This window comes from Psychromonas sp. MB-3u-54, assembly GCF_002836415.1.
GTDB lineage: Bacteria > Pseudomonadota > Gammaproteobacteria > Enterobacterales > Psychromonadaceae > Psychromonas.
Genome location: NZ_PJBP01000184.1, coordinates 1 through 57,671, shown reverse-complemented (window position 1 = coordinate 57,671; position 57,671 = coordinate 1). Strand labels below are relative to the sequence as shown.

General features: G+C 40.4%; 52 protein-coding genes (1 of these 52 running past the window's edge). 20 read left to right on the top strand and 32 right to left on the bottom strand.

Going from position 1 to position 57,671, the window contains the following annotated elements; translation table 11 throughout:
• Both CXF72_RS18565 and lpxL read left to right on the top strand, forming a co-directional pair.
• Positions 1-281: the 3' end of an AMP-binding protein gene (locus CXF72_RS18565; RefSeq protein ID WP_101041273.1), read on the top strand. The gene continues 1,117 nt to the left of window position 1, outside the view; the window shows 281 of its 1,398 coding nt (coding positions 1,118-1,398); the start codon falls outside the window, past its left edge; it ends in the stop codon at positions 279-281.
• A gap of 88 nt (positions 282-369) precedes the next feature.
• Positions 370-1,290, top strand: a complete 921-nt coding sequence (lpxL, locus tag CXF72_RS18560) for an LpxL/LpxP family Kdo(2)-lipid IV(A) lauroyl/palmitoleoyl acyltransferase (protein WP_101041272.1) — start codon at positions 370-372, stop codon at positions 1,288-1,290.
• 97 nt (positions 1,291-1,387) lie between these two features.
• Here the strand turns inward: lpxL and glnE are convergent, their stop codons facing one another.
• The gene (glnE, locus tag CXF72_RS18555; RefSeq protein ID WP_101041271.1) at positions 1,388-4,228 is read right to left on the bottom strand and encodes a bifunctional [glutamate--ammonia ligase]-adenylyl-L-tyrosine phosphorylase/[glutamate--ammonia-ligase] adenylyltransferase; all 2,841 of its coding nucleotides are present in this window, start codon (positions 4,226-4,228) and stop codon (positions 1,388-1,390) included.
• Positions 4,229-4,581: 353 nt separating this feature from the next.
• On the opposite strand from glnE, the gene CXF72_RS18550 reads away from it, so the two are divergent.
• From CXF72_RS18550 to CXF72_RS18535, 4 genes are all read left to right on the top strand, one after another.
• On the top strand, positions 4,582-4,995 hold the full coding sequence (locus CXF72_RS18550) for a YjfI family protein (RefSeq protein ID WP_101041270.1): 414 nt from the start codon (positions 4,582-4,584) through the stop codon (positions 4,993-4,995).
• Between the two features lie 15 nt (positions 4,996-5,010).
• A complete protein-coding gene (locus tag CXF72_RS18545) occupies positions 5,011-5,694 on the top strand; it encodes a PspA/IM30 family protein (protein ID WP_101041269.1) in 684 nt (227 codons plus the stop codon).
• A gap of 107 nt (positions 5,695-5,801) precedes the next feature.
• Positions 5,802-6,449, top strand: coding sequence for a hypothetical protein (locus tag CXF72_RS18540; protein WP_101041268.1), 648 nt, complete (start codon positions 5,802-5,804; stop codon positions 6,447-6,449).
• 137 nt (positions 6,450-6,586) lie between these two features.
• Positions 6,587-6,928: a hypothetical protein gene (locus tag CXF72_RS18535; RefSeq protein WP_101041267.1), complete on the top strand. Its 342-nt coding sequence runs from the start codon at positions 6,587-6,589 to the stop codon at positions 6,926-6,928.
• 151 nt (positions 6,929-7,079) lie between these two features.
• Here the strand turns inward: CXF72_RS18535 and CXF72_RS18530 are convergent, their stop codons facing one another.
• Positions 7,080-8,489, bottom strand: a complete 1,410-nt coding sequence (locus CXF72_RS18530) for a CYTH and CHAD domain-containing protein (protein ID WP_232785027.1) — start codon at positions 8,487-8,489, stop codon at positions 7,080-7,082.
• A 220-nt stretch (positions 8,490-8,709) separates the two neighbouring features.
• On the opposite strand from CXF72_RS18530, the gene CXF72_RS18525 reads away from it, so the two are divergent.
• The 3 genes from CXF72_RS18525 to CXF72_RS18515 all read left to right on the top strand — a co-directional run bounded on the left by CXF72_RS18525 (position 8,710) and on the right by CXF72_RS18515 (position 11,461).
• Complete coding sequence (locus tag CXF72_RS18525) at positions 8,710-9,390, top strand: TIGR00153 family protein (RefSeq protein WP_101041265.1); 681 nt, start codon at positions 8,710-8,712, stop codon at positions 9,388-9,390.
• Between the two features lie 16 nt (positions 9,391-9,406).
• Complete coding sequence (locus CXF72_RS18520) at positions 9,407-10,672, top strand: inorganic phosphate transporter (protein ID WP_101041264.1); 1,266 nt, start codon at positions 9,407-9,409, stop codon at positions 10,670-10,672.
• Between the two features lie 180 nt (positions 10,673-10,852).
• Positions 10,853-11,461 (top strand): TIGR04211 family SH3 domain-containing protein, encoded by a 609-nt coding sequence (locus CXF72_RS18515; protein WP_232785026.1) that lies wholly within the window; start codon positions 10,853-10,855, stop codon positions 11,459-11,461.
• A gap of 302 nt (positions 11,462-11,763) precedes the next feature.
• On the opposite strand, the gene CXF72_RS18510 is transcribed toward CXF72_RS18515, so the two are convergent.
• Together CXF72_RS18510 and CXF72_RS18505 are read right to left on the bottom strand one after the other, a co-directional pair.
• The gene (locus CXF72_RS18510; protein WP_101041263.1) at positions 11,764-12,546 is read right to left on the bottom strand and encodes a general secretion pathway protein GspB; all 783 of its coding nucleotides are present in this window, start codon (positions 12,544-12,546) and stop codon (positions 11,764-11,766) included.
• Complete coding sequence (locus CXF72_RS18505) at positions 12,546-14,219, bottom strand: ExeA family protein (protein WP_101041262.1); 1,674 nt, start codon at positions 14,217-14,219, stop codon at positions 12,546-12,548. The genes CXF72_RS18510 and CXF72_RS18505 overlap by 1 nt, the downstream gene beginning before the upstream one ends.
• A gap of 76 nt (positions 14,220-14,295) precedes the next feature.
• Here CXF72_RS18505 and CXF72_RS18500 point away from each other — a divergent pair, with 76 nt between their 5' ends.
• Both CXF72_RS18500 and CXF72_RS18495 read left to right on the top strand, forming a co-directional pair.
• Entirely contained in the window at positions 14,296-15,525 is a 1,230-nt protein-coding gene (locus tag CXF72_RS18500) for a multifunctional CCA addition/repair protein (protein WP_101041261.1), read from the top strand.
• A 46-nt stretch (positions 15,526-15,571) separates the two neighbouring features.
• A complete protein-coding gene (locus CXF72_RS18495) occupies positions 15,572-16,297 on the top strand; it encodes an ABC transporter permease (RefSeq protein WP_101041260.1) in 726 nt (241 codons plus the stop codon).
• A 10-nt stretch (positions 16,298-16,307) separates the two neighbouring features.
• On the opposite strand, the gene CXF72_RS18490 is transcribed toward CXF72_RS18495, so the two are convergent.
• From CXF72_RS18490 to folB, 3 genes are read right to left on the bottom strand one after another with little or no spacing between them, the layout of a single operon-like run.
• Complete coding sequence (locus CXF72_RS18490; protein ID WP_101041259.1) at positions 16,308-17,111, bottom strand: undecaprenyl-diphosphate phosphatase; 804 nt, start codon at positions 17,109-17,111, stop codon at positions 16,308-16,310.
• 51 nt (positions 17,112-17,162) lie between these two features.
• Positions 17,163-17,633, bottom strand: a complete 471-nt coding sequence (gene folK, locus CXF72_RS18485; protein ID WP_101041258.1) for a 2-amino-4-hydroxy-6-hydroxymethyldihydropteridine diphosphokinase — start codon at positions 17,631-17,633, stop codon at positions 17,163-17,165.
• Entirely contained in the window at positions 17,633-17,986 is a 354-nt protein-coding gene (folB, locus tag CXF72_RS18480) for a dihydroneopterin aldolase (RefSeq protein WP_101041257.1), read from the bottom strand. The genes folK and folB overlap by 1 nt, the downstream gene beginning before the upstream one ends.
• A 115-nt stretch (positions 17,987-18,101) precedes the next feature.
• Here folB and plsY point away from each other — a divergent pair, with 115 nt between their 5' ends.
• The 3 genes from plsY to gloA all read left to right on the top strand — a co-directional run bounded on the left by plsY (position 18,102) and on the right by gloA (position 19,760).
• Positions 18,102-18,698 carry a glycerol-3-phosphate 1-O-acyltransferase PlsY gene (plsY, locus tag CXF72_RS18475; RefSeq protein WP_101041256.1) on the top strand — a complete coding sequence of 199 codons (597 nt, stop codon included), beginning with the start codon at positions 18,102-18,104 and terminating at the stop codon, positions 18,696-18,698.
• 85 nt (positions 18,699-18,783) lie between these two features.
• On the top strand, positions 18,784-19,215 hold the full coding sequence (locus CXF72_RS18470) for a c-type cytochrome (protein ID WP_101041255.1): 432 nt from the start codon (positions 18,784-18,786) through the stop codon (positions 19,213-19,215).
• A 131-nt stretch (positions 19,216-19,346) separates the two neighbouring features.
• On the top strand, positions 19,347-19,760 hold the full coding sequence (gloA, locus tag CXF72_RS18465) for a lactoylglutathione lyase (RefSeq protein WP_101041254.1): 414 nt from the start codon (positions 19,347-19,349) through the stop codon (positions 19,758-19,760).
• Between the two features lie 73 nt (positions 19,761-19,833).
• Here the strand turns inward: gloA and trpS are convergent, their stop codons facing one another.
• The 11 genes from trpS to CXF72_RS18410 all read right to left on the bottom strand — a co-directional run bounded on the left by trpS (position 19,834) and on the right by CXF72_RS18410 (position 30,687).
• Entirely contained in the window at positions 19,834-20,835 is a 1,002-nt protein-coding gene (trpS, locus tag CXF72_RS18460; RefSeq protein WP_101041253.1) for a tryptophan--tRNA ligase, read from the bottom strand.
• Between the two features lie 458 nt (positions 20,836-21,293).
• On the bottom strand, positions 21,294-21,962 hold the full coding sequence (rpe, locus tag CXF72_RS18455) for a ribulose-phosphate 3-epimerase (protein WP_101041252.1): 669 nt from the start codon (positions 21,960-21,962) through the stop codon (positions 21,294-21,296).
• 221 nt (positions 21,963-22,183) lie between these two features.
• Entirely contained in the window at positions 22,184-23,014 is an 831-nt protein-coding gene (locus CXF72_RS18450; RefSeq protein ID WP_101041251.1) for a Dam family site-specific DNA-(adenine-N6)-methyltransferase, read from the bottom strand.
• Complete coding sequence (locus tag CXF72_RS18445; protein WP_101041250.1) at positions 23,007-23,867, bottom strand: SPOR domain-containing protein; 861 nt, start codon at positions 23,865-23,867, stop codon at positions 23,007-23,009. The genes CXF72_RS18450 and CXF72_RS18445 overlap by 8 nt, the downstream gene beginning before the upstream one ends.
• A 205-nt stretch (positions 23,868-24,072) precedes the next feature.
• Positions 24,073-25,143: a 3-dehydroquinate synthase gene (aroB, locus tag CXF72_RS18440; protein WP_101041249.1), complete on the bottom strand. Its 1,071-nt coding sequence runs from the start codon at positions 25,141-25,143 to the stop codon at positions 24,073-24,075.
• On the bottom strand, positions 25,143-25,658 hold the full coding sequence (gene aroK, locus CXF72_RS18435; protein ID WP_101041248.1) for a shikimate kinase AroK: 516 nt from the start codon (positions 25,656-25,658) through the stop codon (positions 25,143-25,145). The genes aroB and aroK overlap by 1 nt, the downstream gene beginning before the upstream one ends.
• A gap of 170 nt (positions 25,659-25,828) precedes the next feature.
• Complete coding sequence (pilQ, locus tag CXF72_RS18430; RefSeq protein WP_101041247.1) at positions 25,829-27,955, bottom strand: type IV pilus secretin PilQ family protein; 2,127 nt, start codon at positions 27,953-27,955, stop codon at positions 25,829-25,831.
• Positions 27,956-27,982: 27 nt separating this feature from the next.
• Positions 27,983-28,504: a pilus assembly protein PilP gene (locus tag CXF72_RS18425; RefSeq protein ID WP_101041246.1), complete on the bottom strand. Its 522-nt coding sequence runs from the start codon at positions 28,502-28,504 to the stop codon at positions 27,983-27,985.
• A complete protein-coding gene (locus tag CXF72_RS18420; protein WP_101041245.1) occupies positions 28,501-29,073 on the bottom strand; it encodes a type 4a pilus biogenesis protein PilO in 573 nt (190 codons plus the stop codon). Before CXF72_RS18420 ends, CXF72_RS18425 begins: the two co-directional genes overlap by 4 nt.
• Positions 29,073-29,630 (bottom strand): PilN domain-containing protein, encoded by a 558-nt coding sequence (locus tag CXF72_RS18415; protein ID WP_101041244.1) that lies wholly within the window; start codon positions 29,628-29,630, stop codon positions 29,073-29,075. The genes CXF72_RS18420 and CXF72_RS18415 overlap by 1 nt, the downstream gene beginning before the upstream one ends.
• Entirely contained in the window at positions 29,623-30,687 is a 1,065-nt protein-coding gene (locus CXF72_RS18410) for a pilus assembly protein PilM (protein WP_101041243.1), read from the bottom strand. Before CXF72_RS18410 ends, CXF72_RS18415 begins: the two co-directional genes overlap by 8 nt.
• 205 nt (positions 30,688-30,892) lie before the next feature.
• On the opposite strand from CXF72_RS18410, the gene CXF72_RS18405 reads away from it, so the two are divergent.
• Positions 30,893-33,457, top strand: coding sequence for a penicillin-binding protein 1A (locus CXF72_RS18405; protein ID WP_198552671.1), 2,565 nt, complete (start codon positions 30,893-30,895; stop codon positions 33,455-33,457).
• Positions 33,458-33,826: 369 nt separating this feature from the next.
• On the opposite strand, the gene yrfG is transcribed toward CXF72_RS18405, so the two are convergent.
• Positions 33,827-34,483: a GMP/IMP nucleotidase gene (yrfG, locus tag CXF72_RS18400; protein ID WP_101041241.1), complete on the bottom strand. Its 657-nt coding sequence runs from the start codon at positions 34,481-34,483 to the stop codon at positions 33,827-33,829.
• A gap of 78 nt (positions 34,484-34,561) precedes the next feature.
• Here yrfG and nudE point away from each other — a divergent pair, with 78 nt between their 5' ends.
• Positions 34,562-35,119 carry an ADP compounds hydrolase NudE gene (gene nudE / locus CXF72_RS18395; RefSeq protein WP_101041240.1) on the top strand — a complete coding sequence of 186 codons (558 nt, stop codon included), beginning with the start codon at positions 34,562-34,564 and terminating at the stop codon, positions 35,117-35,119.
• 97 nt (positions 35,120-35,216) lie between these two features.
• Here nudE and sthA read toward each other — a convergent pair whose 3' ends face one another.
• Complete coding sequence (sthA, locus tag CXF72_RS18390; protein WP_101041239.1) at positions 35,217-36,647, bottom strand: Si-specific NAD(P)(+) transhydrogenase; 1,431 nt, start codon at positions 36,645-36,647, stop codon at positions 35,217-35,219.
• A gap of 222 nt (positions 36,648-36,869) precedes the next feature.
• On the opposite strand from sthA, the gene CXF72_RS18385 reads away from it, so the two are divergent.
• From CXF72_RS18385 to CXF72_RS18375, 3 genes are all read left to right on the top strand, one after another.
• A complete protein-coding gene (locus tag CXF72_RS18385) occupies positions 36,870-37,229 on the top strand; it encodes a YijD family membrane protein (RefSeq protein ID WP_101041238.1) in 360 nt (119 codons plus the stop codon).
• A 481-nt stretch (positions 37,230-37,710) separates the two neighbouring features.
• Entirely contained in the window at positions 37,711-38,169 is a 459-nt protein-coding gene (locus CXF72_RS18380) for a methylglyoxal synthase (protein WP_101041237.1), read from the top strand.
• Positions 38,170-38,193: 24 nt separating this feature from the next.
• On the top strand, positions 38,194-39,294 hold the full coding sequence (locus CXF72_RS18375; protein WP_101041236.1) for a YcbX family protein: 1,101 nt from the start codon (positions 38,194-38,196) through the stop codon (positions 39,292-39,294).
• A gap of 58 nt (positions 39,295-39,352) precedes the next feature.
• Here the strand turns inward: CXF72_RS18375 and CXF72_RS18370 are convergent, their stop codons facing one another.
• The 3 genes from CXF72_RS18370 to metA form a co-directional block, all read right to left on the bottom strand.
• Complete coding sequence (locus tag CXF72_RS18370) at positions 39,353-42,595, bottom strand: DEAD/DEAH box helicase (protein WP_101041235.1); 3,243 nt, start codon at positions 42,593-42,595, stop codon at positions 39,353-39,355.
• 487 nt (positions 42,596-43,082) lie between these two features.
• On the bottom strand, positions 43,083-46,766 hold the full coding sequence (gene metH, locus CXF72_RS18365; protein WP_101041234.1) for a methionine synthase: 3,684 nt from the start codon (positions 46,764-46,766) through the stop codon (positions 43,083-43,085).
• Positions 46,767-47,951: 1,185 nt separating this feature from the next.
• Complete coding sequence (gene metA, locus CXF72_RS18360) at positions 47,952-48,869, bottom strand: homoserine O-acetyltransferase MetA (RefSeq protein ID WP_101041233.1); 918 nt, start codon at positions 48,867-48,869, stop codon at positions 47,952-47,954.
• A 135-nt stretch (positions 48,870-49,004) separates the two neighbouring features.
• On the opposite strand from metA, the gene CXF72_RS18355 reads away from it, so the two are divergent.
• Positions 49,005-49,487: a GNAT family N-acetyltransferase gene (locus tag CXF72_RS18355; RefSeq protein WP_101041232.1), complete on the top strand. Its 483-nt coding sequence runs from the start codon at positions 49,005-49,007 to the stop codon at positions 49,485-49,487.
• A gap of 353 nt (positions 49,488-49,840) precedes the next feature.
• On the opposite strand, the gene CXF72_RS18350 is transcribed toward CXF72_RS18355, so the two are convergent.
• From CXF72_RS18350 to gspI, 9 genes are all read right to left on the bottom strand, one after another.
• A complete protein-coding gene (locus CXF72_RS18350; RefSeq protein WP_101041288.1) occupies positions 49,841-51,124 on the bottom strand; it encodes an MATE family efflux transporter in 1,284 nt (427 codons plus the stop codon).
• Positions 51,125-51,319: 195 nt separating this feature from the next.
• On the bottom strand, positions 51,320-51,958 hold the full coding sequence (locus tag CXF72_RS18345; RefSeq protein ID WP_101041231.1) for an SCO family protein: 639 nt from the start codon (positions 51,956-51,958) through the stop codon (positions 51,320-51,322).
• Between the two features lie 91 nt (positions 51,959-52,049).
• Positions 52,050-52,679: a transcriptional repressor LexA gene (gene lexA / locus CXF72_RS18340; RefSeq protein WP_101041230.1), complete on the bottom strand. Its 630-nt coding sequence runs from the start codon at positions 52,677-52,679 to the stop codon at positions 52,050-52,052.
• A gap of 129 nt (positions 52,680-52,808) precedes the next feature.
• The gene (locus tag CXF72_RS18335; protein WP_101041229.1) at positions 52,809-53,561 is read right to left on the bottom strand and encodes a type II secretion system protein N; all 753 of its coding nucleotides are present in this window, start codon (positions 53,559-53,561) and stop codon (positions 52,809-52,811) included.
• 108 nt (positions 53,562-53,669) lie between these two features.
• Positions 53,670-54,152 (bottom strand): type II secretion system protein M, encoded by a 483-nt coding sequence (locus CXF72_RS18330; RefSeq protein WP_101041228.1) that lies wholly within the window; start codon positions 54,150-54,152, stop codon positions 53,670-53,672.
• A gap of 257 nt (positions 54,153-54,409) precedes the next feature.
• A complete protein-coding gene (gspL, locus tag CXF72_RS18325; RefSeq protein ID WP_101041227.1) occupies positions 54,410-55,621 on the bottom strand; it encodes a type II secretion system protein GspL in 1,212 nt (403 codons plus the stop codon).
• Positions 55,622-55,666: 45 nt separating this feature from the next.
• Positions 55,667-56,653, bottom strand: a complete 987-nt coding sequence (gene gspK / locus CXF72_RS18320; protein ID WP_232785024.1) for a type II secretion system minor pseudopilin GspK — start codon at positions 56,651-56,653, stop codon at positions 55,667-55,669.
• A complete protein-coding gene (gene gspJ / locus CXF72_RS18315; RefSeq protein ID WP_101041226.1) occupies positions 56,650-57,285 on the bottom strand; it encodes a type II secretion system minor pseudopilin GspJ in 636 nt (211 codons plus the stop codon). Before gspJ ends, gspK begins: the two co-directional genes overlap by 4 nt.
• Positions 57,272-57,671, bottom strand: a 400-nt coding sequence (gene gspI / locus CXF72_RS18310) for a type II secretion system minor pseudopilin GspI (RefSeq protein ID WP_332870238.1), incomplete at its 5' end; no start/stop codon positions are given. The genes gspI and gspJ, both read right to left, overlap by 14 nt.

Below are 57,671 nucleotides of genomic sequence, written 5' to 3'. Positions count from 1 at the left end.
AGGCTGAAGAACTCGAATTGGTGCTGTTAAACTTTGCACATATTAAACAGGCTTATGTTGTTGCTGTAACGGATCCTGTTTTTGGAGAGCGCCCGGCAGCTTTTGTAGATTGGCAAAATGGTGAAATTAAACAACAACAACTGCAGATTTACCTGCAGGATAAACTAAGCAGTTATAAGCAGCCGCTGCATTATTTTCTCCTGCCTGAGCAAACAGGCTTTAAGGTTTCATTAAAAGCGCTGCAGATGATTGCTCAGGTCGCCCACAACAAGACTTTATGAAAAGGCTTTATAGAAAAAAGACGGCAAAATATGCATTTAGCCAAGAATTAGGTAGAATAATTTTATTATTTTTTCCGGTGAATCACCTATGAGCACTTACAAACTACAACTCCATTTCTGCCACCCTAAATACTGGCTAACCTGGTTGGGCATTTTGCTACTTTTTTTAAGCTCTTTTTTACCCTATGACTCTTTACTTGCTATCGGTAAATTCCTTGGCCGGATTGCGGCACGTATTGCCAAATCCAGATATCAAATTGCCTACCGAAATATTGAGTTGTGCTTTCCCGACTTAAGTCCGGCTGAAATAACTCAAAAAGTGCAGACAAATTTTGAAAATACCGGTATGGCTATATTAGAGATAGGGATGGCATGGTTTTGGCCGAGTTGGCGGGTGCGGGGATTATTAAAAGTGAGCGGCCTTGAGCATATTGAACAAGCACAAATGCGCAATCAACCTATTATTCTTTTGGGAGCACATTTTCTCTCTTTGGAGATGGCCGGACGCGCTACGGGCCTGCAACTACCTTCTACCGCAGTTTACCGCAAACACCGTAACCCAGTATTAGATTCCTGGTTTTACTGGGGCAGAATGCGTGAAAATAAAGCGATGTTAGATCGTTCCGACTTTAAAGGTATGTTACGCATATTAAAAGGGGGGACACCCTTATGGTATGCGCCAGATCACGATTATGGACGTCATAAAAGCAGTGTTTTTGCACCTTTTTTTGCAGTACAGAATAGCAATACAATATCAGGTACCAGCACACTCGCACGATTAAGTAATAGCTGTGTGATCCCGGTATTCTTAAAACGCCTTCCCGGTTTGCAGGGTTATGAGTTAGTCTTTTATCCAAAAATAGAAAATTTTCCCAGTAAAGACCTGGTAGCCGATACTCGAAAAACCAACCAGCAGATTGAAAAAATGATTTTAGAATGTGATGATCAATATATGTGGGTTCACCGTCGTTTTAAAACCCGCCCGGAAGGTGAAGACTCTTTCTATTAAGGAGGATTTAACTCGCCCTCAGAGAAAAGTCATTATACTCGAAGCACTTGAAGATCCGATTCGGCATCTTCAAGTAATTTGGGTAGTTTGATCTTTCTCAATCTAAGAATTTCTCCCATATTTTTATTACATTCTGCCTTTCCTGAATAAAATTATCATCTTTAATGATCCGGGGTTTTTTATTCAGGGTTAATCGGTGCGCCGCATCACGCAGGGCACAATAAGCCCCCGTCAGTTTTTTTTCTTCATCAAAAGTTAATAAGCCCAACCTGCGACATGTTTCGAAAATACGTAAATTATCGGACCATTTACACAACGCCTTACCGCAATGGCAGGCATGTGCTAAGACTAAATATTGGGCAAAAAATTCGATATCAACCATTCCTCCGGGAGACTGTTTTAAATCAAACAGTCCCTCTTTTTCCCGGCTTAGATGTTTACGCATCTTAGCGCGCATATTCCTTATCTCGGTTGCTAGCGAGCTGTTATTACGCGCTTGCGATAGCACATTTTCGCGGGCTTCATTAAATTTAGCCAAGATTAACTCGTCGTAAAAGACGGCGCGAGCGCGTACCAATGCTTGATGCTCCCATGTCCATGCATTATTTTGTAAATATTTTTTGTAGCTTGCAATACTGGACACTAATATACCTGAATCACCCGATGGGCGCAGGCGCATATCTATCTCATACAAAATCCCAGAATTGGTGCGTGCACTAAATAAATGAATAATACGTTGCGCCAGACGAAAATAAAAAAGTTGATTATCTATTTTACGTCGTCCGTTTGTTTCCCCTTGAATATCATCATCATGTAAAAAAACCACATCAAGGTCAGAACCGTAACCTAACTCTATGCCCCCCATCTTTCCATAACCAATAACCGCAAAACCTTTACGATCAGAATCGCTGACGTTACTTGGCAAACCAAATTTTTCAACCATCTGTAACCAGGCAATCTGCACCACATAATCCATTATCGCTTCACTTAAATAAGTGAGGTGATCGCTGACCTGCGGTAATTTAATGGACTTTTCAATATCAGCGGCCGCAATATATAAAAACTGAATCTGCTTAAACTGGCGCAATGCTTCCATCTGCTGCTCCATATCCTCCTCGGGGATACGTAACATAAACAGCTGTAACTCTGCTCTGTAATTGTCTAATTGAGTGGGCTTATAGAGCTGCTGCGGATCTAATAGTTCATCTAATAAAATGGGATGCCGAGCAAGTTGAGAGGCGACTCGGGTACTTTCGTCGCATAGCTTTAAGAGCTGTTTTAAAGCCCCGTCATTCTCATTTAATAATTCTAAATAGGCTGTGCGACTGATTATTTTTAATAATAAGGCAGTAATACGTTTGAGTAACTCAACGGGATCCGGGTAGACGCATATAAGCTCAATCATACGCGGCATCAGTTTATCTAAAGTCGCTTGACCACGCGGCCCGATCGGGCGTTTTTTCAACTCCTCTTTTAATGCGCTTAATGCCGTTGCAAAGTGCGCGGCAAGCGACTCATCCAAGCCCTTTTCATGTAACAAACGGGCAGCTTCCTGCTGACTTAAATGTAAAGCCCACAATTCAGATAATGCTTGATCGGCTTCATCATGCGCTTCCTCATCCCCACCGACAACCCAATTAAATTCAGCGTGCACACACTCCATCACTTGCGTTAATTTATGATAAAAATCTTGCCAGTTGGGATAGTCCATCACGGTAATTAAACGTAATTTATCAAGCTCATTATCGGGCAATGTCTGGGTTTGTTTATCGCCTATTTGCTGCAGAACATTTTCTACCGCACGTAAAAAATAATAAGCCTCAAGCAGGCTTTGAACTCGTTCCTTAGGCACCTCATCTATCTCAGCAAGTACTTTTAAGGCTTCTCGCAGTCCCTTGCATTGCAGCTCGGCCCGGCGCCCGCCGCGAATCAATTGAAATGCCTGCACAACAAATTCAATTTCCCGAATCCCACCTTTACCCAGTTTGATATTATCGGTCAGCCCCTTTCTGCGTACCTCGGAGCTGATCATGGCTTTCATTTTACGTAATGATTCAATCGCACTAAAATCGATATAACGGCGATAAACAAACGGTTTCAATAAGGCTTCAAGGGTTGTTTTGTAATCTCCTTCTTCACCAATCACCCGCGCCTTAATCATTGCATATCTTTCCCAATCGCGGCCATGACTTTGATAATAATCTTCCAGAGATGCAAAATTGGTTATTAAGGGACCAGACTCACCAAAGGGACGCAGGCGCATATCAACACGGTAAACAAAACCGTCAACCGTCATTTGATGTAATGCTGCTATAATGCGTTGCCCAAGTTTAGTAAAAAAAGACTGGTTATCAATACGGCGCCGTTCCCCTTGCGTTTCACCTCGTTCAGGATAAGTGAAGATAAGATCAATATCAGATGAAAAATTTAACTCTTTCCCCCCCAGCTTGCCCATCGCAAAAATAAAAAAAGGTTGTCTCATTCCGTTGCTGTTCATCGGAATGCCTTGCTCAATACATTGTTTGTTATACAGCCAGGACATGCATTGTAAAATTAATTGATCTGCCAAATAGGAGATATGCTCTAAGCTTTCGACCAAGCGGGCTTTACCCAGTAGTTCTCGCCATGCAATGACCACCATGTGTTTACGCCGAAATAAGCGTAAAACTTTATGTAATGTGACTTCATCGGTCACTTTCGCCATGGCACTTTCTAATTCAGTCGCAATGACTTTCTTACGATCTGCTAAAGTGAGTAATTCACTGTCTAACAAATCCATTAATAATGCCGGCTGTTTAATTAAAGATTCTGCAACAAAATCACTTAATCCTAAAATCTTCATTAATTCAGTATGCTGTGACTGCTTTAGAGAGTTTAAATCTATCCGGTTGTTAAGATTTTCAAAATGATGTAACGCGGCATCGTTTAATAAAGACATACAATTCACCCTCTCAAATAAATAAGATAAATTACTAAAGATAACTAAAGATTACTACTAAATTAGCTATTATGTAAAAAATCTCACTAATATATCCAATACAGATCAATCTCAGCTTATTAACAATAAAGAAAAACGTAACGCTAGTTGGTATTTGAACAAACTTAAATAAACCATGAGCGACAAATTTTCACTAATAAATCGACCTGATGATTGAAAAATAATCCCGAACAGGCAATAGTAGAGAACATAAAGGCTGACAAGACCTTCCCCGCATTGCTTGACATATAATGACAAGCAATCTAAATTAACAGTCAACAAGACATTAAATGTCAACTTCCATAAGGAGTATTATGAATATTCACAATATTGCGACCCATCTTAATCAGTTAGATGATAATAGTGAAACTGGGTTTAATTTTGACTGTACACCCATTAATGGTGACATTGATGTATTACAGGTCGAAGTTATTGGACGGGAAGAGATTCCCATCTTTATCTCTATTAGTGATAACCAGATTCTTTGTATCGCTTATCTTTGGGGTGAAGATGAAGTTAAACCTGACCTAAGAAGCAATATGATGGAAGCCATGCTGGAGATGAATATTCCTATGCCGCTTTCCTCATTTGCCAAAGTCGAAGACAAATATGTATTAAATGGTGCTTTATCAATTAATTCAACGCTTGATGACATTGAATTGGAGATTGTGACATTAAGTGATAACAGTCTTGAAGTGATTAATGAAATGAGCAGCTACTTAAATTAATTCGGAGTATTAAAGATGAGTATATTTAAAAAAATCATTAGCGCTTTACGTGGTGGTGTACGCGAAACGGGTGAAGCTATTGTTGATGCAAATTCAACCCGTATTTTTGAACAGGAAATTCGCGATTCCGAAAAGCACGTCACCATCGCTAAACGTGATTTAACCGAAGTGATGGCTAAACAGATGCAGGCAGCACGAGAGCTGACTCAATTACAGGCAACTATTAAAGAGCATGAAGGATATGCTATGCAGGCACTTAATCAGGGCAATGAAGCATTAGCCATTGAGGTTGCTGAAAAAATTGCCGAACTTGAAAACAGCGCTGCCGATCAGCAGCAGGCAAATGAAAGTTACTTAAAAAGTGCGGATCGTTTAAAAGCCTTAATTAAAAAAAGTGAGCGCCAATTAACAGATTATAAACGCCAGTTAAGTATGGTCAAAACAACACAAAGCGTACAAAAAGCCACATCGGCAATCACCGATAATTTTGTTGCCAGTAACTCAAAACTGTTAAGTGCAAAGGATTCATTAGAACGTATTAAACAAAAACAAACTCTCTTCGATGATAAATTAAAAGCTGCAGAGCAGCTTGAATCGGAAGACAGCGATGCTTCGTTAAAAAGTAAGCTGCAAGGGGCCGGTATTGGCGCACAGCAATCGAATGCGCAATCGATTCTAGCGCGTTTAAAAACCAAATAAAGTCCAGTAAAATAGACAACCAAGCGCGCAAATAAAAATTTTAGATAATAATGCCGTTTGGCTGCAACACGCCGAGGCGTGTTTTTGCTTTTTAATAGGGAAAAATAATGAGTTTCTTTAAATCACTGTTCGCTAAAAAGCAAGCGCTGCCAACGCGCAGTTTAAACCATCCAGGTGAATTGCAGGTGGGTGATATTTTCAGTTTTGGTGATAGTTTTGCACTTCCAAAAGCCATGCGTAAACAGCAACTTGAGGTTAGCGAAATAAATACTGTCGAATTTAAGCATGAACATTATGCTCAGGTTGTAGGCCGGGGTATCAGTCCTCAGCCTGTTTATATCAGTTTTCCTAAAAACCCGCAGAAATTTGTCAAGTACAGTTTGTTACTGACCCGCCAGGATGTAGGGAATTTGTTTGATTTAGAGGCTTTTTCTGATATTTTTGAAGCGCCGGGTAATGCATGTTTAACACCTATCACCTTCGAACACCCCTATGCAGAGATGGTTGCAGCACAGTATCTTCAGCAGGACTTTATGACTACGGGTTATTTTCATCGAGAAGATTACCGCGATGGCACTCCTCCTCAGTTTAATGAAGAAAGTCATGGCCGTCAGTTTGAGTTTTATTCATTGGCAGGCGACCAGGAGCAGCGCTCTATTGATCTCTTTATTTTTGAAAATGGCGATACCGATGTCTACCTGTCTTTTTTAAGACCAGCAAATGAAATTACTGAGTTATGGATTAAAGGAGAATAAGCATGGTAAAAGGTGAGTTACCTAAAAAATGGCAGCAATCGGCCAATGTGGTAAAAGCGGTGCAAATTGCCTTCGATATGGATACAAAACTGCAATATAGTATTCGTCGCTGAGTGATGGATTAAAGGAGAATAACCATGGTAAAAGGTGAATTACCTAAAAAATGGCAGCAATCGGCCAATGTGGCAAAAGCAGTGCAAATTGCCTTCGATATGGATACAAAACTGCAATATAGTATTCGTCGTAGTGCACTGGATAAGGGCATTAGTCCTTCCGAGCAAATTCGCGATTTGCTCGCTTTACCAACAAATAAAAAACCTAAACGCCCGCGTTTAACCGTCAGTTTAAGTGATCAGGATTACCAGCAGTTGGGTGAACGTTACCGAATACCCGCTGATCAGCAATTAGAGATAAAAAAATCGGTTATTGAAGAATTAACTCAATTTGCACTACAAAGTGAATACGACAAACCTAAGTGATTATTACAAACAGATTTTACCCAGTACCCTAGGCGGCTATTAGCACTGCTTAAAGTGCTAATAATTTATTTCCTGTATAAAAAAAGACTAGTGAGTGCCAGTGTGCCAATCGCTCTTTTTTAACATGGCTTGCTGTTTAGATTGCTTGGATTCAAATAGTAAGTGCATATAATAATGAGTTTTGTTTACGCGTTATCCATTTTAAATATTCGGCTTGTAATCTCTTATCCATCTCAAGTTCTGCATATTCTGCGATAACATTGACCATAGCCAACTCTTTGATATCCTGTTGAATATTCAACCATGAGGAATGAAAATCTTTACTTTTTTTCCCTGAAAAAAGATTGCCAACGCATAAGCCTAAGAGCAAGTTTGACTCCAATAACCCTTGATATGACAAAAGTTGCGCAATAGAAAACGTCTTATGGTGACTCAGCAGTTTTAATTCCCGCCATTCGGATTCTAATGAATCCGTTGCAAAGGACTCAATACTGCTGGGTTTTTGACTGAAAAAGGACTCTTTTTCAAATTGAATCAACCATTGGGTAAATTTCAGAACAAATTGGCAATAACGTGTTGAAGTCAGAATCTCTTTTATTGCTTGTCTATTAGGCTGTTCATTATACTGCTTTTCTAATTTTTTAATTAATGATTTAAAATCAGGTAATTTGCGAATGTAAAAACCGTCATCCTCCAACATATTCTGCAAAATGAAACGCTCATCAAAACCGGAGAAAGAGCGCGCCAGCCAATGTAATTCACTCACCCAAGCAGCATTTAATATTTGCGGTACAACATTTTTAACTAATTTAAGGTTTTGATCTAAAAATTTAATACCCTGTAATAATTGATATAAAGCGGCATCCTGAAAAGATTCCAGATAACAATGTTCATGGTATTGGGTATGCTGCAACCCATGCTGCAGATTAATCAACAATGCCTGCTCAACTGACATGGATTTGCTTAAGGGTGAAGGAGTAAGCGCTTTGGCTTTAAAATCAATATCGTCTGCCAGCATATAGCCGCGCTGTGCCTTGCTGACATTACTCAATCTTACCTGTGGTAATTCTGCGATCGTCTCTCCTAAAACAAAGAGCTGATTTTCATCTCCTTTAAGCAGTTCTAGTTCAATTTCACAAATCTCTTTTTTGCTCCGATCTGTTTCAATAAAACCATTGTCATAGGCCACCTCAATTAACGTCTCCTGCGGCATTTCGATCACCCATGTTTGGCGATTAAAGTCGGTGCTAAAAATCGGCTGCAGTTCATTTTCAAGCTGCTTAAGATCACAATCTGCCGGCCAGATTTCAGCATTAAAGCGCGCCAAGTCCGGATGCAAGCCATCAATCGGCTCGTTATATTCCGGCCGCTGATGCAGGCCGCCAATCACTCGACCTGCGGTTTTGATGGTTTGCTCTGATTTTTCATCAGCACTGCGGATCCGCAATCCCATCCCCATTTTGCGTAATCTACCTTTATCCGTATCAAAGTAAACATTATCTAATAATTGTTTTTTACTGGAAATAACATGATGGAAATTGACTTGTTTATACAATTCCAAGGCAAATTCCGAATTAAAAAAAAATTTGATTTCTATTTCCGTTTCCATAATGTATAAAAAACCTATCTAAAATTAATGTGATTGATCAAAAAAAATCGTCATAATTTGTTAATTATACTAAATTCAGATTCAATTATGTGCAAAAGAAAGTTACCATGCGCGAAATTTTATTGAATTTTAACATTCGTATGCTAAATACGGCCTAATAATAGGATCACCTATGCCAATTAACTCGATATTTGGAGTTTTTGCAAAATCTCCAATTAAACCCATTCTAACGCACATTGATAAAGTTGCGGCCTGCAGTGAGTTATTAATCCCTTTTTTTAAAGCGAGTAATGAACAGGATTGGATAAAAGCGGAAGAGATAAGAAAAGAGCTGTCAATGCTCGAACAGAAAGCGGATGCTTTAAAGCGAAAGCTCCACTTAAGATTACCAAAAGGTTTATTTATGCCTATCGCACGTGGTGATTTAATTGAACTCGCTATCCGTCAGGACAAAATAGCTAATACGGCAAAAGATATTGCGGGACGGATTTTAGGCCGAAAACTACAAATACCCCATGAAATAGAAAAGAATTTCATGGTCTATCTGCAACGTTGTTTAGATGCTGTCCAGCAGGCCAAAAAAGCCATTAATGAACTGGATGAATTATTAGAAACGGGTTTTAAAGGCCGTGAAGTAGAGATAGTCACTAAGATGCTCGCTGAACTTGACGCAATTGAAGATGATACAGACTCTTTACAAATTAAACTTCGCGGAGATCTTTTTGCTGTAGAACAGCATTACAATGCCGTTGATATCATGTTTCTTTACCAAATTTTAGAATGGGTAGGCCGTCTTGCGGATCATTCTGAATCAATCGGTGATCAACTCGAACTTATGATTGCGCGTTCATAACGCTTAAAGGATTTTTATGGATATTTTAACTTCATACGGAAACATTCTAGTGCTCTTTGCAGCCGCTGTCGGTTTCCTTATGGCTTGGGGCATAGGTGCAAATGATGTCGCTAATGCAATGGGAACCTCCGTTGGCTCCAAAGCATTAACCATCAAACAGGCCATCATTATTGCGATGATTTTTGAGTTTGCAGGTGCTTATTTGGCAGGTGGCGAAGTAACATCGACAATACGTAAAGGTATTATCGATGCCAGCTTCTACGTTGATCAGCCCGAATTATTAGTGTTTGGTATGACCTCGGCGTTATTAGCCGCCGGTGTATGGTTAATGATTGCCTCCTATTTTGGTTGGCCGGTTTCCACAACCCACTCTATTGTTGGCGCAATCGTTGGTTTCTCAGCCGTCGGTGTGGGAGTCGACAGTGTCGTCTGGACTAAGGTAACGGGTATTATTGGCAGTTGGGTGATAACCCCGCTGATATCCGGTATTATTGCCTACATAATTTTCATGAGTTCGCAAAAATTAATATTTGATACCAAAGATCCCATTAAAAATGCCAAGCGTTATGTGCCATTTTATATGTTTCTGGCGGGTTTTCTGCTCTCTTTAGTGACTATTATTAAGGGCCTCTCACATGTTGGTTTACATTTTACAACCTTTGAAGCTTTTGCCTTAGCGACTATTGTCGGCATCTGCGTTGCGGGGGTTGGTAAAATATTTATTAACCGCATTAAAATCGATCCTAAAGCCGATAAAAAAATGCATTTTGCCAATGTAGAAAAAATATTTGCCGTGTTGATGGTAGTGACAGCTTGTGCAATGGCATTTGCGCATGGTTCAAACGATGTCGCTAATGCGATAGGTCCTCTTGCTGCCGTTGTTAGCATTGTCGGACAGAACGGCCAAATAACCTCTCAAGCGGCACTGGCGTGGTGGATATTGCCATTAGGTGGCTTAGGGATTGTGCTTGGTTTAGCTATTTTTGGTAAACGCGTTATGGCCACCATTGGCACCGGTATTACCCACCTTACACCAAGCCGAGGTTTTGCTGCAGAGCTTGCAGCTGCAGCAACGGTGGTTATTGCATCGGGAACAGGTTTACCCATCTCCACAACACAAACTTTAGTCGGTGCTGTCTTAGGAGTGGGTATGGCGCGAGGTATTGCGGCACTAAACTTAGGCGTTGTACGTAATATAGTCATTTCATGGGTGGTGACTCTGCCCGTTGGTGCTGGTTTATCAATTATATTCTTCTATATGATGAAAGCGGTTTTTAGCTGAATAAAATATTAACAGCCATGCTACCTTAAGATACAAAACAAGCATATTGAGGTAGCATCTGGGTCTACCTAGATAAAAAAGAGAGCTTTGGCTCTCTTTTTTGTCTCTAAGGCTTTTCCTTAGTGATTTTTGCTTTTAAAATAGGCTGACATTTTTACTTTAATGAATGGGATCCCGAAATTGAAAATATTTACCTATATTACAACTGTTCTTTCACTGATGCTGTGCATGAATGCTGCTGCAGAAACCCGCTATGTGAGTGATGATATTTTCATTTATATGCATTCGGGACCAAGCCGGGAATATCGTATTATCGGCACACTTGATGTGGGCAGCCCGGTCACAACTTTAAAACTTGATAAAAAAACACATTTTTATCAAGTCAAAACCGCTAATGGCAAAACCGCCTGGGTAAAAGGCGATCAATTACAAACGACTTTACCGGCTAACAAATTGCTGCCGGCAATCCAAAAAGAGTTGCAGGAAGCACAAATAAAACTACAAAATATTGATCAGAAAAACAGTGAAATATTGGATCAACAAAAGCAATCAATCATCGATAAAGATAGCTTGATAGCGACGCTAAAGGATGAGAAGAACAGCTTGCAGGAAACAATCATCGAGCTTAAAGCCGCTAATCTGGAGCTTGACTTGTTGCAGGATACCAAGGACGAACGGGTTAAAATGGAATGGATGATGTACGGAGGAAGTGTGCTGTTTATTGGCTTGCTGTTTGGTTTATTGATTCCTTTTTTACCACGCCGTAAGAAAAACAACAATAATTGGTAAGACAGTATACCCAAACCACTTGAAGATTCAGAGTTTCGCTCGAATGCTAGCACAAGGCGTAACATGATGAGAATGGTTATTCCCTTCTCAAGTGTTACAACGCAGTGCTAGTTTTCGGGCGAATCTCCCAAAGGGCAAGGCGATAAACGACGATCTTCGTTGTTAGAAAGCTTTGATTTAGAATAAGCCTTCTGCCTAGAATTTCATCATTTATCGTCTTGCTGATTCTTGCATCTTCAAATAATTTGACTATGCAATATGACTTGCCGGCGGCAGGTCATATTATCTTTTAGATATCACCCTCAATAACCTTTCCAATCAGTTAATGACTCTAAACTAAAACTTTGCCGACCCAATCGAAAAATACTGCGATTAGGCTGAATCTCCAGCAGCTGTATTTTACCTTGTGGGTCAAACTGCCCTTCCTTTAATTTATTGCCATTAATCTTAATCCAACGCTCCGGTGCAATGCTCGAATAGAGATGTGTATCATATCTTATGTCTGGTACTTTTTGCTGAAATTGTCGGGCCATCTCATGAAGGTCCCTGCCATCATGGTTTACCTCGACTGAAGGTAGTTTATTCTGTTTGGTACTATCAATTAAGGCGAGCTCAAAACGTTGCTGTAACTCATTAGACACAGCCGAATAATCAAGCTCCTCGTTTAAATTGTCAGCATCCACAGTTAAATTGGCAGCATCCGCGACTAATTTATCCGGGAGTAACTTTATGGGTGCCTCAGGCTTTTCAACCTCGGGTAAAGGTTGGGTTGGAAACGTAATTTTCTTAACGGTTTTGGGCGCTGTTGTAGTTATTTTAACGGGCGTTTCATTAACGGTGGGCGGCACAACGTCAAGCACATTCGGCGCTTTATCCAGCGCTATTGAGGCTTGTGTTTTTATGTCTTTCACTTCTCCGGTGAATTGCAGATAAAGTAATACACTTAATAAGCTGATGGTCACCAAGAGGGATATTAATAAAGTCACTCGCCATTTAAACAGTCCTTTTTCAGCCTCGGGTTGTTGAACAAAATGAGCGTTTGTCGATGATTTTTGCTTTTGCAGTGCCGCTAGAATGGTTGACATTAATTTACTTCCTGTTGTAGTCGTGGCAACTGAGAATTAACTATCTGCATTAGCGGCATTAAGGTTTGCACGCCCACAATACCATCATCTTTTAAGCCATTTTCTATCTGGAAACTCATGACTTGTTGTAACAACGGCAAATCGAAGCGATTTTTGCTCTCAATCGGCATTCCCTGCAACTGGTTAAGTTGTCTCACCAGCCAGGCTATTTGCTCACTTTGCTGACCAAATTTAAGGTTACCCTGTAATTCAAACGGCGCCTGCCAAAGCACCGTTAGCTCCCCCGACCAGTACGCATTAAACCAGCTTTCTGAGACCTCAATAACTTGCCCGTCAATCAATAATTGGTAAGCGCCATTAATCGCATAAAGCACCGCATGTAAACTTTCTAAATTATCTCTTTCAAGTCTAACCACGCTGGGGTAATTCAACTGCTTTAATTCTTTCAGGCTGGTCTGTTGCGAATAACAGGATAACAACACCCTTTTTCCCTGTTCACAATTCACCGTTTCGGGGTCAACCTGATACCCCCAAACAGCATATAAATTAAACAGCGCATTAGCAAAGGTTGCATTGGAAATATCTAATGAATCATAATTATCAAACCAGTTGGGAGATTCATTCTCCTGCGCAGCCGCTTGCAGCAATTCGGTCGGCGCAATACCTTCTACCGGAGTCATCAGACGTTCTGCCGAAGGCTCATTTAATATGGCAGCTGGTACGCTTAATGCTGCCGGAGGAGCTTTGACCTCTTTAAAAAGGCTCAGCAGCTGCGGAGCCTGAAAGGCGGTGAGTACAGCCAATAGGATCAACGCAGTCAATCGCCAACCACTTTTGAAGGTCGAATTAAAAAGTGTCTGCGGGGGGGAAAGTGCCATCTCATCACTGGCTTTTTTTACCATTAAGGTAGTCACTTTTAATGAATTTTGGGTGTATGCACAGAGCAGGCTACGGTCACAAAGTAAATTAATTAAGCGCGGGACACCCTGGCTGCGCCTAAAAATTTCTCTTAATGCCTGGCGTTCAAAAATTGGAAAACTTGCTCCCGCAACATTCAATCTATGCTGAATATAATACACGCTTTCCTGCTCCGTCAAAGGCAGCAGATGATAGCGTGCGCTAATTCGCTGTGCTAATTGCCGCAACTCAGTCTGCTTCAGTTTTTGCTGTAACTCTGTTTGGCCGATTAAAATGACCTGTAAGGGTTTTTTATTATTTGATTCAATGTTGGTGAGCAAACGGAGTTGCTCTAATACCGAGAAGCTAAGATGTTGTGCTTCATCGATTAATACAATCGCACTCCGTCCTTGATGATGGTTATTCATCATCCAAGCGGTTAAGCTGTCAAATAATAATTTCAAACTGATCTTGTCTTTTTCATAATCAATCTGAAATTCATCACAGACAGTGGCCAGCAATTCAATATCGGTTAAAGCCGGGTTTAAAATAAAAGCGATATCGGTGCTTGCGCCGATCTCCTGTAATAATTTACGGCAGACAGTGGTTTTGCCCGTCCCCACTTCACCGGTTAATAAGACGAATCCGCCGTTACCCTGAACACCATATTGCAAATGGGCTATTGCCTCTTGATGACGGTTACTCAAAAACAAAAAATCGGGATCAGGCGAGATCGAAAAGGGTGGCTCTTTTAAAGAGAAAAAATCTTGATACATAACAAAATCCAAAGAAAATAGTGACAAGAGAAGTTATTACATATAATAACTAACTAAGCCATAAAGAGGAAAAACAATGCAAATATTTTTAGTCGGAGGCGCAGTTCGCGATCAGTTATTACAACTTAAGATTAAAGATCGTGATTATGTGGTGATTGCAGCCACCCCGGAAAAACTATTAAAGTTAGGTTATCAGCAAGTTGGTAAAGATTTTCCGGTTTTTATCCACCCCCAAACCGGAGATGAATATGCCCTTGCACGCACTGAACGAAAAAAAGGTTCGGGTCATAATGGATTTGAATGTTATGCCGGTCAGGATGTCACTCTCACGGAAGACTTAAAACGCCGAGATTTAACCATTAATGCCATTGCACAATCGCCGCAGGGAGAACTGATTGATCCCTACAACGGCCTGCAGGATATACAGACCAAAACCCTGCGTCATATATCGGCTGCCTTCAGCGAAGATCCGTTACGCGTTTTACGCGTCGCACGTTTCGCAGCGCGTTTTTACGATTTAGGCTTCAAAATTGCGCCGGAAACGCTCGATTTGATGCGCAGCTTAAGCACGAGTGGTGAGTTAAACCACCTGACCGCAGAAAGAGTTTGGCAGGAAACCGCAAATGCGTTAAAAACCGATAACCCGCAGATCTATTTCCAGGTGTTACGTGACTGCGGGGCTCTGGCAATTTTATTCCCTGAAATTGAAGCCTTATTTGGTGTTCCGGCACCTAAAAAATGGCACCCTGAAATCGATACCGGCATACATACTTTAATGGTAGTACAACAATCAGTTAAATTATCCGATGCCATTGCTTTTCGTTTTGCCTGCCTGGTACACGATCTTGGCAAAGCGCTAACACCTCAAGAACTCTGGCCCAGCCATAAAGGCCATGGGCAATTGGGTTTGCAGTTGATTAACAATTTATGCCAACGTCTTAAAATACCCAATGAGTGCAGAGAATTAGCCTGCTTAGTCAGTGAGCACCATACGCTTATCCATAAGGGATTGGAGTTAAAAGCAGCCACTCTAATCACATTAATGAATCAAAACGATGCATGGCGTAAGCCTGAACGGTTTGAGCAGATGTTACAGTGCTGCGTTGCCGACTCTAAGGGCCGAACGGGTTTTGAAGATAAAGACTACCCCAGTGCAGAGTATATTTGGCGTGCTTTTCAAGCGGCGCAGTTAGTTGATGTGCAACCTATTATTCAACAAGGGTATAAAGGTGCAGAAATTAAAGCTCAGTTACAATATGCGCGTATTAGAGCAGTCGAACAGTATAAACAAAAGTGCAGCGTATAATGGGCTTGTTTGCAGTGCTCACAACTTAACTTAAAGAGGCAGAAAAATGTCTAATTCACTGGCGATTCTCCCGCTCCAGAACCTGGCTATTGCCTTTATTCCTGTTTCGGTGGTGATCATTATTTTATTTAAATGGTCACTAAATGGAAAATTTGCCCTCTATGCACTCGCTCGTATGTTAGTACAACTACTGTTAGTCGGTTATTTTCTTAATTATCTTTTTGCCGGTGCTAATGCTTGGATTGTGGTGTTGCTGTTAATGCTAATGGTGCTATTTTCAAGCTGGATAGCTCTGGGTAATATCAAAGAGCGACGTTTGCCATTATTAAAACGAACGATGTTATCGGTTGCAATAGGAGGTGGCTTTACCTTATTGATTATTACTCAGGGCGTTTTAACACTACAGCCCTGGTATCAGGTACAAACAATGATCCCATTGGCAGGAATGATTTTTGCCAACTGTATGAATAGCGTCAGTCTTTCAGCTGAACGTTTTTATGCGGAGTTGTCACGCGGGGAAGATTACATTAAGGCACGTAAAACTGCATTTCAAGCTTCCATGATCCCGAATATTAATGCGTTATTTGCGGTTGGGTTGATCTCCTTACCGGGCATGATGACCGGACAAATCTTATCCGGCACCTCCCCCTTTATTGCGGCAAGGTACCAAATAATGGTGATGTGTATGGTCTTTGCCTCGGCAGGCATTTCATCTGCATGTTTTTTAGTGCTCAATAAAAACACCATAAAAAATAACAACTCAATGACTTAACCTGTCGAACCTAAGTGCCCGACAGAATATAAAACAAAAATCCACCTAACAGCAGGCGATAGATAACAAAAGGCAGCATACCGACTCTATTAAGCAGGATTAGAAATACGTGAATACATAAAATAGCGCTGATAAAAGAGATCCCCGCGCCTAAAAACAAAGGACCCCAGTCAACATATTCGTCGGATAAAATGAATTTAAGCAAATCATATCCGGAGGCCATGGCAATGATCGGAATAGACATTAAAAAGGAGAAACGCGCAGCGCCATTACGGGTCAAACCCAACATTAAACCTGCAGTAATAGTGATACCTGAACGAGATGTACCGGGGATCAAGGCTAATACCTGGGCAAAACCAATAAATAAAGCCCCTTTCAAGCCCGTTTGGTATTCTGTTTTTACCTGCTTGGCTTTAGCATCAGCCCACCACAGCAGTAAGCCAAAAAAAGTGGTCGTCACCGCAATCACATAACCACTGCGTAAATAGGTTTCAACCAGTGATTTACCAAAAAAACCAATTAAAGCGGCTGGTATTGTCGACCAAAGAATCCACCATGCAAGGCGACTATCTTGTGTTTCCCCTTTCCCACGCAGAGAGCCAACCCAGGCTGTCGACATATTCATAACTTCAATTCGGAAGTAAATTAAGACAGCAGATAAGGTGCCAATATTAAGTATTAAATCAAAGGCTAAACCTTGATCCTGCCAACCTAAGAGTTGTGATGGTAGAATCAGATGAGCAGAGCTGGAAATAGGTAAAAATTCAGTTAACCCCTGAATTAAGGCTAATACAATAATTTGAAGTTCGGACATTTTTATTCCATGTATAAAATAAAGTGATTAATAATAATCGGAAAGCTGTTTTTATACTTTCCACAATTTTTGTTTTTGTTGCGGATAATTAGCCCACAATGCTTGATAGGTTTCACCCAGAATAGGATGTCTTAATGTTGGCGCTAACTCGGATAATGGTTTTAATACAAAGGCATTTTTTAAAATTTCGGCACGCGGTAAATCTATATCGGGATCTATCTGCTGGTCGTATAACAGTAAATCTAAATCTAAGGTTCTTGGGGTAAACTTGGAGGTATTTTCCGGGCGGCCATGCTGCTTCTCTATGCTTTTAAGCTTTTTAATTAATTCGACAATATTTTGCTCAGTATGCAATTTAACCACTAAATTATAAAAATTAATCCCTGAAAAACCAATGGCTTCACTTTCGTAAAGGGGAGAAAGCTGTAACTCACCAAACTCAGTTTTTAAAGTGGCAATACCCAAGCGAATATTCTCGGATCGTCTGATACTAGAGCCTATGCCAATAAAAACGGCTGCCATTATCGAACACCACGCTCAATCTGTACCCCTAAACTTTGTGCCTTTGGCAAAGCCCCGGGTTTATGCAGCGTCACTTTGACCCAAGGTACTGCAAACTGTGCCATAATAAGCGTCGCAACGGACTCTGCCATGGTTTCAATTAACTCAAACTGATGGGTTTGTGCAAAGTTATTGACCGCCTCTGACACACTAAAATAATTAAGTGCGAGATTAATGTCATCGGTATTTGCTGCGGGTTTATTATCGAACGCCATCTCTAAATCAAAATAGAGTTTTTGCTGTACAGATTTTTCCCAGTCATATACACCAATTGAGCTAATGACTTCTAACTGTTTAATAAAAATAATATCCATTTTCCAACCTGTCGGAGTAAGTTAAAACGCTACCACTTAACAATAAATCCACGTACTATCGCAGACAATAAATAGCAGCACCATATGTTACCTGAACAGGGAGAAATATATAGAAATGATTAACCTGATGACTTTAATATTTATTCTTGGTGCCTACCTGTTCGGTGCGCTTAACGGAGCGATTTTATTATGTAAAGCCAAAGGGTGGCCGGATCCTCGCGCTGCAGGATCAAAGAATCCTGGCGCCACTAACATGTTACGTTTACATGCAGCTCAAGCTGCCAGTGCGGTGCTTATTTTTGACCTGTTAAAAGGTACCCTACCTGTCTATCTGGCTTATTTTTGGGGTTATTCGCCTATTATGATTGGCGTGATTGGTATTGCAGCCTGCCTCGGACATATTTTTCCACCCTATTTTCAATTTAAAGGCGGCAAAGCGGTCGCCACCGGTTTAGGTACTTTATTGCCTTTGGGTATGGATTTAACCGGCTTACTTGTTTTAACTTGGTTATTTACTATTGCTGTTAGTGGTTATGCTTCGTTGGCCGCGATAGTGGTCGCCATTGCAGCGCCTTTTTTTGTCCAGCAGATAAATCCTGAATATGCAATATCCGTCAGCATGCTGTCGATATTAATTGTGCTTCGCCATATTGGCAATATTCGCCGGATTTTAAGCGGTAAAGAAAAAAAAATAGTGAACTGGAAGCAATAATCCTAATAAAGGCGTTGGTAGTTATAATCAACCTCGTTATAATTAACACTTTTATAATATCGAAAAATCCTTACACAACAGCAAAATGGAGTTTACCGTGAACCTTATTAAACGTATTACCCTGCTTATGGGCTTAACAATAAGCCTATTCAGCACTGCAGGCTTTGCACAAGATCTTTCCGAAGCAGCCATTGCTGAACGTATTGCACCGGTAGGTAGCGTTTATTTGGATGGTGAAATAATGACCGCGCAGCAAGAACCAACAGAACCCGCTGGTCCGAGATCAGGTGAAAAAATTTATAACACTTACTGCGTGGCCTGTCATGGCAGTGGCGTGCTTGGCGCACCGAAAAAAGGCGATGCAGATGCATGGCAACCCCGTATAGCACAGGGTGCTGAAACACTGCTCAAACATGCGCTGGAAGGCTTTAATTCTATGCCAGCAAAAGGCACATGCGGTGACTGTAGCGAGCAGGAAATCGTCTCTACTATTGCGTTCTTAACTAATGGCCTTTAGTCTGTAAGATGAATTATCTAATTTAGCCACCTTAAGGTGGCTTTTTTATGGCTGAGACAAAGTCCACTGATTTTTTCTTTATGCAGGTTAAAATAGATCACTCATCTTCCGCACCAAAATAGGAATTGAAAATGCGCTTATTACATACCATGTTACGTGTTACTGACTTACAAAAATCGATCGATTTTTACACTAATACTTTACAGATGAAATTACTCCGTCAATCTGACAATGCTGACTATAAATATACGCTGGCATTTTTAGGTTACGGTGATGAATCTGATACGACTGTACTGGAACTCACTTACAATTGGGGCACAACGGAATATGATTTGGGCAATGCTTACGGGCATATCGCCATTGAAAGCGATGATATTTACGCTACCTGTGAAATGATAAAAAGAATGGGCGGCCTGGTCACCCGTGAAGCAGGGCCGGTTAAAGGCGGCACAACAGTGATCGCTTTTGTTAAAGATCCCGATGGTTATCAAATTGAATTAATTAATAAAAAAGACGCTGGCAAGGGCTTAGGTGCAGGGTCATAAAGCCCTTTTCATAAAAAAGCGGAGTCATTGTTACTAACAACACTCCGCTTTTTTTGTTTGCTTAATAAACAGGCTATTTTGGTAAAAAACCCACTTTATCGTAAACTTTCGCTAATGTATCAGCAGCACGTACACGCGCCTTCTGCGCACCAGCACGCGCAATCGCCTGTAATGCTGGCTCATCCTTGCGCAACTCTTTAAAGCGGGCCTGAATCGGCTCTAACAGATTCACTACAGCGTCTGCTGTATCACTCTTCAGATGACCATACATTTTATCTTCGTATGCAGGGATCAGACTTTCAATAGACTTGCCCGTCGAGCAGGAAAGCAGCGTCAGTAGATTTGAAACACCCGGTTTTTCAACGGGATCAAAATAGATACGTGCCTGCTGATCAGAGTCCGTCTCTGCACTTTTTATTTTTTTCAAAATCTTCTTAGGATCTTCTAGCAAACCAATAAAGTTTTTAACATTATCGTCGGACTTTGACATTTTCTTCGTCGGCTCCTGCAGACTCATAATGCGTGCACCATGTTCAGGAATAGCAGGCTCAGGCACCACAAAAGTATCACCATAGGCATTATTGAAACGGAGCGCAATATCACGCGCTAATTCAAGATGCTGTTTCTGATCACTGCCGACGGGAACATGTTTAGGGCCATAAATAAGAATATCGGCAGCCATCAATACCGGATAACTGAATAAACCAACATTAATATTAGTGACATTCTTTTGCGATTTATCCTTAAACTGGGTCATTCGGTTTAATTCACCCATTTGCGTATAACAGTTTAAGATCCATGAAAGCTCTGCGTGCTCTGGCACTTGTGACTGAATAAACATGGTGCTTTTTTGCGGATCAATGCCCACAGCCTGGTACATTGCTAAACCATCATAAATTGCTTTGCGCAGTGCTTGTGGATCCTGGCGAACGGTAATAGCATGTAAATCAACTAGGCAAAAAAGGCAGTCGTGGGTTTTTTGCATCTCAACCCATTGACGCAATGCGCCCATATAATTACCTATGGTTAACGATCCCGAAGGCTGGCAACCGCTTAAAACTATTGGTTTAGTCATTTTCCTATCCTTTATCTACCCTGAAGGTAGATCTAATAATTCGTTAAATTGATCAATTATGTCATTCGGATTTAGCAATCAGAGCGGCTTATCATAGTTATCAGTGCAATGAGTTTTTGGCTTGCCAAAATATCATCGTGCTTTAGTGAGAGAGAACTTGTCCAGACCTGCTGCGCTGTGGTTTATTTTGAATCCTGAGCAGTTGCGCTGTTTTATAACCTTTTCTATGCAGTATATTTAAAGCTTCGAATATAAACTTGAAGCGCTGTTTAAATAAACTTGCGAAGGGCCTTTAAGAAAGGTTCACGGCCTGCTTGAAAGAATGCCTATCAACTTTTTTTACCGGCATGGGTAACGGCTCATTTCAGGAAACCCCTTACCCATCCCAGTTTTTAATCCGTTGATCCTGACAATGTCATAGACCAAAACAGATAAGTTTAATATTTTTCTTTTACATATTAAATATTAGTTAACTCAGTACGCATTTGATCTATCACAACTTTATAGTCAGGCTGATTAAAAATAGCAGAGCCCGCTACAAACATATCTGCACCTGCTTCTGCTATTGCTTTAATATTGTCAGTTTTAACACCGCCATCAACCTGCAAACGAATATCGCGACCGCTAGCGGTGATCAATTTTTTAACCTGACGTAATTTTTCAAGGGTGTGCGGAATAAATGATTGACCACCATAACCGGGATTTACCGACATTAATAACACCACGTCGAGTTTATCCATAACATGGGTTAATACTTCTAATGAAGTAGCAGGGTTTAACACTAAACCGGCTTTACAGCCGTGTTCTTTAATTAATTGTAACGAGCGGTCAACATGTTCAGAGGCTTCAGGGTGAAAAGTAATAATAGATGCGCCCGCTTTTGCAAACTCAACTATCATAGTATCGACCGGTTTTACCATAAGATGTACATCAATTGGCGCTGTAATACCATAGTCTCGTAGGGCCTTACAAACCATTGGACCAATGGTTAAGTTAGGCACGTAATGATTATCCATTACATCAAAATGTACTACATCGGCACCAGCGTCTAATACTTTTTCAACATCTTCCCCCAACCGTGCAAAATCAGCAGAAAGGATTGAAGGGGCAATTAAATAGTCGGTCATGATAGGTTTCCGTTTGCTAAAGTGAATGCGTATTCTACCGAAGCAAAAGCAAACAAACTATTTTTTATTGGCTCTATTCAAGATGATTGTTGAAAGCTTTATTGCTTATGCCTAACAGCTTGTAAATATTAAGATGATAGCCATTATCATATTTTTATAACATATTGTAATTTAAAGAATTAAAACGATAACAACAGCTAAATGGAACAGATCTTTTTTATTTATGGCACTTTCGGGGTAGAAAATTGCGCATCAAACAGTGCGAACAATTCCCCCACAGGTTGACGAGTTGACGATTTACTACTGATAGTGCGAGATACCTGAATCTTGTCGCAGGAAGCATCCCGATAGAGCTCCTGGGTTAAAATGGTGTCGTGGTTACTCACTAAAACGCTGCACTTTGATTCACGTGCAAGTTTGGCAAGGTTAGCTTGATCATCCAGAGAAAAACCATTACTTGCATAACTGGTAAATGATGCGCTTTTACTCAGCGCCACATAGGGAGGGTCGCAATATAAAACATCATCATCACGTAAATACTGAAATAATTTCTGATAAGGTTTACAGGTAAAAGTCGCTTTTTTAGCTTTTTCAGAAAAAACAAGCAGCTCTTTTTCCGGAAAATAAGGCTTCTTATAGCGTCCAAATGGCACGTTAAAACCACCACTTTTATTATAACGACATAACCCGTTATAACCAAAACGATTCAGATAAAGGAATAATAATGAACGCTTGTAAACATCTGTACAGCCATTAAATTCACTACGCAGCTGATAATAAATAGCCTCGTTATTAAATGCATCCTGGAAATAGTATTTGGCGTCAATGATAAACTGTTTCGGTTTACGTTTGACTATTTTATACATCTCGATCAAATCAGGATTAATATCATTAAGCAGGTATTCATCATAATTACTGTTTAGGAAGACAGAGCCCGCCCCGACAAAGGGTTCGATAAGACGTCTACCCTGAGGCAAACGTTGATTGATTTGTTCGGTTAGTGCGAATTTACCACCTGCCCATTTTAGGAATGCACGATTTTTTTTAGTCATTTTGTAATTGTAAATCCTGCTGGATCTCTTTGTAGGAGAACACTTGTGATGGCAAGTCGAATAAAGCACCGGGTAAACTTTGCTGGGCAATTTTTGCGGCGCTCAAACTGCTGTATTCGCCAAGCAGAACAACATACCAAGGTTTATTATTTTTAATGGTCCGGTAAACATAAATATTTTCTTTAAGCAGATCATGCAGCTGTACAAAGGCCTGCAGTTTTTCCCAGCTACCCATTGCTGATAATCTTAAGGTAAATAAAGACGGGGACTTAGCAAGCAGACTCTCGATCGGCGTCAATATTAAATTACCCCCATTGAGTTGCCCTGCACCTTCCGAAAAATGATCATTTTTTTCTAGCGATGAAAATAATTCTGCCTGCCCATTAACCATATCAATTTGCGAATCAGATGATTCACTCATTTTTATGATTGAGATATTTGGCTGATCATTATTAGCCGCTATCATTTCATCAGGCTGCTGATTTTCAATTTCCGCCAGCAATTGATTTTTTTCTATCTCCACAAGATCAATACGATAACGTTGTTCTAAGCCAATCAGTTCCTGCTTAGAAATAACCACCCGCTTATCACTAAGGTCACTAGCGCCAACGCTGTACTGCGTATTTTCTATCAGACCCTGCTGATCCTCATGCCAATTTTCCGTAATCACTGTCTCGGGCGCTTTATTGATCACCCTTTTTTGTACTGGATCGATCAATTCGCTTGATGAGCCGGAAAAAAAATAAACAGCAAAACTCACAACAACCATCAACATTGCAAGTAATAATAACAGTTGAGATAAATTTTCTTGGGCCCGTGAGGGTCGTTTATCATATTCAGAATTAGTGCTCATTTTCTCTGCTCATTAAATGACTCTGTTAACACATAAGTTATTATTTTATCAGATGAGTATTATTCAAGACTGTGTTTTATACACTGCTTATAAATAAAAATAATATAATAAAACAACAGACTAGCCTATCCGCTACTGCATTTCATAAAATATGATTTTTATTCTTTTCACCCAGCTGATCATATTAGACTCAGCATCAGTCAATTTAAGACTCTATAACACCGCGCAGCACCATTTCACTGACATTATCAAATATTTCACAGCGACCGATCGAGGTCGGTAAAATCAAACGTAATCTGCCATCTAATACTTTTTTATCCAGTTGCATATGCTCGAAAAACTGATCGTAGCCCATATTTTCCGGTGCATTAATCGGCAGATCAAATTGTTTAATTAATAATATAATTTGCTCAATTTGTGCAGATTCAATCAGGCCAAGGTTTAAAGCGGTTTTTGCAGCCAGTACCATACCTGCCGCTACGGCTTCACCATGCAGCCAATTACCATAACCTTGCTCAGCCTCTATCGCATGACCAAAGGTATGTCCGAGATTCAACAGTGCGCGAATACCGCCCTCTTTTTCATCCAGAGAGACAATTTCAGCTTTAATTTCGCAGCAACGCTTAATCATATAAGTGATTTCAGCGGGCTGTAAAGTTTTAATCGCGGTAACATTTTTTTCAAGCCAGATAAAAAATGCCTGGTCATAAAGAATGCCGTATTTAATGACTTCTGCCATTCCCGCTGAAAATTCACGCGCAGGTAATGTTTTAAGACAATCTATATCGATAATAACTGACTGAGGTTGATAAAACGCGCCAATCATATTCTTACCCAGAGGGTGATTAACCGCTGTTTTTCCGCCAACGGAAGAATCAACTTGTGCCAGGACTGTGGTTGGCACTTGGATAAAGGGTACTCCGCGCTGATAACAAGCGGCAGCAAAACCAGCCATATCACCGATAACCCCGCCACCAAGCGCAATAATAGTCGTATCACGAGCGTGTTTGTTAGACAGCAAAGCGGTTAAAATAATTTCAAAAGTGTGTAGATTTTTGAACTTTTCACCATCGGGTAAAATAACTTCGTCTATCTGAAAATCAATTAAGGTCTCTTTACAACAAGCTAAATACAAAGGCGCAACGGTTTCATTGCTGACAATCATTACTTTTTTACCCTTGATCACCGCTTTGAATAACGCTGTTTGAGTTAATAAACCTTCACCAATTGATATCGGATAACTACGTTCACCTAAGTCTACAACTATCTTTTCCATTAGAAATCCAATAATGCAATGATTTGACTGGCGACGACCTTCGCGCTTTGTTCATCCGTTTCCATCGTATAATCAGCCACTTCATCATAAAACTCGTTACGTGTTTCAGCTAGTGCTTCTAATACCGTGCGCGGATCATCCGTTTGTAACAATGGACGGCGTTTATCTTTTAATGTCCGGGCTAACTGTTTATTTACACTGGTCTTTAAGTAAACAACAATACCTCGCGCCGATAAATGTATTCTATTTTCAGGGCGAATAAGTGCACCGCCTCCCGTTGCTAAAACGATACCATGTTTTTGTGTCAGTTCATCAATCATGCTTTGTTCGCGAGTACGGAAACCCTCTTCGCCTTCCACATCAAAAACCCACGCAATGTCTGCACCCGTTTTTTTCTCAATCTCTGCGTCAGAATCAAGAAAATCAAGGTGTAACATTTGTGCTAAATGACGACCAATTGTGCTTTTGCCGGCCCCCATTGGGCCAATTAAGAAAATATTACGTTGTTCTGCCATGTTGAATTATTACTCAAGTGATTAATTACTGGGAACACCCTTTAGAAAAAGAGAAGTGTTGTATATTATCGCAATTGTTAATAAGCCATTGCAAGCCCATAAGTAAAATAAGCCCAAAGATTACCTTCAGGCTTATAGATTGTTGCTCAAAAACAGTTAGGAAAGGCGTTTTATCGGAATTTAGTTTGCATGACTATTCTTGGTGTGACAAAAATCAACAACTCAGACTTACTATTTTGGTTATTAGTTGTTCTAAACAATGCACCTAAATAGGGGATATCCCCCAAAAGAGGTACTTTAGTCACATCCGTTGAGATACGTTGTTGATAAATCCCCCCTAAAACCAATGTTTCGCCGTTACCGACTAAGACCTGGGTGCCGATTTTCTGCGTATTAATAGCAACGGCAGTACCGGTACCGGCAGCAACAGTATCACCCACTGAGTCCTGGGTGATTTCCAGATCTAAGATCACCTTGTTATCGGGGGTAATTTGCGGCGTCACCGTAAGACTTAATACGGCTTTTTTGAAAGCCACGGAGGTTGCACCGGATGAGGCTGACTCTACATAAGGAATCTCTGTGCCCTGTTCGATATAGGCAGTTTGCTGATTCGCCGTGGTGATCCGCGGACTGGCTATAATTTCGGCTTTATTTTCGCTCTCCAGTGCAGAAAGTTCCAAGTCTAAAATATCACCATTAGCAAGCTTCGCAACCTGAAAAGCAATAGTACCAGCAGCATCGGTAACGGGCAGATTAACATTTAAACGGTCATTAATTGAACTGCTGCCTGCTTGTGTGCTTTCTATACCGGCAAGTGAACCCGATATTCCACTATCAGTATCGACTGAAGTCATTCCCCACTTGATACCTAACTCCTCACCTACCGAATCATCGACGGTGACCATACGCGCTTCTATCACTACCTGACGAACCGGTATATCCAATAGTTCAATCATGTCTTTCACCGCATCAATCACAGCAGCAGTATCTTTTATTAATAAGGTATTAGTACGGTCATCTGCACTAACAGCACCACGTATCGACAATAGACTGGTTTTATCACTCGATAACATAGCAGAAATATCAGCTACTTTCGCATAATTTATTTGGATAAATTCAGAATACAGAGGCGCTAAATTGGCCACTGCATTTTCTGATTCTAACTGCTCGCGTTCTTTTGCAGCTAACTCGGTAGCAGGAGCAATCATTAATACATTACCGTCCAGACGCTTGCCAAGTCCTTTAACTTTTAAAATAATGTCCAGGGCTTGTTCCCAGGGCACATCATCAAGCCGCAAGGTTATATTACTATTGACAGAATCAGTAATGACCAAGTTAAAACCATTAAAATCGGCAATCAACTGCAGCACAGTGCGCACCGGGATATCCTGGAAGTTTAAAGAGATGGCTTTTCCCTGATAGGAACTTCCTTTTGGATCTTTAGATTTTTCAGATATCTCAATCATAAACAGGGTATCTAACTGATCATAACGATAATTATATTGATCTTTAATATCAAAAATAAGGCGCGTTTTTCCGTCGTCTTTAAAGCTTTCAACTTTTTCTACTGCAGTGGCGAAATCGACCACGTCCATAATATACAATAGTTCATCGGGTATATAAGTACTCTGAAATTCAGCGATCAACTGATTATTACGACGACGAATGTCGACAGCCACACTGGAGTTATCAAGGTACACTAATAACTTACCTTGCCCCTCTGAGCCACGCTTAAAGTCAAGTGAATGAATACTGTTAACGTAACCCTTAGGTGTTGTCAAATCGGAGGATAGAGTAGATGAATTAACCTTTTCCGTTGCAGCTTTGGTTATTTGGCTGCCGGAATATTGGACAACAGCGGCCGCCAGAGCAAGCTCCTGTTTATCGCTCACGGCTATATCCGGCCCGCTATGACCGAAATGCACCAAAAGAATACTATCTTCCTGTACAACACGATAGGGCATCAAAGTGTCAAGGGTAATAATTAAACGCAAGCCCTCTTCGGTCCTCTTGGTTGCAACATTATTAACCCCCCCTTTTTCAATTTCAATAGGGTTTAGCGCTAAAACGGAACTCGCGTCTTCAACATCAATAACTAATTTGTTCGGGCGATAATATAATTTATCCTGGTAGCCGCTAATAGATTCGTTGAATGCAAACCTCAATTCAAATTTGCCATCCACGAGAGGATTAATATCAAGCTTACCGAGTTGTGATTCAGCCGATCCAATAGTGGAATAAAGCAATAATGCCAGCGGCAAAATATTAAATAAAGTTTTTAAATATGATGTATTCATGGCGCTTATTCCATCCCTGTTTTAAGATCATTCAGAAGAGCTTAACATTATTTTGGTTATCCGTTCCTGCCAGCAACCATCCCTATCCACGGCTAACTCTAATAAATCAATTTTATCTTCTGTTATGTTTACAATTTTACCGTGATTCAAGCCCAAATAATAGCCGGGTTTAACTTTGTATAACTCCCCTTTCGTAACCTTCACCAGCCCCCAGAGCACTTGATCGACCAATACCGTTCCTCGCATCGTCAAGTTATCAAGGGAATACATCTCCAGAGCTTGTTTTTTGCGATTTAAATTAGGCTGAGGGCAACTTTTAGGTACATTAACGATAGCAGTGACAACTTCAGCCTTAGGTTCACTAAAAGGATTACGACCCGCTGCTTGCGTAAAGCTTAAGGGATTAATTTGCTTAAAAGTAGGCACTTTATCATCAAGTGGGTGATTTTTTGTTTTAGTTTCTACAACAAAGCGATTTAAATCATCAAGATCGGTATCCACACATGAGAATAAGGGAAAGCTCATGAGTAAAATGATAAAAAACCTCATTTTTGGCTCTCCTTATACCTATATGTTTTCGCAATTACATTTAAAGTCATTAAATCTCGCTCACCTTTCGTCAATGTTAGATTATCCAAAATGACGATCCGCGGCAGCGCTGCAATATCTGCGGCAAAATGACCGAGATCTTGATAACGCCCCACAACTTGAATACTAATAGGCACTTCAGTGGAAAGTTCCCCCTCGGTTGTAATTCCCCAGTTAATACTTTTAAACTGCAGACCATTATCGGCACCAACAAAACTAATATCATCAAGTAAACTAGCTACCTCTGCACTACTAGGTAGTCTGTTAAGCAAGCCTTTAAAAACAAGCTTAATGTCGACCATTTGCGCACGGTACGCTTCTAAATGAGAAGATAATGCAGCCTTTTCCTTGAACTCGTTTTTTAAAACAACCTCATTTTCTTGAACCTTTTCTAGATTATCTAGCTGCGGCATAGTAATAAAATAAAAAAAAACACCACTTAATACAGTACAGGCACAAGCAATAAATATCCCTCGGTATAGCGCGGGCCAACTGCCTACATTTTCAAAATCTAATTCATTTAAATCCATTACTTTCCCCCTTTTCGTTCAGGAATGACAACAAATCTCATTACGAACTGACTTAATTTGATAGGTTCAGTCGGTCCCGTAATAATAGAGCTGATATAAGCATCTCCCAACCAATCAGAACTATCAATATTTCGGGTCATTTTAGTAAGGCGATTATTCGACTCACTCATCCCCCTGACATCAACTTGTCCGTTCGCAAATGTGATGCTGTTTAAATAAATACCTGTTGGGACAACTTGCGGCAAGATATTAAAGAGATGCGTTGCATAATTACGCTTCTCTTCTAATTTTTGGATGAGAAGAATACGTCGTTCAAGTTCCTCTTTCTCTTTTTTGATTTGACGCACATCTGCAATGCGCCTGTCCAAAATGGTATTTTGAATCTGCAAGTATTCATTACGCTGGTTTTGAGCACCAATTAAGGCATCAACATATAACGTCCCTGAATAAGAAACGCCCAAGATCAAAATAGAACTTAAGCCTAAAAAAAACAAAAACATTTTTTTCTTTTTCTTTTTAAGCTCATCCCGCCATGGCAATAAATTAATATTAGACATTAGCTTGCCCTCTTAATGCTAACCCTAAGGCCATCATATACTTTGTGGAAAACTGATGAAGAAATTTTTTATCCGATGGGTTTTTGTACTCAAACCCGAGAAATGGATTAACAATTTCAGTCTCAAAGTCGAGCTGTTCTTGTATTTGATCAGCTAATCCAGGCAGCAATTGACAACCTCCGGTAAGCATAATTTTCGCCACGCCGATATTCTTGGGTGCGTTGGTAAACATGCGCAGATCAAAGCGTAAATGATTCACCGTCATCGTAATAAAGGGTGCGAGAACATCTATATCACAATCGAGCGGCCAGTCACGCTCAACTTTAATTTTTTCTGCTTCAGCCAGTTTTAAGCCATAACGATCGGCTATCATCTGGGTACAGACAGCCCCGCCATGATTTTTAGTCCGTGAAAATATAACTTGTCCTTGATGCAATATGTTTAAAGTCATTTCTGATGCACCAATATCAACAACCGCAATACCTTTATCGAAATCTTCACTTGAAAAGAGTAAATTACAAGCGCGTGCCAGTGCATGGCTTGCAATATCAACAATTTTCACCTGTAATCCTGCTTCCTCGATACAATTCACTTGTGAAAGTACCGTATCTTTTCGTGCAGCACTCAATAAAACATCTTTAAAGTCCGGATTATTTGCATTGATGCCGATAATTTCAAAATCCAAAAAAATTTCATCTAAGGGGAAGGGAATACTATTTTCAGCTTCAATTTCAACTTGATATTCCAACGCCAGATCATTTAAATCAGTATTCATCGGGATAACTTTGGTAATAACATCTGCACCGCTGACAGCAATCGCAACATTTTGGTATGATGCGGGAAAGTTTTTGTGTAATTGTTTAATAATTTCAGTTAATTTACCCATATCTTCAAAGCGATGATCAACAATAACACCTTTTTCAAGCGCTATTTCAGCAACCGCATCTATTTGAAAATTGCCCTTAATCTTAGACAGTGCAATTGCTTTAATTGCACTTGAGCCAAAGTCAATTCCGATCAAAGCACTTGGGTTGGATTTTTTAAAACCTTTAAACATAAAATTCCTGTTAAAATAAACTTAATCTGTTGATACTGATACTAGTTCTTTAGACTGATATTAATTCTAAAATCAGTAAGTGCCAAGGAGTGAAGTCACAATTCCCTCTTTATCTGTACAAATATCACTATATAATGAACTCTATTGTGACCGAGTAACAACTTAAATCAATTAATAGCAACAAATTTTAAGGTAAGTATAAATGATGCAATGGATTAAACGCTTGGTATTATTTTCAATTTTTATGGGCTTAGCGGGTATTGCCGCCATAGTCGCAATTTATTATCTCGTAAAATCTGATTTACCCGATGTTGCCACTATTACCGAGATTCAATTACAAGTGCCAATGAAAGTTTACAGTATTGATGGTGAACTGCTTTCTCAATTTGGAGAAAAACGCCGTATTCCTCTGACTAAAGAAGATATTCCAGAGATGCTGACTAATGCTTTTATAGCCATAGAAGACAGCCGATTTCACCAACATTTCGGGATCGATCCAATTGGTATTATGCGTGCGGTAAGCGTATGGGTTTCAACGGGTTCTGCAACGCAAGGTGCCAGTACTATTACCCAGCAGGTAGCACGTAACTTCTTTTTAACCCGTGACAGAACATTTATCCGTAAAATCAAAGAGGTTTTTATTGCCGTTCAGCTCGAGCAAATATTAACTAAAGATGAAATTATGATGCTCTATTTGAATAAAATTGCTTTGGGGCAACGAGCATATGGTATTGGCGCAGCCGCTCAGGTTTATTATGGCAAAAATGTCTCGGAATTAACCTTAGCAGAAATGGCCGTTCTGGCAGGCTTGCCAAAAGCACCCTCGAATTTAAATCCTATCACTTCGCCTAAAAATGCGAAGATGCGACGTAATGTTGTTTTATTTCGTATGTTATCGGAAAACTACATTACTCAAGATCAATACGAAACCGCAAAGACAAGCCCGATTACGGCCACCTACCATGGCGCGGAGATAACACTGTCAGCCCATTATGTAGCAGAAATAGCACGTAATAAATTAATTGAACTATATGGATCCGAACGCAGTTACAACGAAGGTTTTAATGTTTATACCACGATCAATAAAATTGACCAGCAAGCCGCTAACAAAGCAACACTTAATAACCTGCATGATTATGATAAACGTCACGGTTACCGCGGTGCGAGCAAAGTGTTATGGCAAGCGCCGGCAGAAAGTTGGAGCACCGAGGCGATCCTTTCAACTTTAAGCCAAACACCTGACTCTGGCGACCTGCATCCGGCCGTGGTGGTCAAGGTGACAAAACAGGCCATTAAAGTGATCACTAAAAGTGGCCAGGGCGTCTTACAACAGATAGATTGGGATGGTTTAAAATGGGCCAGACCCTTTATCACAAATTCAAGACAAGGAGATGAGCCTAAAAAAGCCTCTGAGATTGTCGCTGTAGGTCAACAAATCTGGGTGCGTGAAGTTGCACAAAAATTAGAATTATCTCAATACCCCGATGCTAGCGCGGCATTTGTTTCTCTCAATCCACAGGATGGTGCTATTACTTCTATGGTCGGTGGTTTTAGTTTTGAACAGAGTAAATTTAATCGCGCGACGCAAGCGCAGCGCCAAGTGGGTTCAAATATCAAGCCGTTTATTTACTCTGCGGCACTGGATAATGGTTATACGCTGGCCACTTTGGTTAATGATGCCCCTATTAATGAATGGGCGGGAAGTACAGCCTGGAGACCAAAAAATTCGCCAGAGGTTTATGCCGGCCCGATTCGCTTGCGTCAAGCGATGGGACAATCTAAAAACGTCGTCTCCGTTCGTCTGGTACAAGATCTCGGATTAACAAAAGTGACTAACCAGCTGGAAAAATATGGTTTTGAGAGAAAGAATCTTCCCCAAAACAATACCATAGCGTTAGGCTCTGCCTCTATTTCGCCATTAAGTCTCGCGACAGGTTATGCCATTATCGCCAACGGAGGCTTTAGAATAGAGCCCTATCTTATCGAGCGTATTGAGAATGCTTATGGCAGCGTCATTTACCAGGCGAATCCTAAAATTGTTTGCTCTGATTGTGCTGAGCTTTATACGCAACAGGAAAATAACCAGCCATTTATAGCAACACAAACAGCGCTCGACAAAGGGGCTAATATTTGTCCTATTTCCCCCGTAAGTGCAGAGCAAATCGCACCGGCAGTAATTAGCGCAGAAACCTCTTTTTTAACCCGAGAATTATTAAAAACGGCAATCTGGGGAGGAGGAAGCTGGCAACATAATAGCGGGTGGAATGGCACAGGATGGCGTGCTGGACGGGCTTTGAAGCGCCATGACATGGGTGGTAAAACAGGCACCACAAACGGATCGAAAGATGCGTGGTTTTCCGGTTTTGCAGGTCATACGGTGGCTACATCATGGGTTGGATTTGATGACTTCAATCTTGATTTAGGCCGAACCAGCTACAACAATAATCTTGATAAAGATCAATCCTACGGATCTGAATTTGGTGCAAAAACTGCCCAACCTGCCTGGATAGAATTTATGCAGGAAACAGCGTCATCAAATCCCGTGGTAACAGTAGACACTCCGAGCAATATTTCTACCGTGCGGATCGACCGAAACTCGGGGCTGCTAACTTACCAGACAGATCACAATACCTTGTTTGAATATTTCAGAGCCGATTCTGTCCCTTCCGAATATGTTAATCGAAAGACTGTTTTCAAAGATAAAACATTAACAGAGGACAATCAGGAGATACTCTACAACGCCCCGACTTCTGTCGATGAACTGTTCTAGCTCCGCTACTTGACTTGAAGACGCAGAAATCAGCATCTTCAAGTCATTTTAGTATAATACCAAAAGAACTAAAAAGGTGATCACCCTTGCTGGTTAAAATCATCCCTAACTGCGTTGTGAATTTTATTCAGAACGTCCTGTTCTTCACCACTTCGTGGTCAGCTAAAGCAGTTCAAATCGTTCCATACTATTTTGTGAAGGAGAACAATGATCGAATGCAATTCACGCCTTATTAGCGCTAATTTTTCCTTCGCAATCATTGCTCACTTCATTAATTCTTTTGCTATAACTGTACCGGCTTTTTTAGATGGAATGACAAAAAGCACAATTTAACCATAATAAGAGTATTATCTGCCGTCCCGCTATTCGTTATTTATGTATTAACAATTCAGAAAACAGGTTAATGCCCTGAAAATGCTGCATCTCTTGCGCAGGTTTTTCGCTATCCGGCGTTTTGATACCGCGTAAATAAGCAACCCCAACTTGCTGTGCAACCTGCAGTATTTTTTCACTGTCATCAATGAATAAAGACTGTTTAAAATCGATACTATATTGCTCTGCAGCCATTTGCCAAAAAGTCCGGCTTTCCTTGGCTATTCGATAATCATGGCTAGAAACAATTGCTTCGAAGTAATGTGTGATTTCACACTGCTGCATCTTTAACGCTATGCCACTGCGATGGGCATTGGTTAACATAATAACCCGTTTATTTAAACTCTTCAGGTATTCCAAAAACCACAGAGTATCACTGCGCAATTGGATTTTATGCTTTGTTTGGTACTGTAATTGATGGATATCTAAGCCTAAGGTAGCACTCCAATAATCATAACAGTACCAATCTAAACTCCCTGCAACCTTTGTATACTGAGCAGACATATGATGTTGTGCTTGTGCTAATGAAATATGCGCTTTCTGCGCATATTGACGGGGTACATATTCCATCCAGAAATGGTTGTCATAATGCAAATCAAGCAATGTTCCATCCATGTCCAGTAAGACTGTGTCGACCTCTAGTGCAGAATGCATAAAATACCTCAATAGGTTGTAATTAATCAGCAGTTACTTGTAAGATAACATCTTATTCATTGGCTAAAGAGAGTTTATATGAGTCAATCATCACCAACATTACCTCAAATCCTCAAGCGCAGTCTAGTTGCGAGTAGTAGATTTTTTAAAATTGAAGCGCTGCAACTGAAATTTAGTAATGGGCAGCAGCGAGAATTTGAACGTATGCAGGGTTACCACAAAGGCGCTGTACTGATTGTTCCATTTTACGATCCTGAAACTCTTTTACTGATAAGAGAATATGCTGCGGGCACGCATTCCTATGAAATAGGTTTCCCAAAGGGACTTATCGATTCCGGCGAAACAGCTAAACAAGCAGCGAATAGAGAATTAAAGGAAGAAATAGGTTTTGGCGCTAAAAAGTTACAAAAACTTAAAACCGTCACCATGGCACCCAGTTATTTCAGCAGTGAGATGACCCTGTTCATGGCATTTGATCTTTACCCCGAAAAACTCGAGGGTGACGAACCAGAGCCGTTAGAAGTGATAAAATGGCCATTAAATAAAGTAGATGAGTTATTAGCCAGGAATGATTTTCAGGAGGCGCGAGGAATAGCAGCGTTATTATTGACCTTAAAGGCGCTTAACGAAGCCTGATGACGGGCATAAAAAACCCATAAATAATGCTTATTTATGGGTTAGAAAACGATTTACAAGCCCTTCTATAACAATAAGTTATTGATAAAAAGAAGCACTAAAACAATCTGTTTAGACCATTCAAAGCTGCCACACGGTAAGCTTCTGCCATGGTTGGATAGTTAAAGGTAGTCTTAACAAAATACTCAATGGTATTACCTTCCCCTTTTTGTTCCATAATAGCCTGTCCGATATGAATAATTTCAGCTGCCCGCTCGCCAAAACAATGAATCCCTAATATCTCTTTTGTTTCGCGGTGAAAGAGTATTTTTAAACTGCCGACCTCTGAGCCTAAAATTTGTGAACGTGCTAAATCTTTAAACAGTGCACGCCCTACCTCATAGGGAACTTTTTGCTGGGTTAACATCTGTTCAGTTTTACCTACGGAGCTGATTTCCGGAATAGTATAAATACCCGTTGGAATATCTTTTATCAGCTTTTTCTTACCCTCTTGGGTTAGAATAAAGTGTGCTGCAATCCGGCCCTGATCGTAAGCAGCACTGGCAAGGCTTGGATAACCAATTATATCCCCCAGGCCATAAATATTATCTACCTCGGTTTGATAGTGTTCATTGACGGTCAGTTGTCCTCGCGCATCGGGTTTGAGATCAACATTCTCTAAGGTTAATTTATCCGTGTTACCGGTGCGTCCATTGGCATATAGCAGACAGTCGGCTTTCATCTTTTTACCTGACTTCAAGTGGATCACAACCCCATTCGCTGTACTTTCAACTCTTTCATATTCTTCATCATGGCGCAGGATCATGCCTGAATTTCTAAAATGATAGGAAAGTGCATCGGACATTTCCGCATCTAAAAATGACAGCAAACTATCCCGAGTATTAATTAAGTCAGTTTTGACGCCTAACCCGTTGAATATCGAAGCGTATTCACAGCCCACAACCCCAGCCCCATAAATCACAATGTGTTGCGGATGATGGTCTAAAGCAAGAATGGTATCACTGTCGTAAATATTGGCCGCAGTAAAATCAATGTCTGCAGGGCGATAAGGCCGCGATCCCGTGGCAATGATAATATCTTTGGCAGTGATAGTTTCTGCTGTGCCGTCAGCTTTAGTAATTAAAACCGTGTGTTTGTCAATAAAGCTTGCACCACCAAAATATAAACTGCAATTATTACGATTATAAAAACCACTGCGCATCGTAACCTGCTTGGCAATCACACTCTGGGTATGAGCCAAAACGTCTCTAAAGGTAAATGTTTTATTCTGAGGATAATTGGTAAGAAATAAGGAGTTTTTCTTTAATTCAATAAGTTGGCTGACACTGTGGCGCAACGCCTTGGAAGGAATGGTTCCCCAATGAGTACAACCCCCGCCAATATCTTTATATTTTTCAACAATAGCAACACGTAAGCCTCCCTTAGCAAGCTTCATTGCAGCCCCCTCTCCACCCGGTCCGCTACCAATTACAATAGCATCATAATGATCGTGTTTAGGTTTAACGCTTGTATCTTTTACTGTGGACATGATGGACCTCGGGTTCGGGTGGGCGACAAACCGATTATGTTAACAAATTACTGTCATTTGTCACACATTCCAACAACAAATCGTGCGCCATACAATAGTTAGAGAAAATAAATATAAAAGTTTTACTTTAACTATGGAAAAATGAACAATAAAAAGAGGATTTAAGTAATTTATCATGCTATTTTTAACATTAATATTTCAAATACTTCGAGGAAAAACGCTATGAGTCAACCGATTATTTCATTAAAGTGGCTTGTTTACACTTACATTATCGGGCTTTCACTAAGTGCCTGTTATTCTATGCTTACCAAACAACCCGTTCCGTTTTCCTTTTTTGCTTTTCTTACGCTGTTCTTTTCTGTGAATCACTTTTATGCTCTTTATATTAAAGAAGCTGATAATGAAATCAGTATTCGCCCGGCTTGGGTAGCCTTCTTTATTGGCATATTCTCTTACTCTGCTTTTATTGGCACACAACACCCTGAATTAGGATCAAACTTATTTTCAGTCACATTGACCCTGATTTTAGCTATCTGGTTGATCTATAAATTAATGTTTGGTGACAAACGCTATTCTGCTTAACGTTTTGTGTAAATAAAAAAGGATATTAACTAAGTTGATACCCTCTTTTATTACACCCTTCCATAAAATATTTAACCTGTTTTTTAATCTGGTTAAGACGAAAGTTAGCGCTACATTCAAAAATCAGCGGGCCGGATAATGACTACCGCTATAGCCCCTCCACAAATTTAATTATCTCTTTATAGCAAAGGAAAAAATTGAAGTCTCATATTGCAATGCATAAAGAAGACTTCAATTTTTTGATTTAAAGGGCTGGTATGTGAATTGCAGGAGACTGGCTAGCGCGCTCTCACTGCGTTACAATAGGTTAAAATTTAATCTATGCATTGTCCTGCATACGAGTAAGTCTTTGACACGCCGACTGTAACGCCAAAGGAGCTTTAATCACCACGTCTTTAAATAGACCCGTCTTCGAATAACTACACCGTGATACCTGACAAACCGAATACTTAAGCATTACGATCATTTTTAAGGAGCTGAAATGCAATATATAACCCGCGAATTACCTCAATATAAACGGATCGCACTGGTTGCACACGACCATATGAAAACAGAACTATTAAACTGGTCACAAAGACGTATCAATGTATTAAAAGACCACCAGCTCTATGCAACGGGTACCACGGGCAGCTTACTCGCGAATAAATTAGGGTTACCCATTGAATGTCTGCTCTCAGGGCCAATGGGGGGTGATCAGCAACTTGGCGCCAAAATAGCAGAAGGCGAAATTGATCTGTTAATATTTTTTTGGGATCCCCTTAATGCGGTACCGCATGATCCCGATGTTAAAGCATTATTACGTATCTCGGCAGTGTGGAACATCCCCGTTGCTACCAATATATCCACCGCTGACTTTATTATCGATTCGTTACATATCGGAAAAAGTTACATCACGCGTATTCCTGATTACCTCGGTTACATGGCTGAACGCACTGAATAGCACCTCCTTAAGAAGGCTTTTAACTTGCAAACACTTACAGATATTTATATTTATCCCATTAAATCAGTCAAAGCAATTAACCAACCTGCAGCAAAAGTTGAAAAAAAAGGCTTAAAGTTTGATCGTCGTTATATGTTGATTGATCAACAAGGGCAATTTATCACCGGCCGAAGTTACCCGCAACTCACCCAAATAGAGGTGCAGTTTTCAAAAAAGATGTTAATAGTCAGCGCGCCTAATATGCCATCATTAACCATTAATCCCGCGGATTTTAGCCAGCACACTAAAAATGCGCAGCTGTGGTCTGATAATGTTAGCGCGGTGCATTGTCACGATGATTACGACCAATGGTTTTCAGCCTTTCTGCAGAAAAAATGCCAGCTGGTCTTTCTCGCAGAAGAGACTCAGCGGCTGGTAAAAAATACTAACGCACCGGTTTCATTTGCCGATGGTTACCCGTTATTATTGATTAATCAGACATCCGTGGAGCAACTTAATGCGCGCTTAACAACGCCGGTAACTGCGTTACATTTTCGCCCTAATATTGTGATCAAGGGTGATTTCCCTTTTGTTGAAGACAGCTGGTCCCGCATTAAGATTGGAGAAGTCGAGTTTGAAGTCAGTAAACCTTGCTCACGTTGTATATTTATTAATGTTAATCCTAAAACCGGGATTGCTGATCAAAGTGAACCTTTACTAACATTATCTAAATTTCGATATTCCCATGGGAATATCGACTTTGGGCAAAATTTAATCCCCCTTAATGAAGGTTTGATTCGAGCAGGTGACGAGGTACAAGTGATCAGTGCCCAGGGTGCCCGATTTTATAGCGCTCAGGACGATCAACAGGAAAGCAATAAAAAGACCTTAGCAATACATTATCAAGGCTCAAATGTGACCGCTCAGGGCGATAATCAACAACTATTATTAGATCAGGCGGAACAAGCAGGTATCGATATTCCTTATTCCTGCCGGGGTGGACAATGTGGCAGCTGCAAAGTTAAATTAGTCGAAGGTGAAGTGCAGATATTAAATAATGAAGGATTAAGTGATTTAGAAATTGAGCAGGGATATATTCTTGCCTGCAGTTGTATCCCCCTCTCGGATATTAGTATCAATCATTAATAATAGCCGATAAGAAAAATAAAAAGAGCCTTGTGAACAAGGCTCTTTTTATAATAAATCAGTAACGTTCAAATAGCTTCAATAATGTATCGCTATTATCGGGTACAAATTTTTCCTCTTGTTCATTGCCATAAACGCTATCGGCGAGCTTTTGCTTACGCGTTTGCAGTGCGAGAACACGCTCTTCAACGGTATGCTCACAAATTAACTTATACACAAAGACAGGCTTATCCTGACCAATTCGATAAGCACGATCCGTCGCTTGATTTTCTACCGCAGGGTTCCACCAAGGATCATAATGGATAACCGTATCTGCAGCGGTCAGGTTAAGGCCAACCCCACCGGCTTTTAAGGAAATAAGGAAAATAGGCACATTTCCATTTTGGAATTTATCAATCACTTCGCTGCGATTACGCGTCTGTCCGGTTAACTTAACAAAATCAATATCCGATGCCAGCAGTGATTGTTCAATCAAGCCTAACATTTGTGCAAACTGAGAAAAGATCAAGATCCGTCGGCCTTCTTCGATCATCTCGGGTAACACGGTCATCAAATAGTCGAGCTTTGCCGAACTTTTAATATTTTGAGCATGCTCCAGTTTCACTAAGCGCGGATCACAACAGGCTTGACGGAGTTTAAGCAGCGCATCCAAAAACTCGATACGGCTTCTTGCCAGGCCTTTTTCTTTAAGTAAATCACGAACCTTTTCTTCCATAGTGACACGAATGCTTTCATATAAAGTACGCTGATCATTAGGCAGTACTATATTCTGAATAATTTCAGTTTTAGCCGGCAGCTCTTTTGCCACATCATCTTTGGTACGGCGTAATAAAAAAGGATGGGTTTTTTGTATTAACCAGGACTGTACTTGTGCATTTCCTTCGCCTTCAATCCCTTTACGATAAAAGCGATTAAAAGTCGCATAGCTGCCCAGAAATCCCGGCATTAAGAAATCAAACAGTGACCATAATTCGCCTAAATGATTTTCCATTGGCGTACCTGTTAAACATAAACGCTGTTTTGCATTTAGACGTTTAATACTTTTGGTCATTTTTGCCAAAGGATTTTTAATAGTTTGTGCTTCATCAAGGATTAAATCTGAAAATTGAAATGCTTCCAGCTGAGTAAAATCCCGGCCGACTAATGGATAAGTGGTGATCACTAAATCATAATCAGGCACATTCTCAAAAGACTTATGCCTGTCCGCACCATGCAATATCAGCACTTTTAAATCGGGGGTAAACTTGGTCGTTTCATTTAACCAGTTGCCCACCAATGACGTCGGGCAAATAACCAACGCCGGGTGAGTTAATTGTTGATGCTGTTTTTTATACAGTATATAGGCCAATGTTTGAATGGTTTTACCCAAACCCATGTCATCGGCCAACACCCCTGAAAACCCATATTCATTTAAGAATACCAGCCAGTTTAATCCCGTATGTTGATAATCTCTTAATGTTGCATCCAGCCCTTCAGGTAATGTAACTTCTTGAATTCCCGTGAAATTACTCAGTTTTTCAGCTAATGCCTTAACGTGTTCTCCTCCTACCCAACTGTTTATTTCCGGTAATTGAGCTAATAAAGCCGCCTGGCTTTGCGGCAGGTGAATATGATCATTATTGACCTCACCCAACTCCTGCAATATTGATAAAATGGGTTGAATAGATTCACGTTTAATGCGCAGCGGCCGCCCGTTGGGTTGGGCTAATAAAATGTCAAAGCGGTGCTGTTGCCAGTCTTCATTATTACGCAGCCATTCCAATAATAGCGGCAATAACTCAATACGTTTACCTTCAATTTCAATAGATACGCCGAGGTCAAACCACTGTCCCTGCTCTTCAACTTCAATATCAATACTGTTTACCTGATCGCTCAGCAAGACAAGATTCGAAGAAATTTCAAAGCGCCAACCCATGACTTCCAGGCGCGCTTTATGAGCCGTTAATAATGATAACCACTGAAATTCCTGAGATCCTCCTAATTCCGGCGGTAAAATACCCAGAAGCTGATCGGTGTCAGGCTGTTTAGGATCGTACATCGACAGATCTAACAGGCACAGCTTCTCAAAATGTTTGAGCGCTAAGCGTTCCTGATTAAGATCCCGATGGATAGTGACAATTTTATTGTCACACATAAATTGAGTACGATCCGGCTCATCAACGATACCCGGATTTAATTCGAGATCACCATAACGAAAATACAAACGAGCGATAAACAACTTTTGGCTCTTGATCTCTTTTTCGTTAAGACTTAATACAACCTGTAACTCATCACTAATTTCACGCGTTTGATAAACCATAGGATTGGGTAAAACAGCCTGAGGAAAACGCAGCGATACCTGTTCGGTAAAATGGACACACTGTTGCTCGCCGAGTGGCGGGGTTTTTAATAGCGATAAAATCCAACCGCTGTCAAACTCACTGTCAATTTCCGCAATTAAACCGCGATCCGTATCAACATAAAAAGGCTTAGGTGTCGGAATTAACAACCAGTTATCTGTATTTTCAAGACTCACCTGTAATTGTTTTAAATCATCCTGATCAACCCATTCAAGTTGTATCGGTTTTTTCTCGCCCGCCTGTAAAGGTAGGTTTAAGTTCTGCCAGAAACAACGTCCTGTTGCTAATATTTTATGCAGTGCAAGCAGGTCATTTTCAGTATGCATGCTGGTTTTTTCAAGCTTAGGTACACGCCCTTCTTTGGCTAATAAAAGCTGTAAAATAGAGACGTCTTCTTCTTGTACCCACTTATAACTCTCCATCCAAGATTCATTTTCTACAACAGAAATAAGATCTTTTGCGGCAAAGACATTGGCATTTTCGCTTTTTAGAAAACGTACTGAGCCGTATTCCACCTGTAAATAGAGCAATGAATGATTATATGCACTTTTATTAAATGAAAGGCGGAAATAGCCCTGAAAAGCACTCGGTGCCGTTATGGATTTCTTTTTAGAAAGTTGACTTTGTAATAATTCAAACCAAGTTTGATAGCTGTTTTCAATATTATAATTTGGCGTGTCCGCCTGATAAGCCAGCAGCAAAGCCACTGCGTGTTTACAGTTCCAGCCGACCGGACAGGTACAAGTGCTGTGGATAATAAATCCGCCTTTATTGGACGGTTTAATTGAAGCACTTGTTTGGTAAGGAGTTTCTGACGATCCTTTAACACTGCCATGGAGTTGCTTTTTATCCTCATCATATTCACAAGATAACACCCGACTTTCTTTAAAGTAGCGCGTTCCACGGTCGATAATATTACGGCCGAAACTAGTGGAAATGTCTTGCGGAGTGATTTTGGGCATCTATTTAACCAACTGAAAAAATGGATCATTAATGATAGAGGTCGCAGGACAATAAATAAAGATTTATTCCCACTAAGCAGAAAAAACAACCTTAAAACAAACAATTTCAGGGGGGGCTAACACAATCCAACCGGCAGTGATAGCTTAGCAAACGCCCGATTGGCATTAATTTTTACTGCGCCGTGTGAAATTATTTAATGATATAGCGCTTAATAAGGACACAGATAAAGAATAAAATCCGATCACTATCCACTGACAGGGCAAAGCAAAAGTGGTTGTTTATTTGCTTTGGACATGACCAATTAAAATATTATAAATCAGGAGCCACTCACTTTTCAGCAGTCAACAAATCCCCGCCTTTGCGCAGCATTTTCTGCAATTTTCTTTAATCAGATATTCAGCGCTACGCCGTAAATGGTTTTATCCGTTCTCCCGGATAAAAAAAGGGAGCATAAGCTCCCAATTTATTCACCGATAATCGACAGTGTTATGAAAGGTTTGGCCCTAACCAGCGCTCTGCCGTTAGTAAATCCCAGCCTTTACGCTGCGCATAATCCGCTAACTGATCCTGCTGAATCTGTGCAACGGCAAAATAACGACTGTCAGGGTGTGAGAAAATCCAGCCTGAAACCGCAGCCCCCGGGAACATCGCATAACTGCTGGTTAGCTGCATACCGATCTGCTCCTCAACATTCATAAGATCCCAAATCACTTGCTTTTCGGTATGCTCAGGACATGCCGCGTAACCCGGTGCCGGACGAATACCCTGGTATTTTTCACGAATCAGATCATCACACTCTAATGTCTCATTCGCTGCAAATCCCCAATACTCTTTACGGGTTTTCTGATGCAAATATTCAGCAAAGGCCTCGGCTAAACGGTCACAAACTGCCTGTACCAGAATCGCATTATAATCATCAAGATCGGCTTTATAACGCTCGGCCACTTGTTTTTCGCCAATACCGCCCGTCACAGCAAATGTGCCAATATAATCGGCAATACCCGATGATTTAGGCGCAATATAATCGGCTAGACAGTGATTGACAAAGGGCGATTTTTTCTCACTTTGCTGGCGCAGATGATGACTCACTTGTAATATTTTACTGCGCGATTGATCCGTGTAAATTTCGATATCATCACCCACACTGTTAGCAGGGAAAATGCCAACCATACCGCTGGCGGATATTTCGCCCTGTGCTTCAACGGTGTCGAGCATGGCCAATGCATCAGCTAATAAACGCTTAGCCTCTTCGCCGACAACCTCATCTTCCAGAATTCGCGGATACTTGCCCGCCAGTCCCCAGGTCAGAAAGAACGGAGTCCAGTCTATATAGTCACGTAATACTTTAATCGACATTTTTTTAACAACCTGTACACCCAGTTGATTTGGTACGGGTGGCTGGTAATGAGTCCAATCAATTTTAGCGGCGTTAGCTCGCGCTCGCTGCAGTGAAACGGGTGCGCTGCGAGGACGTCTATTGGCATATTGTTCACGTACCCGAATATAATCTTGATCCAATTTTTTCACAAACTCCAGTTTATGAACGGGATTTAATAATTTCTGACAAACCCCTACTGCACGCGATGCATTAGAGACATAGACCACGGGCTGTTCGTAATTCTGCTCTATTTTTACCGCGGTATGCGCTTTCGAGGTTGTTGCACCACCGATTAATAACGGCAGTTTTAAACCCTGACGCTGCATCTCCTTAGCAACGTACACCATTTCATCTAAGGAGGGGGTAATCAGGCCGGATAAACCAATCAGATCCGCCTTTTCAGCGATCGCCGTTTTAATGATTTTTTCAGTTGGCACCATCACACCGAGATCGATAATTTCATAGTTATTACACTGTAAAATAACACCGACAATATTTTTACCAATATCGTGCACATCCCCTTTAACCGTCGCCATCACGATTTTACCGTTGGTCGCCCCCACCGCTTTAGTTTCTTCAATATAAGGGTTGAGGTAAGCGACAGCCTGTTTCATCACACGTGCTGACTTAACCACTTGTGGTAAAAACATTTTTCCGTCACCAAAGAGATCGCCAACGATATTCATACCATCCATTAACGGCCCTTCAATCACGTCAATCGGCATTTCAGCATTGGCGCGCGCCTCTTCGGTATCTTCGACAATAAACTCGGTAATACCTTTCACTAAAGAATGGGCAATACGTTCATTAACCGGCAGATTACGCCATTCCAAGGATTTACCGTCATCCACTTTTTCACTGCCGGAATCTCGGTATTTTTCCGCAAGCTCCAGTAAATGATCCGTTGCATCCGGGCTGGTATTTAAAATAATAGCTTCAACGGCTTCTTTTAACTCTTTTGGAATATCATCATAAATGGCCAATTGCGCCGCATTAACAATACCCATGTCCATGCCGTTTCGAATACAATGATAGAGAAACACGGCATGAATGGCTTCTCGGACGGGGTTATTGCCTCGAAAAGAGAAAGAAACGTTAGAGACGCCACCTGAAATCATTACATGGGGTAGATTGGTTTTAATGTCTTTAACCGCTTCAATAAAATCAACGGCATAATTGTTATGATCGGAAATACCCGTGGCCACAGCAAAAATATTGGGGTCAAAAATAATATCTTCCGGCGGGAAACCAACCTGATTGACCAGAATATCGTAGGAACGTTTACAAATATCAAATTTACGGGCACGTGTATCGGCTTGCCCGTCTTCATCAAAAGCCATTACGATCACAGCAAAACCATAACGGCGAATTAACTTAGCCTGAGCAATAAAATTATCAACGCCCTCTTTCATGCTGATCGAGTTAACAATCCCTTTGCCTTGTACACACTTCATGCCCTCTTCTAAAATTTCCCATTTCGAAGAGTCGATCATAATAGGCACCCGGGAAATGTCCGGCTCAGAGGCACATAAATTAAGAAAACGTTTCATCGCATACAATGAATCAAGCATCGCTTCATCCATATTAATATCGATAATATTGGCACCTGCAGTCACTTGATGAAGCGCCACCTCCAGTGCCTGATCATAAAGCTCGTCCATGACTAAACGCTTAAAGCGGGCAGAGCCTGTTACATTGGTACGCTCGCCAACATTTTGAAAGAGAGAGTCTTTGCGGATGGTTAATGCTTCTAATCCGCTTAACCGGCAGGCAATTTCCAGCTCAGGCAGGGCGCGCGGTTTTACGCCGGCAACAGCATCAGCCATGGCCTTAATATGAGCGGGCGTCGTGCCACAACAGCCTCCGACTAAATTTAAGAAACCACTTTCTGCCCACTCTTTAATATGTGTCGCCATTTCATCGGCTTCTAAATCGTATTCACCAAAGGCATTGGGTAAACCCGCATTCGGGTGTGCTGACACATAAGTTTCTGAAATCTTCGACATCTCCTGCACATATTGGCGCAGCTCTGCCGGTCCAAGCGCACAGTTCAGGCCAAATGAGATAGGCTCAATATGGCGTAATGAATTGTAAAAGGCTTCGGTTGTTTGCCCGGTAAGCGTTCGCCCGGAGGCATCGGTTATTGTGCCGGAGATCATGACGGGTAATTTATAACCGAGCTCATCAAAAACACCACTCACCGCGAAAACGGCCGCTTTGGCATTAAGCGTATCAAAAATAGTCTCAATTAAAATAAGATCAGATCCACCTTCAATTAACGCCCGAGTTGATTCAGTGTACGCCTCAACTAATTCATCAAAAGTTACATTACGAAAGGCAGGATCATTCACATCGGGAGAGATTGAACAGGTACGGTTTGTCGGGCCTAAAACACCGGCAACAAAACGCGGGCGATCCGGTGTTTCTGCGGTTTTTTGATCGGCCATCTGACGGGCGATACGCGCAGCTTCACGATTTATTTCTGCTGATAACGACTGCATTTGATAATCAGCCATGGCAATAGTGGTTGCATTGAAGGTATTAGTTTCAAGAATATCCGCTCCTGCATCTAAATTCTCACGATGAATATCTGCAATCACTTGAGGTTGAGATAAAACCAACAGATCATTATTACCTTTTACATCACAGGACCAATCAGCAAAACGTTCACCACGGTAATCCTCTTCTTCAAATTTATAAGACTGGATCATGGTGCCCATGGCTCCATCAATAAGCAGAATATGCTTTTCTAGCTGCGCCTTAATAAGTGCGCTTCGATCGTTAACTACCATAGGGCTTCCTGATATTTGGTACTGTGAATAATAGGTGAGAATATTAGCATGAAAGTAGTTAAAACTGACGCATCAAAGCAGCTCTTTTATTGAAATATTCTATTGTAAATAATGAAATAAATTTGTACTGCAGGAAATAAAAAATTCTGCACGCTTAAAACTAAAAAGCGCTTTAACCTTGCTTATTATTTGAACCTAAGATGTTAAGCCTAACGATATTGTTAGTTTTATCTCTGGCGAACATTCATTTAAAGCGGCATAAGCGCATAGAAAATGAGAGGATTTACTATGCGGGTACTCTTACATAAATTTCCCGGCATTTTTGAGAAGTTTACTCAATAAAGGCGCTCTTTAAGATCAGAAAATTTCGAGGAGCACTTAGACAGACGAACTTTAAACAACCCTTATCATAAATTTAGAATACAAAAAAAGCGAACTAACTAGTGTATGCAGACTTATGTCGGTTACCACTAGCAGCTCGCTTTTTACTTATTTTTTACTTATCAAAAAGATTATAATGCCATCATATTAAATAAAACAGATTCTTAAATTGTCACTTTTTCCTACACCACCGGATAAACAGAGGAAAATAAAATGTTTATTTGTAGACAGATGTTAAGAAAAAGTCGAAACATAACCAAAAATCTGTACTTAACCTATGATCGGCTATCACGTTACAAAAAACAGCAATAGTAACGCCAGACTGGCAATGAGTAGCTCAAAAGCTCACTCCTAAATGCTATTACTGCTTTCAAAAAACGGATATAAAGTAATAATATTTAGCTCCTCCATGTTCGTTAGCTAACCATAACCAGTTTCTTATCTTCAATTTAAAAATAAAGAGACCTTCCCCCCTACCCTGCGGGCTAACGCGCTACAACTGCTAACGCTTAATTAGGTTATGGCCTCACTAAAAACTGATACTATAAATAATATATAACCCTCCATGTTAGCTTAAGGAGTTCAACGAAAATCTATATTAAAAATTCGCAGAGCCCACTTATAAAATCTCGACTAACGACTACTTTATTTGCTTTCTACTGTGTTATTTATTATGTTATTTGCTTCTACTTTCCCGTCAGCTAAAGAACAATTTCTGTCGCTAACATTTAAAGTGTAGAAGTTATTATCTGTAGTGCCATTAAACCGACCAAAAGTTTATCAGGACAATTTTTTATTGGCTGGTTATATCAAATCAGCCAAGTCGTAGGGTGTCACTTGATAAACACAGTAGTTTAACCAGTTGCTGTATAACAAGTTTCCATGGCTTCGCCAAATTGCTCGCGGTGTTTTATTCAGATCATTATCGGGATAATAATTCACTGGCTGTTTGGGCGTCAAACCCTCTTGCGAATCGCGTAAATACTCATTATTTAATGTTTCTGCATCATATTCCGGATGTCCGGTAACATAAACCTGACGACAATCCGGGCTGGCGGCCAAATAAATCCCCGCATCGGGTGCATCTGCAAAAATAATTAAATCACTGTTTTCCGATACCACCTCTGAATTAAATTCAGCAAAACGTGATAATGGAGCCCAAAATTCATCATCGAATCCGCGTACTAGAGGATGATGATGGTGATGGGTACGGTGTAAATAGATACCGGAAAGTTTATCTCCCCGTGTCTCTTTCTTTAAGCCATATAAATAGGTTAGCGCAGCCTGCGCAGCCCAACACAGGAAGAGTGTTGAAGTTACATTATGGCGTGACCATTCAACAATTTCTATAAACTTTTCCCAATAATAAACATCTTCAAAGGGAAGCTGTCCTAATGGTGCTCCGGTAATCACAAAACCATCCCATTTTTGATTTTTGACTCTGTCGAAATCACTGTAAAATTTGTCTAAGTGCTCTTTCGGGGTATTGCGTGATGCACGGGCATCTACGCGTATTAATTCAACATCCACTTGTAATGGCGTGTTAGATAATAAACGCATTATTTGTGTTTCTGTTTCAATTTTTTTCGGCATCAAATTAAGGATCAAAACACGCAAAGGACGAATGTTCTGAAGGCTCGCGCGCGTTTCAGACATAGTGAAAATATTTTCTGACCTTAAAATATCAGCAGCAGGCAGATCATCAGAAATACGAATTGGCATAATTTAAAAACCCCACATTAGAATATATTTTTATTTAGACATCCGGAAGTCTAACACTAATTTCATTAAGACTGCTAAAGAATCCCTGTAAATGATATTATCGTGCCAGAAAATATTTTTATTCAAGGGGTTATAATGTTTAATATTGTACAGGCTGATTTATCACTGTCTGAACACGCTCAGGCTTACCTGCATTTGATGTCACACTATGCATCAGATCCAATGGGAGGAGGTCAAGATCTTTCAACTTTTGCAAAACAAAACCTGATTCCCACCTTATTAAAGCGTAACGATATTTTTATTGTATTAATATTTTCGAACAATAAACCCGCTGCACTGTTAACGGCAATAGAGGGGTTTTCAACATTCGCGTGTAAACCACTCTTTAATATCCATGATGTTGTTGTCTATCAAGATTTTAGAGGGCAGGGTCTAACATCATTATTATTTAACAAAATAGAGGAAATCGCTAAGCTTCGCGATTGCTGTAAAATCACCCTTGAGGTTTTAGAAGGTAATACTATTGCAAAAAATGCCTATAGCAAATTAGGTTACTCTGATTATGTACTAGATCCAGAATGTGGCAGTGCGCTGTTTTGGACTAAATCTTTATTCTAGATTGCACGTTCTTGCGCTGCTCACTGTGATTGAATAGAACCCCAATAGGCATAAGCTAATTATGCTAAAAAATATTAGGGTCTGTTGACCTTTGAAGTACAAATTTCGTTCAATCTAAACGTGTTCTGAGCAAGGCATGAGGAGTGAAGCATAGTTATTCTATGTAAACGAAGCATAACGCAGCGCAGGACGCTTTTAGATGAACCCGAAGAGCAGCATTTGTGGATACGATCGTATACATTACCGCCCACGTATGTAGAATAACTACACAGCACAGGCTCTTCCTTGTCTAAAGCACCTGCAAAATACATACGAAAGATCAACAGACCCTCAGTATTTTCCAAAAAAATCACTTAATTAATTAGTTTTCCTTTTTTACTAAGTTGCCTATAAATCCATGCAAGGCTCAATCCGCGAGCAAGCATAAAAGCATTCATTGCTATCCACAGGGCGTGATTTCCCTGTTCTGACAATAAGAAGTAAACGGGAAAATAGACCAGTAAAAGAGAAAAAATAAGGCTATTACGCATCTCCTTCGCACGTGTCATACCGATAAATATCCCATCAAAAATAAAACCTAATACTGATGTTATCGGAATAATGATTAACCAGGGTAAATAACTTAGCGCTTCTCTTTGCACACTTTCAATCGATGTTATCTGCGCAATAATCCACTGCCCGTAAAGGTAAAATAACAGGAGCTGCAATAAACTAAAAATAACTGCCCAAAACAAAGTGACATAAACACTTTCTTTTAATTTTATTAAACAACGTGTACCGATGCTTTTCCCGACGAGTGCTTCAGCCGCGTAGGCAAGGCCATCCATAGAAAAAGAGATAAGCAATAAAAAATGCATTAAGACTAAATTTGCAGAAACAATAGCATCGCCCAATTTAACCCCCTGCATAGTCATAAAGGCAAAGGTTACTTGTATACATAAAGTGCGAATAAAAATATCACGGTTCAATAAAATAAATTTTTTAAGAGAATTTAAATCGCTAAGTTGTTTACTTAATTTAAGTAAATCCCCCTGTTTATAAAAAGGTTTAAGGTGATTCTTAACCAGTAACAGGCCGCATAATAAAGAAATATAATCAGCGAATAGAGATGCCCAGGCCACTCCTGCAACACCCCAATCCAAAAAAACCACAAATAATACGTCTAAACCAATATTGATAGCATTGCTAATAATCAGTAAAAACATCGGAACTTTGGCATTTTGCATACCCAGTAACCAACCCAAGAGCGCCATATTAATCAAAGCCGCCGGTGCGCTCCAAATGCGAATATTAAAATATAACTGGGCATAAAAAAGAACTTGTTCACTACCCTCAATAAATTTTAATGCGATTATTATCAAGGGTTTTTGCAAGAGTAAAATGGCAATAGCTAACAACAAAGCGACTAAAATAGCTTGTAACAATAAGCGAATAATTTGCTGATGGTCACCGGCTCCATAAGCCTGTGCGACTAATCCTGTGGTCGACATCCTTAAAAAACCCAGCATCCAGAAAATAAGCGTTACAATCATCGAGCCTACGGCGACCCCGGCTAAATAGTATGACTCAGGCATATGCCCAATCACGGCGGTATCAACAAGGCCAAGTAATGGTACGCTAATATTTGAAATCATCATCGGAAATGCAATTGCAAAGATTTTCTGGTGGGTAGTTAAATTTAAAAGGGGGGATTTTATCATGGTAAAAAATACTCAATTGCAAACAGTGTGAGTGCTTTGCATAACTCATGCACAGATAAGCCGCATCACTCAGATTAAAATTATATTATGAAAATCAACTACATACCCAAACTACTTACTGAGTGGATTTTTTTAATGCCAATTTTTATACATTTGATGGATATTTTCTACCATTAAGTCCATCTCAACATTGAAAACGCCCTCTGTATTTATAGTCGCTTGAAAAGAGGCATGGTGCTCACCTTCGGGGTTAATTAATACAATTGAAGCACTGTGATCCACTAAATAATAAGGATCAGCCACTCCTTGATCCACAATGCTGTAGATCAACCCTAAATTTTGAACAAAAGGCCATAACTCTTTATGCGTACTGGTTACACCAATAAATTCAGAATTGAAATAATGTACATATTCAGCCAATTGCTCCGCTTTATCGCGGTTTGGATCAACGGAGACAAATACAATTTGTATGTCGTTATAGGGTTGTGCTGTTAATTTTGGGTAAACACTATCAAGATGCGCTAAGGTCGTCGGACAGATATCAGGACAAAAAGTGTAACCTATAAAAAAAAGTGTCCATTTTCCTTGTAAATCTTGATTAGTAAAATGTTCACCTCCTGTCACATCGAAGGAAAAGTCGGTTAAACTTTTTCCCTCATTAAATAAAATTAAAGATTCATTTTTAGTTAAGTCATTTTGAAACTGTGCCCGTCCTAATAACAAAAAAGATAACAGAAACAATGGCACTATAAATAGTAATATTTTTTTCATTTTAATAACCAATTATATTAAAAATCATTTTATCTAAGAAGGATAAGGCTTACGCACTACTATAGCCGGATGGTGAATAAAACGCCTGCCATTACATCCAATCGGCTGTTCGAATGACACCAACGGCTATCCCTTCGATATCAAAAGATTGATATGCAAGGTCTATTTTAATCGGACCAAAGTGGTTGTTTTCTGCTTTTAATATCACCTGGCGACCTTCCCGGTAAAAACGTTTTACCGTTACATCATCTTCAACACGGGCGACCACAACTTGCCCATTTTTGATATCTTGGGTTTTATGTACAGCCAACAGATCACCATCCATAATACCGATGTCTTTCATGCTTTCCCCCTGCACACGCAGTAAAAAATCGGCACTAGGGTGAAATAAAGCAGGATCAACATCATAATAGGTTTCAATATGCTGCTGAGCTAAAATCGGTTCACCTGCAGCAACTTGACCAATAAGCGGTAATCCATCTTCGCTCGCTTTTTCATTATGTTGATGTTCACCCAGAAGACGAATTCCACGAGATGTCCCGGCTAAAATTTCAATCGCCCCTTTACGTGCTAAAGCCTTAAGATGCTCTTCTGCCGCATTAGCGCTTCGAAAACCAAGGATCTTAGCTAATTCAGCTCGTGTAGGAGGCATTCCCGTCTTTAATATTTGATCTTTAATCACATCCAATACTTCATTTTGGCGCTTGGTTAGCTCTTTCATTATTTAATCTCCACGCTAAATTTAACTGTAAATATGAACAGTGTATATTCATACATAAAGTTAATCTAGCTACAAACAATATTTTTCAGTCAATCCATGACAAATAATATTTTCATTCTTTAATCGTCTTCACAAACGGCCATTAAAGCGCACTATAGTAGCACCAGAAGAGTTTTTTGATCCCAAAAAGGAGAGAGCCTGATTTATGTCAGGATTAAGTTTATGACTGCCTTTAACTGTCCCATCCAGCTGGTACGCGCCACCTTTCTGCAATAAGATGTTAATATTACTGCTTAGCTGCTCTGATTTCTGCTGCAAAATAGCAACCGCATCACCCTTGTCACAACTCAAATTAATGTTGACTGTGGTCATATCTATTTTACCAAGGTCAGCGCTGATCCGTGCATTTTTCCAAACAAAAACACCATCCAATGTATCGCAATATGGATCACCCTGTGAGGCCTCTTTTATTAGCAGAGTAATATCGCCCGATGCTTCAACAGAGATCGGTAAATCTGCATAGGAGAGTAATTCCTGAGCACTTAAATCAAGCAACACATTCTCAACCACTAGCCCGGAAACACCTAATTTAACAAAACCTTTACCTGACATGGCATTCTGACCATTGTTAAATTTAACATTCAGTTTAATCTGCAAAGCAGCCAATGCTAACCAATCTACATGCCACGAGACGCGCTGCAGGTTGATTTTTTTGTTATAGGATAATAGGGCGGCTTTACCTTGCCATGCGGAACCGGAAACACCTGCAATCTCGAGTCCCATGTTTTGAGGGATAAAACGCAATAATGCAGTTGCAGGTAAGGTTATTAGCAACGCTAGCAGATACAAAGAGACAAATAATATAATAAACTTAATTTTCATAAAGACGAAATCTCTTTGACAGAGTTAAAGGCATTATTGATACCAGAAGAATTAATAAACTTAATTTTCATAAAGACGAAATCTCTTTGGCAGAGTTAAAGGCATTATTTAATACCCAAGGGAGAGACGAGAGACTTTAATATAACCTTCTGCATCTGCACGAGATATATCCGCATTGAGAACCGACACTGAGTATTGAGTGTTTAATACCGAGAGCCAGTTAATGAAACGGTCAAATTCAACATTACTTATCTGCACTTCAACTTGTTCATTACGGTTAATAATACGCGAGAAAATAATGTCATTTTGCCGCGCACTGATGGTAACTATCTGGGTGATATTTTGATTTTTATTAACAACAGGTCCTTGTTCTACACCCGCGCTAACTAACAGAGTTGCGCGTTGCTTGGTGGACAATAAGGTCTGCTGGGCTCGCTGTAATTGACTTTCACTATTATCAAGCTCGATCGATAACGGCTGCCATATGCCCCAGTAAATAATGGCTATCAATATCATAAATACAGAAACTAATGATAGTTGCTGCTCTCTTTCAGTAATACTTTCCCACCAGCTATTAAACCGCTCGACCATTATTTTTTCCTTATCGTGAGCATGCCACGAAAGTCACCAAAGTCACCAAAACTTTCCCAACAAAAGTTAAACCGCTCGACCATTATTTTTTCCTTATCGTGAGCATGCCACGAAAGTCACCAAAGTCACCAAAGTCACCAAAACTTTCCCAACAAAAGTTAAACCGCTCGACCATTATTTTTTCCTTATCGTGAGCATGCCACGAAAGTCACCAAAGTCACCAAAACTTTCCCAACAAAATTTAAACCGTTCGAGCATTATTTTATCCTTATCGTGAGCACGCCACTAACGCCCGATTTACTGTTATTTAACGCGCCTTGCTGTGCTGTTAAATGCTCAGGTAGTTCAGCTGTAAATGTTTCAAAGGCCTGAAAACTCGGTGCGGTCAGCGCCAGCTGCAGCTCCTGTTTTTTACTGTCAAACTTCAAGCTGGAAATTTCAAATTTATTAAGAGACATAACGGCAGGTGAAAGGTCATTAAGAATAGTTAAAAAATCAAACTCCGCACTGCTCCCTTGAAGTTCTTTTAGCATTGTATCGAGTTTATGATTGATACGCGCATATCTTAATTGACGTTCCCGAGGAAATGCCTGGCTATAGATAGTTTCGACTTGTTGCTGGATTAACTCAGTTTCAGCCTGAACTTGCAGAGTGTGAGTATAAATATTGAGTACTGATACGACAAACAGCAGAACGCCGACAGCAGCTGGCATTCGCCATTTTTTAATATACGGGTTTACCTCTTGTGCGGGTTTAAATTCATCGCTCAGCAAATTAACTCTGTTGTGTTTAGTCCCAAGCGCTAACAACTCCATGGGTAAAATCGCCTCATGACGGGACCACTCGGCAACTGAATTTTCAATAATAGGGCTGTAACTTTCGATCCGTGGCACCGAAGCCTGGTCAGCTGAATTATTTAACCTGCTCTCTAAAATTGTGTTGAGCATAGAGTGAGCACAACTCCAGGCGAGATTCGCAGTTTCTCTTATTAACCACTGCTCTCCAAGTTGCACCGCCTGCCACTTTCCATCTTCAGGTAAGGGTAAAGTTAGCCCTTCAGGAATAAATTGTTTACACTGAATCTGTGCTTTTTCCAACCAATCAAGCCAGTCATGCATTTTTTGTCTATCACAAATAGCCACATGGACAAGATGGGTCTCTTTGGCAATCACATTAAAATGCAGATTTTCCACATCAGAGGCTAACTCCTCTTCAATTAAATACGGTAAAGCCTGCTGCATTTGACGATTAAAAGCACCTTTAATAACTACTTTTTTGATGCAGATATCAACACCCGGCAATAAACAGATGACCCGTCGTTGAAGTGCTTTTTCCGTCAGCAAGTTCAATTGCTCGGCATTATCCACTTCACCCGATGCAATAATTTCATTTTCACTATCGGACCATATCAGCCAATAATTTTTTTGTGAAGCACTGCTTGCTAAGCGAATAATTAAACGTTCATTCACCAAATCTCTCCATTTTTAATTTACGATTTGTAGATCTGATTAAATTCATTTAAGACCGCCTGATTGATAGCGGATGACCTTGGCTGTTTGTGCCTTTATCTGAAATGTCAGATCAATGGCAAGTAGTCGATCTGCAAACTCGGTAATGCCGCTTAATTGAAAAAAATCACTGGTAACACTTAATTGCGTTTTTAGCGGTGCCGAAATTAACAATCCCTGAAAGGCTGGCATAGCCAAGAATTCATCAACATTTGCCCAGCCGCTTATCGGTCTGTCCTGAAGCAAATTTTGCAGAGTATCAATACTGATATTGAGCTCATTTTCAAATAACGCATAGAGTATTTCTGCTTGTTCAATATCGACCGTATTGACGTTTATTTTTTGTTCCCGGCTTGGAACAGCACACAGATAAGGCACTATTTTTTCGTATGTTTTTGGTCCAACGCCCTGAATGCTGCGCAGCTCACTGATATCGGTCATTAAATTATCAGCTGTTAAATGTGGTACCCTTCTGGCCTGATAAAAACTATCTTCAGCCCCGAGAGCTGCATCGTTGCTATCATCCTCGTCAATCCAGTCTCGTGTGGATTCAGCAATCATCTGCGCACCATATTCACTCACACCCAGCGCTTCCAGTAAGTTTTGGAATTGCCGCAAAGGGACAGCAGGAATACCCTCCTGATTCGGCAACTGCAAGGCATTGACATTAAAACAACTGCGTAAATCCCTCATACTTCCCCCGATGTTCCCATTTTCCAGAGGAAAAACCATATCAGGGATTGCCCACAGTTGATCCAAACTAACCACTCTGCTATCTGAAAAATTTTGATCTAAAATCTTTTTCCCCAGCTCAGCAGACGCCTGTCCATACCAATATACTTTTTGTGAAAAAATCAAACCTTCAGTGCGTTTTAAACTCATGGTCAAGCGACCGGTCATCGTTGCGGCAACGGTAACCATGATAGCTAAAATCATTAATACTGTAATTAATGCAACACCACGTTGCTTTTTTTTATGCCGCGAAGTCATCATTCAATAACCTCACCGGACGAAACTAAAAAAACCCGTCTGATATTCGCAAAATATTTGCTGGTAAAATTAATTTCGATACCTTGCGGCAGTGTTTCTGACGGCGACCAACTCTCTTTCCAGCCATTATTCCAAAAACGAAAGCTTAATTTTTCAATATCCTTTAATAATACTTGCACTTCAGGCTGTTGCCCGGCAACAGTATCCGGATAAAGAAAATATAAACGCTGCAGTTGCCCATCTCTCTGTATGTACCTGACCCGTAAAATATTTGAACGCGGTAATAAATTTAACGGATTTGCCCAACCCATACGGTTAAATTCGATCCCCTGATCCTGCGAAGAAAACAACCCTTTGCCAACGGTTAACGCACGTAACTCTTCTGTCTCTCCCCCTTCCTGACGAGACTTTCGAGCCACTATCTGGGTAAAATCCTGCTCGATAATGAGCATCGCGCGTTGCAGCTCTGTTAAGCGTTCGCTGTGTGTTTTACTTATTTCACTACTGCGTAATACTCCCTGCAATACTTGATAAGCCGCCAAACTCATCATCGCAAAAATCATGATAGCAACCAATACTTCCAGCAGCGTAAAGCCTTTTATTGACTTTTTATCTGTGCGATTAAGGTTTGACAATGTAAGTCCTAATATAAGCCAGGGCGTTACCCTCTTTTTTATTACTCACTTCGATATCCAAGGCTTTAAAAGTATCGTCGGCGGTGGCAACACCCTGGTAGCGTGAATACCAGGTACTACCTGCAAAATCGACACTATCTTCCTTCCAGGTATCCGATGGCCACTCATTCTGCAGCTTCAGCTCCGCTAATCCATTGCTGGCAATCCATAATGCAAAGGTTTTTTCCTGCAGATAAGCCTGGCTATTTAATGCACCTGAAGCCGCATTCATAACCGCGAGTCCTGCTGTTGCTAAAATAACCAACGCCAGTAGAACCTCAAGCAAGGTCATACCGCGGTCTTTATACATAACCAAGTATCGTTCTGATTTCATTCTTTGCTCAACT

Bases quoted from the DNA above. Each gene is read 5' to 3' on its own strand.
- lpxL (WP_101041272.1), top strand. From the start codon at position 370: ATGAGCACTTACAAACTACAACTCCATTTCTGCCACCCTAAATACTGG.
- glnE (WP_101041271.1), bottom strand. From the start codon at position 4,228: ATGTCTTTATTAAACGATGCCGCGTTACATCATTTTGAAAATCTTAAC.
- CXF72_RS18550 (WP_101041270.1), top strand. From the start codon at position 4,582: ATGAATATTCACAATATTGCGACCCATCTTAATCAGTTAGATGATAAT.
- CXF72_RS18545 (WP_101041269.1), top strand. From the start codon at position 5,011: ATGAGTATATTTAAAAAAATCATTAGCGCTTTACGTGGTGGTGTACGC.
- CXF72_RS18540 (WP_101041268.1), top strand. From the start codon at position 5,802: ATGAGTTTCTTTAAATCACTGTTCGCTAAAAAGCAAGCGCTGCCAACG.
- CXF72_RS18535 (WP_101041267.1), top strand. From the start codon at position 6,587: ATGGTAAAAGGTGAATTACCTAAAAAATGGCAGCAATCGGCCAATGTG.
- CXF72_RS18525 (WP_101041265.1), top strand. From the start codon at position 8,710: ATGCCAATTAACTCGATATTTGGAGTTTTTGCAAAATCTCCAATTAAA.
- CXF72_RS18520 (WP_101041264.1), top strand. From the start codon at position 9,407: ATGGATATTTTAACTTCATACGGAAACATTCTAGTGCTCTTTGCAGCC.
- CXF72_RS18510 (WP_101041263.1), bottom strand. From the start codon at position 12,546: ATGTCAACCATTCTAGCGGCACTGCAAAAGCAAAAATCATCGACAAAC.
- CXF72_RS18505 (WP_101041262.1), bottom strand. From the start codon at position 14,219: ATGTATCAAGATTTTTTCTCTTTAAAAGAGCCACCCTTTTCGATCTCG.
- CXF72_RS18500 (WP_101041261.1), top strand. From the start codon at position 14,296: ATGCAAATATTTTTAGTCGGAGGCGCAGTTCGCGATCAGTTATTACAA.
- CXF72_RS18495 (WP_101041260.1), top strand. From the start codon at position 15,572: ATGTCTAATTCACTGGCGATTCTCCCGCTCCAGAACCTGGCTATTGCC.
- CXF72_RS18490 (WP_101041259.1), bottom strand. From the start codon at position 17,111: ATGTCCGAACTTCAAATTATTGTATTAGCCTTAATTCAGGGGTTAACT.
- folK (WP_101041258.1), bottom strand. From the start codon at position 17,633: ATGGCAGCCGTTTTTATTGGCATAGGCTCTAGTATCAGACGATCCGAG.
- folB (WP_101041257.1), bottom strand. From the start codon at position 17,986: ATGGATATTATTTTTATTAAACAGTTAGAAGTCATTAGCTCAATTGGT.
- plsY (WP_101041256.1), top strand. From the start codon at position 18,102: ATGATTAACCTGATGACTTTAATATTTATTCTTGGTGCCTACCTGTTC.
- CXF72_RS18470 (WP_101041255.1), top strand. From the start codon at position 18,784: ATGGAGTTTACCGTGAACCTTATTAAACGTATTACCCTGCTTATGGGC.
- gloA (WP_101041254.1), top strand. From the start codon at position 19,347: ATGCGCTTATTACATACCATGTTACGTGTTACTGACTTACAAAAATCG.
- trpS (WP_101041253.1), bottom strand. From the start codon at position 20,835: ATGACTAAACCAATAGTTTTAAGCGGTTGCCAGCCTTCGGGATCGTTA.
- rpe (WP_101041252.1), bottom strand. From the start codon at position 21,962: ATGACCGACTATTTAATTGCCCCTTCAATCCTTTCTGCTGATTTTGCA.
- CXF72_RS18450 (WP_101041251.1), bottom strand. From the start codon at position 23,014: ATGACTAAAAAAAATCGTGCATTCCTAAAATGGGCAGGTGGTAAATTC.
- CXF72_RS18445 (WP_101041250.1), bottom strand. From the start codon at position 23,867: ATGAGCACTAATTCTGAATATGATAAACGACCCTCACGGGCCCAAGAA.
- aroB (WP_101041249.1), bottom strand. From the start codon at position 25,143: ATGGAAAAGATAGTTGTAGACTTAGGTGAACGTAGTTATCCGATATCA.
- aroK (WP_101041248.1), bottom strand. From the start codon at position 25,658: ATGGCAGAACAACGTAATATTTTCTTAATTGGCCCAATGGGGGCCGGC.
- pilQ (WP_101041247.1), bottom strand. From the start codon at position 27,955: ATGAATACATCATATTTAAAAACTTTATTTAATATTTTGCCGCTGGCA.
- CXF72_RS18425 (WP_101041246.1), bottom strand. From the start codon at position 28,504: ATGAGGTTTTTTATCATTTTACTCATGAGCTTTCCCTTATTCTCATGT.
- CXF72_RS18420 (WP_101041245.1), bottom strand. From the start codon at position 29,073: ATGGATTTAAATGAATTAGATTTTGAAAATGTAGGCAGTTGGCCCGCG.
- CXF72_RS18415 (WP_101041244.1), bottom strand. From the start codon at position 29,630: ATGTCTAATATTAATTTATTGCCATGGCGGGATGAGCTTAAAAAGAAA.
- CXF72_RS18410 (WP_101041243.1), bottom strand. From the start codon at position 30,687: ATGTTTAAAGGTTTTAAAAAATCCAACCCAAGTGCTTTGATCGGAATT.
- CXF72_RS18405 (WP_198552671.1), top strand. From the start codon at position 30,893: ATGCAATGGATTAAACGCTTGGTATTATTTTCAATTTTTATGGGCTTA.
- yrfG (WP_101041241.1), bottom strand. From the start codon at position 34,483: ATGCATTCTGCACTAGAGGTCGACACAGTCTTACTGGACATGGATGGA.
- nudE (WP_101041240.1), top strand. From the start codon at position 34,562: ATGAGTCAATCATCACCAACATTACCTCAAATCCTCAAGCGCAGTCTA.
- sthA (WP_101041239.1), bottom strand. From the start codon at position 36,647: ATGTCCACAGTAAAAGATACAAGCGTTAAACCTAAACACGATCATTAT.
- CXF72_RS18385 (WP_101041238.1), top strand. From the start codon at position 36,870: ATGAGTCAACCGATTATTTCATTAAAGTGGCTTGTTTACACTTACATT.
- CXF72_RS18380 (WP_101041237.1), top strand. From the start codon at position 37,711: ATGCAATATATAACCCGCGAATTACCTCAATATAAACGGATCGCACTG.
- CXF72_RS18370 (WP_101041235.1), bottom strand. From the start codon at position 42,595: ATGCCCAAAATCACTCCGCAAGACATTTCCACTAGTTTCGGCCGTAAT.
- metH (WP_101041234.1), bottom strand. From the start codon at position 46,766: ATGGTAGTTAACGATCGAAGCGCACTTATTAAGGCGCAGCTAGAAAAG.
- metA (WP_101041233.1), bottom strand. From the start codon at position 48,869: ATGCCAATTCGTATTTCTGATGATCTGCCTGCTGCTGATATTTTAAGG.
- CXF72_RS18355 (WP_101041232.1), top strand. From the start codon at position 49,005: ATGTTTAATATTGTACAGGCTGATTTATCACTGTCTGAACACGCTCAG.
- CXF72_RS18350 (WP_101041288.1), bottom strand. From the start codon at position 51,124: ATGATGATTTCAAATATTAGCGTACCATTACTTGGCCTTGTTGATACC.
- CXF72_RS18345 (WP_101041231.1), bottom strand. From the start codon at position 51,958: ATGAAAAAAATATTACTATTTATAGTGCCATTGTTTCTGTTATCTTTT.
- lexA (WP_101041230.1), bottom strand. From the start codon at position 52,679: ATGAAAGAGCTAACCAAGCGCCAAAATGAAGTATTGGATGTGATTAAA.
- CXF72_RS18335 (WP_101041229.1), bottom strand. From the start codon at position 53,561: ATGAAAATTAAGTTTATTATATTATTTGTCTCTTTGTATCTGCTAGCG.
- CXF72_RS18330 (WP_101041228.1), bottom strand. From the start codon at position 54,152: ATGGTCGAGCGGTTTAATAGCTGGTGGGAAAGTATTACTGAAAGAGAG.
- gspK (WP_232785024.1), bottom strand. From the start codon at position 56,653: ATGATGACTTCGCGGCATAAAAAAAAGCAACGTGGTGTTGCATTAATT.